At 63.7% G+C, this 54,007-nt stretch carries 64 protein-coding genes, 1 tRNA gene and 1 pseudogene (1 of these 66 cut by a window edge); 55 read left to right on the top strand and 11 right to left on the bottom strand.

All coding sequences use genetic code 11. The features are described from left to right. The 42 genes from ACGLHR_RS25230 to ACGLHR_RS25025 all read left to right on the top strand — a co-directional run. Window positions 1-471: the 3' portion of a DUF1376 domain-containing protein gene (locus tag ACGLHR_RS25230; protein ID WP_400096809.1), read on the top strand. The gene continues 462 nt to the left of window position 1, outside the view; 471 of the gene's 933 nt are visible here — the last part of the coding sequence; its start codon lies off the left edge, out of view; its stop codon occupies window positions 469-471. Then, on the top strand, window positions 468-1,121 hold the full coding sequence (locus tag ACGLHR_RS25225; RefSeq protein WP_400096808.1) for a DUF6475 domain-containing protein: 654 nt from the start codon (window positions 468-470) through the stop codon (window positions 1,119-1,121). Before ACGLHR_RS25230 ends, ACGLHR_RS25225 begins: the two co-directional genes overlap by 4 nt. Further along, window positions 1,118-1,315 (top strand): hypothetical protein, encoded by a 198-nt coding sequence (locus tag ACGLHR_RS25220; protein ID WP_400096807.1) that lies wholly within the window; start codon window positions 1,118-1,120, stop codon window positions 1,313-1,315. Before ACGLHR_RS25225 ends, ACGLHR_RS25220 begins: the two co-directional genes overlap by 4 nt. Then, window positions 1,312-1,554, top strand: coding sequence for a hypothetical protein (locus ACGLHR_RS25215; protein ID WP_400096806.1), 243 nt, complete (start codon window positions 1,312-1,314; stop codon window positions 1,552-1,554). The genes ACGLHR_RS25220 and ACGLHR_RS25215 overlap by 4 nt, the downstream gene beginning before the upstream one ends. Next, window positions 1,551-1,703, top strand: coding sequence for a hypothetical protein (locus tag ACGLHR_RS25210; protein ID WP_400096805.1), 153 nt, complete (start codon window positions 1,551-1,553; stop codon window positions 1,701-1,703). Before ACGLHR_RS25215 ends, ACGLHR_RS25210 begins: the two co-directional genes overlap by 4 nt. Beyond that, window positions 1,700-2,143 (top strand): hypothetical protein, encoded by a 444-nt coding sequence (locus ACGLHR_RS25205; protein ID WP_400096804.1) that lies wholly within the window; start codon window positions 1,700-1,702, stop codon window positions 2,141-2,143. Before ACGLHR_RS25210 ends, ACGLHR_RS25205 begins: the two co-directional genes overlap by 4 nt. Further along, complete coding sequence (locus ACGLHR_RS25200) at window positions 2,143-2,655, top strand: hypothetical protein (protein ID WP_400096803.1); 513 nt, start codon at window positions 2,143-2,145, stop codon at window positions 2,653-2,655. Before ACGLHR_RS25205 ends, ACGLHR_RS25200 begins: the two co-directional genes overlap by 1 nt. A gap of 126 nt (window positions 2,656-2,781) precedes the next feature. Then, window positions 2,782-3,126 (top strand): hypothetical protein, encoded by a 345-nt coding sequence (locus ACGLHR_RS25195; RefSeq protein WP_400096802.1) that lies wholly within the window; start codon window positions 2,782-2,784, stop codon window positions 3,124-3,126. Beyond that, window positions 3,123-3,332, top strand: a complete 210-nt coding sequence (locus ACGLHR_RS25190) for a hypothetical protein (RefSeq protein WP_400096801.1) — start codon at window positions 3,123-3,125, stop codon at window positions 3,330-3,332. The genes ACGLHR_RS25195 and ACGLHR_RS25190 overlap by 4 nt, the downstream gene beginning before the upstream one ends. Window positions 3,333-3,564: 232 nt before the next feature. Then, entirely contained in the window at window positions 3,565-3,888 is a 324-nt protein-coding gene (locus ACGLHR_RS25185) for a phage protein NinX family protein (protein WP_400096800.1), read from the top strand. Next, complete coding sequence (locus tag ACGLHR_RS25180) at window positions 3,885-4,301, top strand: hypothetical protein (RefSeq protein ID WP_400096799.1); 417 nt, start codon at window positions 3,885-3,887, stop codon at window positions 4,299-4,301. Before ACGLHR_RS25185 ends, ACGLHR_RS25180 begins: the two co-directional genes overlap by 4 nt. Before the next feature lie 27 nt (window positions 4,302-4,328). Continuing rightward, the gene (locus ACGLHR_RS25175) at window positions 4,329-4,658 is read left to right on the top strand and encodes a hypothetical protein (protein ID WP_400096798.1); all 330 of its coding nucleotides are present in this window, start codon (window positions 4,329-4,331) and stop codon (window positions 4,656-4,658) included. Window positions 4,659-4,743: 85 nt separating this feature from the next. Continuing rightward, window positions 4,744-4,974, top strand: coding sequence for a hypothetical protein (locus ACGLHR_RS25170; RefSeq protein WP_400096797.1), 231 nt, complete (start codon window positions 4,744-4,746; stop codon window positions 4,972-4,974). Between the two features lie 29 nt (window positions 4,975-5,003). After that, window positions 5,004-5,180: a hypothetical protein gene (locus ACGLHR_RS25165; RefSeq protein ID WP_400096796.1), complete on the top strand. Its 177-nt coding sequence runs from the start codon at window positions 5,004-5,006 to the stop codon at window positions 5,178-5,180. A 6-nt stretch (window positions 5,181-5,186) separates the two neighbouring features. After that, a complete protein-coding gene (locus ACGLHR_RS25160; protein WP_400096795.1) occupies window positions 5,187-5,648 on the top strand; it encodes a hypothetical protein in 462 nt (153 codons plus the stop codon). Window positions 5,649-6,280: 632 nt separating this feature from the next. Then, entirely contained in the window at window positions 6,281-6,913 is a 633-nt protein-coding gene (locus ACGLHR_RS25155) for a response regulator (RefSeq protein WP_400096794.1), read from the top strand. A gap of 244 nt (window positions 6,914-7,157) precedes the next feature. Continuing rightward, window positions 7,158-7,421: a helix-turn-helix transcriptional regulator gene (locus ACGLHR_RS25150; RefSeq protein ID WP_400096793.1), complete on the top strand. Its 264-nt coding sequence runs from the start codon at window positions 7,158-7,160 to the stop codon at window positions 7,419-7,421. Beyond that, entirely contained in the window at window positions 7,418-7,804 is a 387-nt protein-coding gene (locus tag ACGLHR_RS25145; protein ID WP_400096792.1) for a DUF1441 family protein, read from the top strand. The genes ACGLHR_RS25150 and ACGLHR_RS25145 overlap by 4 nt, the downstream gene beginning before the upstream one ends. After that, window positions 7,797-9,938: a phage terminase large subunit family protein gene (locus ACGLHR_RS25140; RefSeq protein WP_400096791.1), complete on the top strand. Its 2,142-nt coding sequence runs from the start codon at window positions 7,797-7,799 to the stop codon at window positions 9,936-9,938. Before ACGLHR_RS25145 ends, ACGLHR_RS25140 begins: the two co-directional genes overlap by 8 nt. Before the next feature lie 76 nt (window positions 9,939-10,014). Next, complete coding sequence (locus tag ACGLHR_RS25135; RefSeq protein WP_318232965.1) at window positions 10,015-10,242, top strand: phage head-tail joining protein; 228 nt, start codon at window positions 10,015-10,017, stop codon at window positions 10,240-10,242. Further along, window positions 10,239-11,750 carry a phage portal protein gene (locus ACGLHR_RS25130; RefSeq protein ID WP_400096790.1) on the top strand — a complete coding sequence of 504 codons (1,512 nt, stop codon included), beginning with the start codon at window positions 10,239-10,241 and terminating at the stop codon, window positions 11,748-11,750. Before ACGLHR_RS25135 ends, ACGLHR_RS25130 begins: the two co-directional genes overlap by 4 nt. A 5-nt stretch (window positions 11,751-11,755) precedes the next feature. Then, window positions 11,756-11,935, top strand: a complete 180-nt coding sequence (locus tag ACGLHR_RS25125; protein WP_400096789.1) for a hypothetical protein — start codon at window positions 11,756-11,758, stop codon at window positions 11,933-11,935. A 67-nt stretch (window positions 11,936-12,002) separates the two neighbouring features. Continuing rightward, window positions 12,003-13,058 (top strand): head maturation protease, ClpP-related, encoded by a 1,056-nt coding sequence (locus tag ACGLHR_RS25120; RefSeq protein WP_400096788.1) that lies wholly within the window; start codon window positions 12,003-12,005, stop codon window positions 13,056-13,058. Window positions 13,059-13,069: 11 nt separating this feature from the next. Next, window positions 13,070-13,417, top strand: a complete 348-nt coding sequence (locus ACGLHR_RS25115) for a head decoration protein (protein WP_400096787.1) — start codon at window positions 13,070-13,072, stop codon at window positions 13,415-13,417. Between the two features lie 39 nt (window positions 13,418-13,456). Further along, a complete protein-coding gene (locus tag ACGLHR_RS25110) occupies window positions 13,457-14,500 on the top strand; it encodes a major capsid protein (RefSeq protein WP_400096786.1) in 1,044 nt (347 codons plus the stop codon). Window positions 14,501-14,594: 94 nt separating this feature from the next. Continuing rightward, window positions 14,595-14,816, top strand: coding sequence for a hypothetical protein (locus tag ACGLHR_RS25105; RefSeq protein WP_400096785.1), 222 nt, complete (start codon window positions 14,595-14,597; stop codon window positions 14,814-14,816). Then, the gene (locus tag ACGLHR_RS25100; protein WP_400096784.1) at window positions 14,816-15,517 is read left to right on the top strand and encodes a phage tail protein; all 702 of its coding nucleotides are present in this window, start codon (window positions 14,816-14,818) and stop codon (window positions 15,515-15,517) included. The genes ACGLHR_RS25105 and ACGLHR_RS25100 overlap by 1 nt, the downstream gene beginning before the upstream one ends. Beyond that, window positions 15,514-15,972 carry a hypothetical protein gene (locus tag ACGLHR_RS25095; protein WP_400096783.1) on the top strand — a complete coding sequence of 153 codons (459 nt, stop codon included), beginning with the start codon at window positions 15,514-15,516 and terminating at the stop codon, window positions 15,970-15,972. Before ACGLHR_RS25100 ends, ACGLHR_RS25095 begins: the two co-directional genes overlap by 4 nt. A gap of 84 nt (window positions 15,973-16,056) precedes the next feature. After that, a complete protein-coding gene (locus ACGLHR_RS25090; RefSeq protein WP_400096782.1) occupies window positions 16,057-16,821 on the top strand; it encodes a hypothetical protein in 765 nt (254 codons plus the stop codon). Window positions 16,822-16,910: 89 nt separating this feature from the next. Next, window positions 16,911-20,720: a tape measure protein gene (locus ACGLHR_RS25085; protein ID WP_400096781.1), complete on the top strand. Its 3,810-nt coding sequence runs from the start codon at window positions 16,911-16,913 to the stop codon at window positions 20,718-20,720. Beyond that, window positions 20,717-21,115, top strand: a complete 399-nt coding sequence (locus tag ACGLHR_RS25080; protein ID WP_400096780.1) for a hypothetical protein — start codon at window positions 20,717-20,719, stop codon at window positions 21,113-21,115. Before ACGLHR_RS25085 ends, ACGLHR_RS25080 begins: the two co-directional genes overlap by 4 nt. Before the next feature lie 4 nt (window positions 21,116-21,119). Then, on the top strand, window positions 21,120-24,794 hold the full coding sequence (locus ACGLHR_RS25075) for a hypothetical protein (RefSeq protein ID WP_400096779.1): 3,675 nt from the start codon (window positions 21,120-21,122) through the stop codon (window positions 24,792-24,794). Window positions 24,795-24,802: 8 nt separating this feature from the next. Continuing rightward, window positions 24,803-26,011: a hypothetical protein gene (locus ACGLHR_RS25070; RefSeq protein WP_400096778.1), complete on the top strand. Its 1,209-nt coding sequence runs from the start codon at window positions 24,803-24,805 to the stop codon at window positions 26,009-26,011. A gap of 12 nt (window positions 26,012-26,023) precedes the next feature. Continuing rightward, on the top strand, window positions 26,024-27,193 hold the full coding sequence (locus tag ACGLHR_RS25065; RefSeq protein ID WP_400096777.1) for a hypothetical protein: 1,170 nt from the start codon (window positions 26,024-26,026) through the stop codon (window positions 27,191-27,193). A 9-nt stretch (window positions 27,194-27,202) separates the two neighbouring features. Then, window positions 27,203-29,974: a DUF2341 domain-containing protein gene (locus ACGLHR_RS25060; RefSeq protein ID WP_400096776.1), complete on the top strand. Its 2,772-nt coding sequence runs from the start codon at window positions 27,203-27,205 to the stop codon at window positions 29,972-29,974. After that, a complete protein-coding gene (locus ACGLHR_RS25055; RefSeq protein ID WP_400096775.1) occupies window positions 29,971-30,393 on the top strand; it encodes a hypothetical protein in 423 nt (140 codons plus the stop codon). Before ACGLHR_RS25060 ends, ACGLHR_RS25055 begins: the two co-directional genes overlap by 4 nt. Continuing rightward, window positions 30,390-32,297 carry a hypothetical protein gene (locus ACGLHR_RS25050; RefSeq protein ID WP_400096774.1) on the top strand — a complete coding sequence of 636 codons (1,908 nt, stop codon included), beginning with the start codon at window positions 30,390-30,392 and terminating at the stop codon, window positions 32,295-32,297. Before ACGLHR_RS25055 ends, ACGLHR_RS25050 begins: the two co-directional genes overlap by 4 nt. Continuing rightward, window positions 32,287-32,511, top strand: coding sequence for a hypothetical protein (locus tag ACGLHR_RS25045; protein WP_400096773.1), 225 nt, complete (start codon window positions 32,287-32,289; stop codon window positions 32,509-32,511). Before ACGLHR_RS25050 ends, ACGLHR_RS25045 begins: the two co-directional genes overlap by 11 nt. A gap of 90 nt (window positions 32,512-32,601) precedes the next feature. Then, entirely contained in the window at window positions 32,602-33,066 is a 465-nt protein-coding gene (locus ACGLHR_RS25040; RefSeq protein ID WP_400096772.1) for a hypothetical protein, read from the top strand. Further along, on the top strand, window positions 33,066-33,527 hold the full coding sequence (locus ACGLHR_RS25035) for a lysozyme (protein ID WP_400096771.1): 462 nt from the start codon (window positions 33,066-33,068) through the stop codon (window positions 33,525-33,527). Before ACGLHR_RS25040 ends, ACGLHR_RS25035 begins: the two co-directional genes overlap by 1 nt. Before the next feature lie 256 nt (window positions 33,528-33,783). Further along, window positions 33,784-34,230 (top strand): prepilin-type N-terminal cleavage/methylation domain-containing protein, encoded by a 447-nt coding sequence (locus tag ACGLHR_RS25030; protein ID WP_400096815.1) that lies wholly within the window; start codon window positions 33,784-33,786, stop codon window positions 34,228-34,230. Window positions 34,231-34,301: 71 nt separating this feature from the next. Continuing rightward, window positions 34,302-34,538: a hypothetical protein gene (locus tag ACGLHR_RS25025; protein WP_400096770.1), complete on the top strand. Its 237-nt coding sequence runs from the start codon at window positions 34,302-34,304 to the stop codon at window positions 34,536-34,538. Between the two features lie 385 nt (window positions 34,539-34,923). On the opposite strand, the gene ACGLHR_RS25020 is transcribed toward ACGLHR_RS25025, so the two are convergent. The 6 genes from ACGLHR_RS25020 to lexA all read right to left on the bottom strand — a co-directional run bounded on the left by ACGLHR_RS25020 (window position 34,924) and on the right by lexA (window position 38,239). Then, window positions 34,924-35,412, bottom strand: a complete 489-nt coding sequence (locus ACGLHR_RS25020) for a hypothetical protein (RefSeq protein WP_400096769.1) — start codon at window positions 35,410-35,412, stop codon at window positions 34,924-34,926. Between the two features lie 847 nt (window positions 35,413-36,259). After that, window positions 36,260-36,526 carry a hypothetical protein gene (locus ACGLHR_RS25015; RefSeq protein WP_400096768.1) on the bottom strand — a complete coding sequence of 89 codons (267 nt, stop codon included), beginning with the start codon at window positions 36,524-36,526 and terminating at the stop codon, window positions 36,260-36,262. Window positions 36,527-36,540: 14 nt separating this feature from the next. Next, entirely contained in the window at window positions 36,541-36,831 is a 291-nt protein-coding gene (locus ACGLHR_RS25010; protein ID WP_400096767.1) for a DUF2471 family protein, read from the bottom strand. Between the two features lie 291 nt (window positions 36,832-37,122). After that, a tRNA-His gene (locus tag ACGLHR_RS25005) sits at window positions 37,123-37,198 on the bottom strand. A gap of 105 nt (window positions 37,199-37,303) precedes the next feature. Continuing rightward, the gene (locus tag ACGLHR_RS25000; protein WP_267603522.1) at window positions 37,304-37,474 is read right to left on the bottom strand and encodes a hypothetical protein; all 171 of its coding nucleotides are present in this window, start codon (window positions 37,472-37,474) and stop codon (window positions 37,304-37,306) included. A gap of 108 nt (window positions 37,475-37,582) precedes the next feature. Continuing rightward, entirely contained in the window at window positions 37,583-38,239 is a 657-nt protein-coding gene (gene lexA / locus ACGLHR_RS24995) for a transcriptional repressor LexA (protein WP_006163593.1), read from the bottom strand. A 226-nt stretch (window positions 38,240-38,465) separates the two neighbouring features. On the opposite strand from lexA, the gene ACGLHR_RS24990 reads away from it, so the two are divergent. The 8 genes from ACGLHR_RS24990 to ACGLHR_RS24955 all read left to right on the top strand — a co-directional run bounded on the left by ACGLHR_RS24990 (window position 38,466) and on the right by ACGLHR_RS24955 (window position 44,600). After that, the gene (locus ACGLHR_RS24990) at window positions 38,466-39,464 is read left to right on the top strand and encodes an asparaginase (protein WP_400096766.1); all 999 of its coding nucleotides are present in this window, start codon (window positions 38,466-38,468) and stop codon (window positions 39,462-39,464) included. Window positions 39,465-39,565: 101 nt separating this feature from the next. Further along, window positions 39,566-39,940, top strand: a complete 375-nt coding sequence (gene rpsF, locus ACGLHR_RS24985; RefSeq protein WP_006163598.1) for a 30S ribosomal protein S6 — start codon at window positions 39,566-39,568, stop codon at window positions 39,938-39,940. 74 nt (window positions 39,941-40,014) lie between these two features. Further along, entirely contained in the window at window positions 40,015-40,314 is a 300-nt protein-coding gene (priB, locus tag ACGLHR_RS24980) for a primosomal replication protein N (protein ID WP_017228959.1), read from the top strand. Between the two features lie 3 nt (window positions 40,315-40,317). Continuing rightward, window positions 40,318-40,596 carry a 30S ribosomal protein S18 gene (gene rpsR, locus ACGLHR_RS24975; protein WP_006163606.1) on the top strand — a complete coding sequence of 93 codons (279 nt, stop codon included), beginning with the start codon at window positions 40,318-40,320 and terminating at the stop codon, window positions 40,594-40,596. A 31-nt stretch (window positions 40,597-40,627) separates the two neighbouring features. Continuing rightward, window positions 40,628-41,080 carry a 50S ribosomal protein L9 gene (gene rplI / locus ACGLHR_RS24970; RefSeq protein WP_043347244.1) on the top strand — a complete coding sequence of 151 codons (453 nt, stop codon included), beginning with the start codon at window positions 40,628-40,630 and terminating at the stop codon, window positions 41,078-41,080. 256 nt (window positions 41,081-41,336) lie between these two features. Then, complete coding sequence (locus ACGLHR_RS24965; RefSeq protein WP_267603520.1) at window positions 41,337-42,728, top strand: replicative DNA helicase; 1,392 nt, start codon at window positions 41,337-41,339, stop codon at window positions 42,726-42,728. Between the two features lie 221 nt (window positions 42,729-42,949). Next, window positions 42,950-43,576, top strand: a complete 627-nt coding sequence (locus ACGLHR_RS24960; RefSeq protein WP_267603519.1) for a DUF47 domain-containing protein — start codon at window positions 42,950-42,952, stop codon at window positions 43,574-43,576. A 13-nt stretch (window positions 43,577-43,589) separates the two neighbouring features. After that, complete coding sequence (locus ACGLHR_RS24955) at window positions 43,590-44,600, top strand: inorganic phosphate transporter (RefSeq protein ID WP_267603518.1); 1,011 nt, start codon at window positions 43,590-43,592, stop codon at window positions 44,598-44,600. A gap of 90 nt (window positions 44,601-44,690) precedes the next feature. Here the strand turns inward: ACGLHR_RS24955 and ACGLHR_RS24950 are convergent, their stop codons facing one another. From ACGLHR_RS24950 to ACGLHR_RS24940, 3 genes are all read right to left on the bottom strand, one after another. Next, window positions 44,691-45,374 (bottom strand): C40 family peptidase, encoded by a 684-nt coding sequence (locus tag ACGLHR_RS24950; protein ID WP_400096765.1) that lies wholly within the window; start codon window positions 45,372-45,374, stop codon window positions 44,691-44,693. Between the two features lie 75 nt (window positions 45,375-45,449). After that, window positions 45,450-45,872, bottom strand: a complete 423-nt coding sequence (locus tag ACGLHR_RS24945; RefSeq protein WP_400096764.1) for a hypothetical protein — start codon at window positions 45,870-45,872, stop codon at window positions 45,450-45,452. Window positions 45,873-46,084: 212 nt separating this feature from the next. Continuing rightward, on the bottom strand, window positions 46,085-47,806 hold the full coding sequence (locus tag ACGLHR_RS24940; RefSeq protein WP_400096763.1) for a PhoH family protein: 1,722 nt from the start codon (window positions 47,804-47,806) through the stop codon (window positions 46,085-46,087). 56 nt (window positions 47,807-47,862) lie between these two features. Here ACGLHR_RS24940 and ACGLHR_RS24935 point away from each other — a divergent pair, with 56 nt between their 5' ends. Next, entirely contained in the window at window positions 47,863-48,141 is a 279-nt protein-coding gene (locus tag ACGLHR_RS24935; RefSeq protein WP_400096762.1) for a hypothetical protein, read from the top strand. Between the two features lie 48 nt (window positions 48,142-48,189). On the opposite strand, the gene ACGLHR_RS24930 is transcribed toward ACGLHR_RS24935, so the two are convergent. Beyond that, entirely contained in the window at window positions 48,190-48,651 is a 462-nt protein-coding gene (locus tag ACGLHR_RS24930) for a peroxiredoxin (protein WP_318236549.1), read from the bottom strand. Between the two features lie 146 nt (window positions 48,652-48,797). Beyond that, entirely contained in the window at window positions 48,798-49,178 is a 381-nt protein-coding gene (locus ACGLHR_RS24925; RefSeq protein ID WP_267603513.1) for an Mth938-like domain-containing protein, read from the bottom strand. A gap of 318 nt (window positions 49,179-49,496) precedes the next feature. On the opposite strand from ACGLHR_RS24925, the gene ACGLHR_RS24920 reads away from it, so the two are divergent. The 4 genes and pseudogenes from ACGLHR_RS24920 to ACGLHR_RS24905 all read left to right on the top strand — a co-directional run. Further along, entirely contained in the window at window positions 49,497-50,729 is a 1,233-nt protein-coding gene (locus ACGLHR_RS24920) for a pyridoxal phosphate-dependent aminotransferase (RefSeq protein ID WP_400096761.1), read from the top strand. 53 nt (window positions 50,730-50,782) lie between these two features. Further along, on the top strand, window positions 50,783-52,093 hold the full coding sequence (locus ACGLHR_RS24915) for a homoserine dehydrogenase (protein WP_400096760.1): 1,311 nt from the start codon (window positions 50,783-50,785) through the stop codon (window positions 52,091-52,093). A gap of 8 nt (window positions 52,094-52,101) precedes the next feature. Beyond that, window positions 52,102-53,550: a threonine synthase gene (thrC, locus tag ACGLHR_RS24910; RefSeq protein ID WP_400096759.1), complete on the top strand. Its 1,449-nt coding sequence runs from the start codon at window positions 52,102-52,104 to the stop codon at window positions 53,548-53,550. Window positions 53,551-53,750: 200 nt separating this feature from the next. Next, window positions 53,751-54,007: pseudogene (locus ACGLHR_RS24905) on the top strand (molybdopterin molybdenumtransferase MoeA); the annotation flags it as partial.

The raw sequence follows: 54,007 nt of genomic DNA, 5'->3' as shown, positions 1-54,007 counted from the left end.
TGTCCCCAGGGACATCCGTTGTTTGTCCCTAGGGACACCGGCGGAAATCCGGAGGACAAGACTGGGGACAACGCCTCCAAGAGACAGGGAGAGGGACAGGGACAGGGAGACCCTACTACTTCCGTTCCTGACGGAACGGGCGGCATGCCGCCGGTCAAGTCCCCCGATCAGATGACCAAGGACGAGCTCTGGGCTGCGGGCAAGTCGCTCTTGGCCCAGGCTGGTACCCCCGAGAAACAATGCGGCTCGATTGTCGGGAAGCTGGTCGCGGACTACACCCCCGAGATCGTCATCGAGGCGGTTCGTGCCGCGGTGATCGAGCGGCCAGCAGACCCGATTGCCTACCTCAAGGCCTGCTGCCAACACGCCGCCGGCCAACGTAAGGCCCCGAACAAGCAAGAGGCCCTTGAGGCCAACAACCGCGCGGTGGCCGACCGGCTGGCCGCAGAACTCGCAGGAGCAGAGCAATGACCCCGCAAGATGCAGGCCGCTTCACGACCCTGGTATCCAACGTCTACGCCTTCTACCGCCAGGACTTCTCCGAGTTCGCCGGCAAAGTCTGGTGGAGCGCGATGCTGCCGTTCGACATCGACGCGGTGCAGGAGGCTTTCAATCGGCATTGCGTCAACCCGGACGCCGGCCAGTACCTGCCCAAGCCGGCTGACGTGGTGCGCATGCTGCAGGGATCGACGCAGGATTCCGCGCTGTTGGCCTGGGCGAAGGTGGACCGCGCCGTCCGCACGGTGGGCACGTACCGCTCAGTGGTCTTCGACGATGCGCTGATCCATCGCGTGATCACGGAGATGGGCGGCTGGATCGAGCTGGGTCGGAAGACCGAGAAGGAATGGCCGTTCCAGGGTAACGAGTTCGTGAACCGCTACCGCGGCTACCGCATGCGCAGCGAGACCCCGGAATTCCCGCCGCACCTGATCGGCATGACCGAAGCGCAGAACGCGAAAGCTGGGTTCACCTTCGAGGCGCCCCTGCTGTTGGGTGACGCCGCCAAGGCCGCGAATGTGCGCGCGTGCGGCTCTGACGTGCCGCTGCTGAACGTCACGACCGTGGCGCAACTGGCGGCGAACTCGGTGCCGAGCCTGCCGGACGTGCGGAGGCAGGCATGAGCAAAGTCCTATTCAGCGACACCGACCGCCTGGAGTTCCTGATGGACGAGGGCTGCATCGTCAACTACAAGCCGTATGCGCTGCCTGGTGGCGGCTATCGGCTGGAGTGCCCGGACAACGGCTGGGTGCAGGAGGCATGGCACCCCAGCCACCGCGCCGCGATCGACGCAGAAATACGGAGCCGGAAGCCATGACCGTCCATTGCATCAACTGCCGTCACTTCACCATGAAGCCCCGCAAGGGCCCTGCGGCAGCCCATCTCACAGCAAGCGATATTGCCCACGCCAGAGTGGGCATGGGCCGCTGCGAGAAGGAAACACTAACGCTGCGCTGGATCGCGGCAGGGAGCGAGCCGGACTGCGACAGGCACACGCCGATCAGCGAGGAACAGACGGCAAAGCGCCGGGAATGGATAGGGAGAAACGTGAAATGAATTCAGTTCTGCTGTGGGTCTGCGTGATCGGCTCCGCGCTGGTCTATGTGGCCTTTGCGATTGTGATCGCACCTCTGGCCCCAGCGGCATGGGCGCTCAAGCGTGCAATCCGTGGGCTGGAGTGGGTGCGGGATGGGGGTTGGGCATGAGCAACATGCTCCGCTGGTCGCCGGAACAACTGGCCGCGCACCAGGCGCGCCAGCCCAAGCATACGGCGCCGGCCGGGAAGAAGGCTGACCCGCTCGCGCGCTTCCATGCCTTAGGCCGCCTGCCCAAGGACCAGATGAACAAGACCGAGCGCGCGTATGCCGCGCTGCTGGACGAAGAGAAGCGCCAGGGCCTGGTGATCGACTGGAAGTTCCACCCCATGCGAGTCCGGCTGGCCGACAACACGTTCTATGAAGTCGACTTCTTGGTCCTCCACAGCGACATGAGCCTAGCCATCCACGAGACGAAGGGCGGCTTTGTAACGGCACACGGGCAGATGAAGATCAAGTTGTGCGCGGAGGTCCTGCCGTTCTTCCGCATGGTGAAGGCAACCAAGCTGGCTGCGAAGCTGGGCGGCGGCTGGAAACGGGAGGAATACTGATGGCCGGGAACAAAAAGCCGCGCAAGGCTCGCCGGCAGCGCGAGGTCCGCCGCGACATCACCGAGCTGCTCTTCGACGGCGACCAGCCGCTGGCCGACCACAAGCGCGCCAGCCTGCTGCTCGCCGTGCACGCCAGCGCCGCCTCCCTCATGAAGGGAGGTGCGCCGCGCATCGTCTGGCACGACATCACCAACGCCCTGAACATCGCGCAGATTCTTTGCGAGAAGGCCAGCAACTCGGAAGTGGGGTTGGAAGTCATCTTTGCCGCCCAGAACGCCATGATTGCCGTCGGCGAGCGCTGCCATGCTGTTGGCCGGCTCGGCGTCTCGGGCGATGAGATGCGCTCGATCAATGATGGCATCGCCCTCTACGAGCAGCTTCTGGAGACGGTCACCAAGCGCCAATACACCCGAGCAATCGAGGAAGGCATTCGCCGGCTTGAGGCTGGAGACGTGGTGAAGCTGCAGTGCGCGGGCACGCCGCGCATGACAACAACCCATCTAGCCGCTTAACGGAGGCTCCATGCGTATCAAGTTTCGCGGATTGAACCCGCTTCGTTGGGGGTTTGGCTACTGGCGCGCGCCGCGCGGCGCTGCTGTGCTCGAGCTTGGCCCGGTCGACCTTTACCTGAATGTGAGATGACAGACCTGGATCTGATTGAGGCAGCCGCCCGTGCCGCGGGCTACGAGGTGCGCCGGTACCGCGTCCGGGAGCTCGAAATGGTCCACATCGGCGTGGGCGACCAGTGGGCACTGTTCGATCCGCGACGCAGCGACATCGACGCGTTCCGTCTGCAGGTTGACTGCCGCCTCTCCGTCACCGTGGGCGAGACGGCGGTGGCAGTGACGGCTTTCACCGGTGGGGATGGTGCGCTGATCCTCACTGAAGAGGTCGGGGAGGGCCGCGCGGCAGCCACCCGCATGGCGATCACGCGTGCGGCAGAGGCTTTGCACTACTACCGAATCGCGGAGGGCGGGGTTTGAGCACGGCAGAACGAAATGCCGCCATCTACCGCATGGTGGTGATCGAGGGCAAGTCGCTGGCGGTCCCGGCGGCAGCCTTCAACATCAGCCGGAACCGAGCCATGCAAATTGCATGCAAGGTGGCCGGTACACGCACGCTGACGGACGCGCGCGAGAGTGTCCGGGAACTCGTGAAGGCGTGGGAGTTGTACATCGCCAGCCGGTAGCTGGGATGCGCTCCAAGATTTGCGCTTTGGTCTATAACAAAAACGCTGAGCGACACGCCGCACTGCCTGGGCTCTGCCGGTGAGCGTTGACTAGGGTGCACATCGTTCATGGGGAATTCTTCCCGGCCCGCTTGGCCGCGGGGCTGCGCAACCTCAGGCATGGCTCTCAGCTTTTGCATGGCCATGCTGACGGTGAGGGACGCCTGAAGTAAACGAGACAAGGGGAACTGCCATGAAGGTATCTGAGATAGATGGACCGCTACTGGATTACTGGGTGGCGAAGGCTGCATGGGGCGAGGCCAAAATCGTTGACGGAGATGTGTTGGGCGGAGCTGGGTCCGAGTGGGTTGGTCGGACATTCTCGCCAACAACAATCTGGGCGCAGGCCGGCCCTCTCATAGAAAAGGAACGGATCAAACTACTGCCGCCAGAGGCTGAAAGGCTTGTATGGCTTGCGGAGGTTGGGCAGGCGCAAGGGCTCGACGCATCACCGCTGATCGCCGCCATGCGCGCTTACGTGGCCAGCAAGTACGGCGAGGAAGTGCCGGCAGAATGACCGAGACCTACCGGGAATTCACCCTGCGCGGCCGCGCGGACTGGCAGGAGGTCGTGGCAACAGTAAAGGCCGCCGCCCCGACCAAGGCCAGAGACGGCCGGCCGCTACGGGTGATCCTGGTGGACGAGGGTGAAGACCGCCTGGAAGAGCAGGTGAAGTTCTACTTCTCGGCTGTGATCAAGCCCATCGCCGCGCAGGTATGGCTGGATGGCCGGCGCTTCAGCGAGAAAGCCTGGCACGAGCAATTAAAGGGCATGTTCCTGCCGCCGCACGAGATGCGCATGCCGGACGGGACTGTGCAGTTGGTGCCGCCCTCGATCGCGCGGGGCGAGATCACGGTCGGCGCAATGGGGGAATTCATCAAGAAGGTCGAGGCTCACACTGCTACGACCTACGGAGTGGTATTCGATTGATGTGGTGCTCAATTCGGGGGAATTGGGATGGGAGCGTATGCAAGGCGGTATGCCGCCGCGGTCGCGGCTGGGCAATTGGGGTTTGCGTTCCACTTCGAGGTGGAGCGCGCGAAGACGCATCGGGGCAAAGTACTCGAGGTGCTGGCCAGCGCCGATGGCCTTCTGACCGGCCAGGAAGTCGCCCTGCGTGCGGGCCTCTCATACAAGCAGGCCTTGAACGCCCTGATGGTGTTGCATGAAGAGCGCCGCATCTCGCGCGCCGGACGCAAGTTCACGGCCCGCTGGGGGCGGGTGAAAACGAACACCGGACACGATGGGCTGGAATCGTTCTTCCGCAGCCTCGTACCACACACCTAGAATTGCTGTCCAGCCCCTAGGATTGCCGGTTTCGCCAAGTAGCGCATCTGCGCCGGCCAGATGTCGGCATTCCCCTGGAGCAATCATGACCGTTCGCGCAAAACTGCAACTGCAAAGCGTTACTAGCCACGCCTGGAGCGGCGACGCCAAGACCCTGAAATTCGGCGTGCAATACGACTCGACCATCCCGGAAGACCAGAAGTTCTGCAAGGCCACGCCGAGCGGCTCGATCGAGATCCAGGTCGACAACCCGGCGGCCGTCGCGCAGTTCGAGCTCGGCAAGTCCTACTACGTCGACTTCACGCCGGCGCAGTAAATCCGAAGATCATCTGCTAAGGGCAGATCATGAGCACTCGCGCATCCCATACCCGACGGAAAGCTCCCCCGGTATCCCTCCGGGTAGGGATGCGCGGCTGCACCTTCGCCGCCCTTGGCATCATCCTGAGCCTGTGGACCCTGGCGCTGTCGGCCATGGTGCAGGCTTCGGCGCCAGCAGCGCGCCCCAGCCAGACGCAGGGATAGCGCCAGATGGAGCGGGCGAACGGCACCCTCGAGGACGTAGCAGCCGAGATTGGCTACACCGCCACCTCGCGTCTGGTCGCCTGGTTCGGCGGCGCTAACCTCTATGTGCCCGCTACCGCAACAGAAGACCACGCGGTAGCCCGACTGATCGGCCTGCCCGCATTCCGCCGCCTGGTGTCTGAATACGGCGGTACCACGCTGTCGGTCCCCGGTGGACATCTGGAAGAGATGGACCGGCGAGACCGCCTGATCGCTGAAAGGCTGGGCTGTGGCGCCGGCCCGCGCGAAATCGCCGCTGAGTTCGGCATCACCGAACGCCGAGTGCAGCAGCTGCGCACCAGGATAGAGCAGACGGGTTTGATCCTGCTGCTCCTACGCACGCAAGCCCGCAGTCCACGAGGCACAGCCAAGGCTGCCCGCCGCGCGCCAGTCAGCCAACCGGCACAGCTGCTGCTGCCTCTCTCCTGATGCCCGAGGCCTGCTTGACACGGCCTTCCACCGCTCCACCCCATTGCTCCGCAGGCCATCTCTGCATGGCTGCCTATATAGATAGAGCGTAGTGCCGCCCAGCTATCCACCCCAGCCACGCCACTCACACCCGCTCGATCAATGTGACACTGCCTTGCTCGTGCCTGCGCAAGGGTGGGGCGGCTGCGCCCTCGGTCCATCGGCATGCTGCGGCGCAGCGATCCGCTGTGTGCGGGCCGCCTGGCCGGGAGTGTCTTGGACGCCAAGATGGGCGCCGATGCCGACGCTGCCACGCAAGTCGACCACCAAGACCGGGAAGCACAGCAGCCACGCCAAGAGCAAGAAGGGCGAGGCTTCGACCGACACCAGTGCAAATGCCGGTGCCGACAGACCAAGCTCCAGCAAGCGCTGGAAGCGCGCCAGCCCGGGACGGCAGGCGCCTGGCTTGCCGCCATCCGGTGCGCGGATGGGCTGGAACGCAGGGACGGCTCGAACCCGTCCCTTTTTTTATGTGCGCGCGGCCTGCGCGTGCGTGTCACTTCTACACCGACAACCGCGCGGCTTTGTAAGCACTACAATGCATTAACCGGCCCCTCCTGAGAGCTGGGGCATCCATGCCCAGGGAGACCTCCATGATTCGCGTTTTGATCGCTGATGATCACCAGATCGTGCGCGCTGGGCTGCGCCAGTTCATTGCCGACGAACCCGATATCCGGGTGGAAGGGGAAGCTGCCAGCGGCGACGAAGTGATGACGCGCCTGCGCGAGATGGAGTTCGATGTCGTGGTGCTCGATATCTCGATGCCCGACCGCAACGGCATCGAGGTGCTCAAGCTGCTGCGCCAGCGTCATCCCAACCTTCCCGTATTGATCCTTTCCATGTATCCGGAAAGCCTGTACGCCATCAACCTGATCCGCGCCGGCGCCTCCGGCTACCTGACCAAGGAAAGCGCGCCCGACGACCTGGTCAGGGCGATCCGCACCGTGGCCCAGGGCCGGCGCTATGTCGGCCCGACGGTGGCGGACCTGCTTATCGGCGGGCTGGACAAGCCCACCGACCAGCCCCTGCACCAGACCTTGTCCAAGCGTGAGTTCCAGATCTTCTGCAAGCTCTCGCGCGGCCAGTCGGTCTCGGTGATCGCCGAGGAACTGTTCCTGAGCGTCAAGACGGTAAGCACCTATCGCGCGCGCCTCCTCGAAAAGATGGGCATGAAGACCAATGCCGACCTGACCTACTACGCGATCAAGAACGGCCTGGTGGAGTAGGCGGCGCAAGCGCGGCGGGCGCGGGGGACCCTGACGTGGGCGGGTAACGTGCGGGGCCGAAGAGGCGCGGTCTTCGAGAGTTTTTCGCATTTTCAATCTTGAATCGGTGAGGATGGCCAGCCTCTGTTGGCCCCGGCAGGGCGGCATTGGCCCTCAATCCACCGGCATAACCCCGAAAGCCATTCCATAACTCCGAAATCCGTCCGCAGGCACCGAGACACCCCATAACCGCAGCATTGGCGGCATGGACCGAAATCAAGTTGCCGCATCGGCGCCGCCCGGGCTCTACAGGATCGCCGCGGCGGCCGCTTTGGTCGGCATTTCCCCTGACTTGCTGGAGTCCGCCATCAAGCGCGGCGAGGCGCCCCTCACACTGTTGCGGCTGGGAAGTCGCCGGATGTTGTTCGTGCGGGCGGTTGAACTCCATGCATGGCTTCAGGGGGTAGCTGCCGTCAATTCCAATGCGCCGGCCGCAGATCAGCCCGCTCACGAGGACGGCCTGGCATGAGCGAGCCCATCGAGACATCCAGGGGCGGCAACGGGCACGGCGGGGCACGGCCCGGCGCCGGCCGGAAGCCCAAGGACTACGTGAAATCTGAAGCGATCGAGGACTTCGATGAGGCGCGGGCGCGCAACGAGTCGGCAAAGGCTGACCTGAACGAGCTGGAGTTCAAGGTCAAGAGCGGCGAGTATGTCTCCCGCGCGGCCGTCATCCAGGCCACCGCGACGGCATACGCCACTATCGCCCAGACCCTGCGCTCCCTGCCCGATCATCTCGAGCGCCGCGTTGCCCTGGCGCCCGAGGTAGCGGAAGAGGTCGGCCGCCAGATCGATGAGGCGCTTGGCGAGTTGGCGGCCGTCTTTGAGCGGATGGAGGCCAACGATGCTTGAGGATTCCGAGCACTACGATGTGGCGCTGGCCGATGTCATCAGTCCATATGCCGCCTTTCGTCCGCCGAAACGGGTCACGGTCAGCGAGGGGGCGGCTCAGAATCTGATCATCAAGCAGACCGGCGGCCCGGCCATGCCATGGTCCCCCGACGAGACGCCTTACATGGTTGAGCCGACAAACATGCTCGCCAGCCGGCGCCATGAAGCGACGATCTTCGTCGGGCCCGCGCGGACCGGTAAGACGGCCGCGCTACTGCTCGGCTGGATGGCTCATGCCGTTGTCAACGACCCGGGGGATATGCTGTTCGTCCAGATGTCGCAGGACAAAGCCCGCGAGTTCAGCAAGACGGACATCGACCGCGCGCTCCGGCACTCCCCAAACCTGGAAAAGATGAAGAGCAGGTCGAGCCAGGACGACACCGTGCATGACAAGCAGTTCAAGCATGGCATGTGGCTCAAGATCGGCTGGCCGACTGTCTCCAACCTGTCGGGCTCGACCTATCGCTATGTCGCCTTCACCGACCTGGACCGGATGCCGGACGACATCGGGGGGGAGGGCGCGCCGTTCCCGCTCGGGCTGAAGCGTACGACCACGTTCATGAGCCGCGGCATGGCCCTGGCCGAGTCGTCCCCGGGCCGCGACCTGACCGACCCCAACTGGCGACCGGCAACACCGCACGAGGCGCCGCCCACGAACGGCATCCTGGGCCTGTACAACGGCAGTGACCGGCGCCGCTGGTACTGGAAGTGCCTCGACTGCCGCGAGTGGTTCGAGGCAGAGCCAGGACTCGGGCTTTTCAATTTGCCTCCCGAGGACCAATTGGGGCAGATGGCCCGCGAGGGCGACATCAACGCGCTGGCCGACCAATACAATTTCATCGTTTGCCCGCATTGCGGCTCGATCCATCTGCCCAAGCGGAAGCCTGAACTCAATCGAAGCGGCATCTGGCTTCCTGATGGCGCGCAGATCACTGCTGACGACGAGATCATCGGCGATGCGACCACATCACCCGTCGCCGGCTACTGGCTCGGCGGCGTGGCCGCGGCGTTCCAGTCGTGGAAGTCCCTGCTGCTGCGCTACCTTCAGGCACTCCGCCAGTACGAGCTCAGCGCCGACGAGGAACCGCTGAAGAACACGACGAACGTGGACCAGGGCATGCCGTACATGAGCCGGCACCTGGCGAAAGCGGCGGCCGACGAGAATGATCCGGAGAGCCGAAAGGACAGCGCACTGGAGCGGTACATCGTCCCCGATGAAACGCGCTGCCTCATCGCTTCGGTGGACGTGCAGGGCGGGACCGGCGCGCGCTTCGTTGTGCAGGTGCACGCGATCGGCCCGCACCTCGAACAGTGGCTCGTCGACCGCTACAGCATCACCGAGTCGGCGCGCGAGGGGATGGGCGGGATGGCGCCGATCGACCCGGCCTCCTATGTGGAGGACTGGGACTTGATAACCGAGCGGGTCGTGCGCTCGACGTACCGCACCAGCATCGAAGGGCAAGAGTTACGCGTCAAGCTCACCGTCGTGGACTCAGGCGGCGAGGATGGCGTGACCGACAAGGCTTACGACTGGTATCGCAGTATGCGCCGGCAGGGCTACGCGCAGCGGATCATATTGATCAAAGGTGCTTCGTCGCGCACGGCGCTGATGATGCGCTTATCGATGGTCGGCGGCAAGAACGGTAAGGAGGGCGACGTGCCGCTCTACAACCTGAACCCGAATCTGATGAAAGACGCAGTATGGACCGGGCTCAAGCGGCGTTCGCCCGGGCCCGGCTACATCCACTTGCCGAAGTGGCCGGCGCAGGCGTTCTTCGACGAACTGCTCCGGTCCGAGGTGCGCATGCCAAATGGCACCTGGTCGCAGGTGCGCAAGCGCAACGAGGCGCTGGACTTGGCGTACTACATCCGGGCCGGCTGCCTGCGCCTGGGGCTTGACAAGATCAAGTGGGCGGACATCTCCCTGACCCCGATATGGGCACGCCCCCTGGCCGAGAACTCCGAGATTGTTACGACCGAAGATCGGCGCGAGATGAAGGCGAACGAACCCGTGCCTCCTGCGCCGGCCGGCACGTCACAGACGACCGCGCAGCTCGCCCGGCGCCGCGTTGCTCGGTCCCCGTACCTGGGCTGAGGCGAAATCTGGCCGCAGGCGGGGCTGCGGACCCCACAGCACAATCGGCGTGCTTCTATCCACAGGTGCACGCCGCATGCCAGTCACTCAAACGGACATCGATGCGCTGAACACCGCCATCGCCTCGGGCGAGCGGCGGGTCACGCTCGGCAGCCAAAGCATCACCTACTACAGCATCGCCGAGATGATTCAGGCGCGCAATGACCTGATGCAGCAAAAGGCCATTGCTGACGCCAAGGCGAGCGGGACGCCGCAGCGTCGGCGCACCTTGCTCTACCAGAGTGGTCGGGGGTACGACAATTGAGCCGACGCAAGAAGAAAGCTCCGCAGGCAACGTCGGCACAGTCCATCGTCGCGCGCTACGACGCGGGTGGCAGCGGCCGGCGCATGCGCGGCTGGAATGCCCCCAATTCTGGTCCGAATCGAGTTCTGCTGTCCGCTACGAAGGTACGTGACCGAGCGCGCGATGCCGGCCGGAACGACTGGACCGCCTCGGCCGGTGCACAGCGGTGGGTGACGAACCTCATCGGCACCGGCATCGTACCGCGCGCCAAGAAGATCACCGACAAGGAGCTGAAAACGGCCGTCACCGAACTGTGGGACCGATGGGTCAAGCAGTCCGATGCCGATGGCGTGCTCAATTTCTACGGGCAGCAGGCGATGGTGACCCGCGCATGGATCGAGTCGGGCGAGGTGTTCGTGCGCCTGCGCTACCGGCGCAAGGGTTCGATGGAAGTGCCTTTCCAAATCCAGGTGATCGAATCCGACTTCGTGCCGCAGTTCGATTCGGACTACTGGCCCGGCATGCCGACCGGAAACCGTATCCGCCAAGGCGTCGAGATTGATCGCATCGGCGCCCGCGTCGCCTACTGGGTCTACCGCGCGCACCCCACCGATTTCACCACCGAGACGATCGACAAGTCGCACCTGGTCCGCGTGCCGGCGGCCGAGATGCTGCATATCTTCGAGCCGAAGCGTCCGGGCCAGCTTCGCGGCGTATCGGAGTTCGCCTCTGTGCTGGTTCACCTTCGCAACGTGGCCGACTTCAATGACGCCGTGTTGGATCGCCAGAAGCTCGCCAACCTGTTCGCGATGTTCATCGAGAAGGCGATGCCGACAGCTGGGGCTGACGGTGTTGATCCGCTCAGCGGGCAACTCATCGAGTATGGCGCGGACGGCATCCCGCTCGCCGGCCTGCAGCCGGGCATTTCGCAGGAGCTGGCGCCAGGCGAAAAGGCCGTTTTCTCAAGCCCGCCCGACGCCGGCACCACGTACAGTGAGTACATGCGCACGCAGAATCTCGCCACAGCGGCGGGCCAGGGCGTGCCATACGAGGTGCTTTCCGGGGACATCATCAATGTGTCCGATCGGACCTTGCGCGTCATCATCCAGGAATTCCGCCGCTTCGCTGAGCAACGCCAGTGGCACGTCCTCATTCCCATGTTCTGCCAGCGTGTGCGCGACGCCTGGGTCGATCAGGCTGCCCTGGTCGGGGCGATTCCGCGGTCGGCCATTGCCGACGCCACCGCCGTCGAATGGGCACCGCACGGCTGGCAGTACATCCACCCGGTTCAGGACGTTCAGGGCAAGCAGATGGAGGTCGATAGCGGCTTCCGGTCGCGGTCCAGCGTGATCGCCGAGCGTGGGGATGACCCCGAGACGGTGGACGACGAGCGCGCGGCCGATAAGAAGCGGGCTGAAGAGCTCGGGCTGCCAACCACTGCTCCGCAAGCCGGCACAGCGGGTCCAGCCGGTGATAACGGGGGCGCGGGGTCGCCCGGCCAATACCCGAACACAAAAAAGGGGAAATAGCCGTGATGAGTTTCCGGGACTTGTTCACAGAGTTGGGTAAAGCGGCGCCGGCAGCAGTCATCGGGTTCTTGCAATGGCTGACCAACGCCATCCCGACGCTGCTGCTCTGGATGACGTTCGTCTATACGGGCCTGCAGATGTACGTCTTCATTCGGGACAAGGTGCGGAGCCGCCAAAAGGACTGATACGAAATCCGCCCGCAGGCGGTTCGCCTTGCGGAAAACCACAATCCGCATCAATCAAAGGACCGCCATGAAGACCTGGTATCAGATCATCGCCAAAGCCGACGCGCCCGCCGAAATCTCCGTCTACGACGAGATCGGCGCATGGGGCGTTACCGCAAAGAGCTTCATCGCTGACCTGAAGGCGCTCGGCGACGTGAAGCAACTCACGCTTTCGATCAACTCACCCGGGGGCTCGGTATTCGACGCCCTGGCGATGTTCAATGCCCTGCGCGGTACCGGCGCGGATATCACCACGAAGGTTATGGGCATTGCCGCCAGCGCGGCGAGCCTGCTGGCGATGGCCGGCGACAAGCGGGTCATGCCGGCGAACGCTTTCATGATGGTGCACAACCCCATGAATGGCGTGTTTGGCAATGCCGCTGATATGCGCGACATGGCCGACGTGCTCGACAAGATCAATGCATCGCTGATCGCCACCTACGTCGCACGCACTGGGCGCACGGAGGACGAGGTGAAGGCGCTGCTGGACGCCGAGACATGGCTGAGCGCCGAAGATGCGCTAGCGCAGGGCTTTGCCGATGAGGTCGAGGCTGCGCTGACGGTCACCGCCAGTTACGACATCGACCGCCTGCCGGCGAACATCCAGGCGGTGTTCAAGGCTGTCGCGGACCCCGCTGCCGCCGAAGCCGCCGCCGCAGAAGCCGCAGCGGCCGCAGAAGCCGCTGCCGCTGCCCAAGCCGCAGCAGCTGCCGCCGTTGCTGCCACGCCGTTTGCCGATCAGGTGCTCAGCCTGGCAACGGCAGCCGGCGTGCAGGAATTTGCCGCGCATTGGGCTCTCGCCACCGGCGACATCGGCGAAGTGAAGGCACGCATCGAGGAGGCTCGCGAGATCCAGGCGTTGTGCGCGCTTGCCAAGCGGCCCGACGACGCGGCGGCATTCATCCATGCGCGCACGTCGGTCGAGAAGGTGCGCGAGAACCTGGTCAACCGGCGTGCGACGCAGGACGAACAGGTTCAGATCGACACGGCCGCACGCTCCAAGAATTCGTCCGCCAAGGCTGCGCAGCCCGAGGCGGTGAGCGCTTCTGGCATCTGGGCTGCGCGCCACAAGGCATCTCAATAAGGAGTTGAGTCATGACGATGTACACCGAAGGCTTGCACACGGCTGAGTTCCTGCTGGACGATGAGGATACCTACAGCCGCGAGCAAGTGACCATTGACGCTTCCGCGCCCGAGATGTCGGCCGGCACGGTGCTGGGCAAGCTCACCGCGAGCAGCAAGTACGTACCGTACAACAACGCGAACACGGACGGCTCGCAGACCGCAGTGGCGATCTTGTATGCACATGCCCCCGACCTGACCGTCGATCAGAAGGCCACCATCGTCGCCCGCCAGGCAGAAGTTGCATCCTATGCACTGGTCGGCCTGGATGCGCCTGCCCGCGTAGAACTCGCCGCGATCGGCATCATCGTCCGCGACTAAGCCGCGGCAGCGAAACCACCATCTCAGGAGAACCGAAACATGCCGGCACTCGATATTTTCCAGAACGACGCTTTCGGCGTCGTCTCGCTCACCAAGGCGATCAACGACATCCCGTACCAGCCGAAGCGGTTGGGGGAACTCGGTTGGTTCTCGGAAGAGGGCGTTACCACCACCGCGCTGATGCTGGAGCGTGAGGGCACCACCATCAGCCTGATCCCAGCCGGCTCCCGCGGCGCTCCGGGTCGCCCGGAAAAGGCGGACAAGCGCAAGCTGGTGTCACTGCCGTCCGTGCATCTGCCGCAGCGCGCGACCATCAATGCCGATGAAGTGCAGAACGTGCGCGCCTTCGGCTCCGAGACGGATGAGATGACCGTCACGTCCCTGGTGAACAAGCGCCTGGTGAAGCTGCGTCGCAACATCGACACCACGATCGAGTGGCAGCGCATGGGCGCTGTCAAGGGTCAGGTGCTCGATTCGGACGGCTCGGTGCTGCTCGACCTGTTCCAGACCTTCGGCCTGACCAAGACCACCAAGGCGCTCGCGCTGAACGTGGATGCCACCAAGGTCCGCACGGCGGTCGTCGGTGCGAAGCGCACGATGGAGCAGAAGCTCGGCGGCCTGGAGTACCGCAGCATCCGTGTTCTGTGCTCGGCATCGTTCTTCGATGCCTTCGTCGATCACCCGGCCGTGCAGCGCGCCTGGGACAACTTCCAGGACCGTGCACTGCTGCAGCAAGACTTGCGCGGTCCCGGCGCCAATGGCGGCGCGGGCGGCGGCGGTGGTGCACCGGCCGGCGGCTTTATGTTTGCGGGCTGCTACTGGGAAGAGTACCGTGGCAACATCAGCGGCCAGTCGTTCATTGCCGATGGCAAGGCGCACATGGTTCCGGAGGGCGTGCCCGACTTGTTCAGCACCACCTACTCGCCAGCCGACTACATGGAGACGGTGAACACCATCGGCCTGCCGTACTACGCCAAGCAGGAACTGATGGACTTCAACAAGGGCGTGGAGATCGAGGCGCAGTCGAACCCGATCACCTTCTGCACCCGCCCCGATGCGCTGATCGAGCTGTCGATCTCGTAATCGCGTGGCACTGAGCGCGTTCAACCGCCTCGCTGACCGCATCCTCGCTCGATTGGGTGAGGATGCGGTTTTGCGTACTGCGGAAATGTGCCGAGTGAACATCGAGCACAACGTCGAGGTTGCCGGAAACGACGGGCAGATGGTCTATTCCCGCTCGGTGGCGACGATGCTGAAGTCCCTCAAGCCGCGCATTGGCGACCCCCTGGTGTTCGTCGATGCTGCCGGTATCCCGATCCCCGGGCAGGCATACGCGATTGACTCGCCGCCCTTCGAAGAGAACGGGTACACCGCGCGGTACATCCTCCGGAGCGTGTAATGGCACGTCTCAGCAGTTTCTCGGTCACCGTCGATACGGTAGCGATCGAAGAGGTCGCGCAGTCGCTCAGCCGCATTGACGGTGCCGCGCTCGGCCGCGCCGCCATGACGGCGGTGAATACCGTTGCCGAGCAAGCCTTCAACGACGCCCGCAAGAAGATGAACGAGGGCATCAACCTGGCAGATGCCTATCTGCAGGCGAACATGACGTTCACGCCGGCCGCGGACACGGTGAAGCCGACCGCAGTGGTTACGGCGCGCCGGGAGCACTCGACGCTGACGCGCTACGGCGCGCAGCAGTTGACGAAGCCCGTGCGGTTCCCGAACGGCTCGTTCACGCCCGGCAAGATGGGGAAGAACCCCCGCAAGGCGGGCGCGATGCTCCCCTGGAAGCTCCGCACGGGCGACGAGAGCCGCGGCATCCCGGCCAATATGAAGCAGGCGGGCCTATCCGTCGAGGTGACGCGCGGCAGCCGTAAGCCGATCAGTTATGCGTTCGTCATCCGCGGGCGCAACGGCAATGTCCTGACCGCCAAGCGCGTGCCAGGCACTCGCCGCAAGATCGAGGTGCTGTATGGCCCCTCGGTCTACCAGTTGTTCCGAGTCGCCCTGGACACTACGTTCCTGACAAACGTGTCGGACCGCCTGAGCAAGACCGTTGTGACGCTCACGGCCGACGAACTGAAGAAGGCCCTGGCATGAGCAAAGCAAGCGACATCGCGGCAGAACTGACCGCGCGTATCGCCAAGATCACCAAGGCGAATGGCTATGCCACCGACATCGGCAGGCATGTGTTCCGCGGCAAGCGCCGGCTGGACGAAGAAACGCACCTGCCGTGCGTGATTCTTGTCGAGGGGAACGACTCGCCGAAGACCGACGACAGCCTCACCGCGGTAGGCATCGAGCAAGCCTACGTGTTCGAATCGCATGATGCCTGCGATCCGGATAACCCGAACGACAAGGCCCACCTGATGATCACGGACCTGAAGCGCGCGATCTTCTCCGGCGAGCCGAAGCACGGCATGCGCCTGAATGGCAAGGTGAGGGCGCTTAATTACAAGGGGCGCGTCATGGGGGCGCGCGAGGACGGCGCCAGCATGGTGTTCGCCGGCATCCATATCACGGTTTTCTATACCGAAGACCTGACCAACCCCTGACGACGAAATTCCCCCGCAGGCGGGTAGACCCCCGGATCGCCACACTTCCACCGTGCCAGTGTGGCGATTATCGGAGATACCCCTATGTCTGCTCGTGGATTTCTTGGCGCTGGCGATCTTTACATCGCCCGCTACAACCCCGTCACGGCTGCATACGACGCCTTCCAGGGCCCGTATGAAGCCAAAAAATTCGAAATCAAGCCGTCCGTGGACATCAAGGACTTGGCTTCGCGAGGCCGCAGCACCTACGGCCAGGTGATTGAGACAGTCACGCTGCCGAAGCCGACCGAGTTCACCGTCGAACTCCCGGAAGTCAACAAAGAGTCGCTGGCGATCGCGTTGCTGGGCACCACCGTGGACATCAACACCGCTGCGGGTACCATGACCGACCAGCCGGTGACCGCCAAGCTGGGCTCGTGGTCGGAACTGCCAAACACCAACTTCTCGCAGACCGGGTTCGCTGTCAAGAACGCGGGCGGATCGGTTACCTACGTGCTCGGTACCGACTACGAAGTCAACTGGCGTATGGGCTGGATTCGACCCCTAACCGGCGGCGCGATCGCCGATGGCGCATCGATCAAGGTCAGTGGCGCGTACAACGCGGTCACCGGTACGCAAATCAACGGCTCGACCAACAGCCAAATCCGCGCCAAGTTCCGACTGGATGGCATCAACTTTGCCGACCAACTGCCCGTGATCGTTGACATCTACGAAGGTGTCGTCGCCTCGAACAGCGCATTTGACTTTCTCCAAAACGACTTCGCTACGGTCACGCTGCCGGGTCGCCTGAAGACGCCGGTCGGCCGCACCGAGCCGTACAACGTCAAGCTGCTCAGCACCGCGACCTAAAGCGGTATGCGCACGCCCGGGGCACTCGCCCTTGGGCGCGCGGTGAGGGCGCCGACGCTCACCCACCTCATCACTCTCCGCGGGCCGCCATGGCAGACAATAACACCGACGTATCCCTACGGGTTACTGCTTCGACTGACGGCGCCGAGAGTATTCGGAAGCTCGCGGACGACGTTCGCAATCTCGCGAAGCAGGGCGGCGAAGCCGCGCCCGAATTCCAGCGCCTGGCCGCCGAACTCGACCGCCTTTCCGGCCAGGCCACTGCGGTCCAGAATTTCTCAGACCTGCGCCACGAGATCGAGCAACTGGCTGCCGAGCAGAAGAAGTCGGCCGATAGTGCTGGCGAACTGAGCGGGAAACTGCGCGAGCTCTCCGGCACGACCGGGGAATTCCAGGCTGCCGAGGCGCAAGCGAAGCAGGAGGTGCGAGACGCACAGCGCGGCATCGCCGAGAAGCGCGACGCCCTGGCGCGGCTGAAGCTCGAATACGACGATACGGGGAAGCAGAGCGCCGACTACCGGCAGCAGGTGCAGGCGCTGAACCTGTCCATCCTCGATGCGAAGGCCGCGCTGCGCGACAAGAAGGACGCGCTAGTCGCTGCACAGCAGGCCACGAAGGACGCTGCGGGTGCCGAGCAGCAGTTGTCGGCGCAGAGCAAACTCGCAAACGTCGAGGTGAAGGCGACGACGCGAGAACTGACGCAGCGTAACGCGGCGCTGAACGACGCGCAGGCCGCCCTGAAGGCAACGGGTGTCGCGTCCGAGGATGTGGCCACGGCGCAGGCAGACGTGCGCAAGGCGTTCGCGGAGACTGCGGTGGCCGTCGAGCAGCAGCAGGCCGCCCTCGTCGAGCGCCGGCAGGCCGAAGCCGCCGCAGCGGAGCTCGCCAAGCAGGCAGCTGCGGAGGAAGATCGCCTCGCCACCATCCAGCAGAACAATCGGTATCGGCTTGCTGCGGCGGCGCGCGAACAACTTGACGCCGAGCGGACGCAGTATGCAGAGTCCGCTCGCCTGGCGAAGACTGCCACCGACGCCAAGATCGCGGCAGAGCGCCAGTACAGCGATTTCGTCAAGGGTTCGGCGCAGGCGCGCAGGGCGCTCGAAGATGCCTTTGCGCAGACCGGCGTGCGCTCGGCGCGGTCGGTGGAATTGGAGATCAGCAAGGTCAACGCGGCGCTGCATGTTCTGGCGAACGATGCGTCAGTGAGCGGGGCAGAGTTCGACCGTGCCTTTGCGGGCGCGCAGCGGCGCATCGAGGCGCTGAAGAACTCGCTGAACGATGTGCCCGAGGCAATGAATAAGACCTCGACAGCCTCGCGCCTGGTGACCAATGCGTTTGGGCAGTTGGCTGCGGCGTACGGCGGGATCGAACTGGCGACGAAGTTCATCAATGCCAACGTGCAGTTGGAATCGCTGCGCCGGTCGCTTGCCATCACCTCGGGCAGCACTCAAGATGCCGCGCGGCAGATCGAATTTCTGCGTACTACGGCGAACAGTTCGGGTATTGCTATCGGGTCTATCTCCGACTCGTACCTGCGATTCTCGGTGTCGGCTCGCCAGGCGGGGATTTCCGCAAAAGTCGTCGAGGACGTGTTCGCGGCGGTCACGCGCATGTCGGGCCAGATGGGGCTCAGCAGCGAACGGGCCGCCCTGGCGTTGGAAGCCCTGTCGCAGATGGCCGGCAAGGGCACCGTGTCGATGGAAGAACTGCGGCAGCAGCTTGGTGACTCGCTACCCGGCGCTCTGAAACTCGCAGCAGATGGGCTCGGACTGACCGTCAAGCAGATGACGGTGATGGTGGAGAACGGGCAGGTGATGGCGGCGGACATGTTACCGGCGCTCGCCTCCGCCCTCACGAAGACCATCGCGAAGGGTACGGACGATGTGCAGGGTTTCCAGGCGACGTGGGCCCGGCTGAAGAACACGATGACCCTGGCGGCACAGACCATCGGCGATACGGGCGCTATGGATGCGCTGGGAGTGTCGCTGCGTGCAGTCGGTGTCATCGCTGGATCGGTGGCGATGGGCGTATCGACGACCCTGGACATCGTGTTCACGGGCGTGAAGCAGCTTGCCACACTGACGGCCGGTGTGGTGCACGGCGACTTGAAAGGCGCCTTGGAAGAATCGGGGCGTCTGGGCGATCAGTTCATCGAGCGGCAGGCGAAGTTTGGCCGCGCGCTGCAAGACCTTGCAGGCGTCGGCGAGAAGACCAACGCCGCGCAGGCGAAGGCAGGCGCCGCGGCAGTGCAGGCCGGCACGCAGGCCGCATCCGCAGTGGTGGGGGTGAACGCCAATGCGCAGGCACAGCGCGCTGCCACTACCGCCGCCACGGAGCATGCACAGGCACAGGGGCAGTCGGGCGCGGCGGCAGCGCAAGCTGGCGCGCAGGCGGCGGGCTCCGCAGCAGGCTGGTACACGATTCAGGCCGCATACAAGGAAGTCAACAAACAGGCTGAGTCAAACACCGTCATCGCGGAGAAACTGGCGGCTGCCAAGAAGGCCGAGGGCGCGGCGTCCGTGCAACTTGCGACGATGGCCGGCAATGAAATCGAGCTTAGGCGCACCGCTGCACAGGCCGCCGAGGCCGACCAGGTTGCGCTACAGCGCCTCTCCGACGCGCGCCAGCAGGAGGTGAACAACCTGAAGGCGCAGGTGGAGTCGTTGAACGCTGCTGCGGCGGCGTCGGGCGGCCTGCGTGACGACCAGAAGGAGCAGATCAACACGCTCACCGACCTGATCGACAAGAAGGTGGCCGAGGCCGAGCACGCGAAGCAATCTGCCGATGCCGCGGTGATCGAGGCGCAGTCGCGCCACCTTGTCTCCGAGACGTATAAGGACAACGCGGCCAACCTCGACACGCTACGCGTGGCGGCTGCGCAGGCTGCGAACGAACTCACAAGGGTGCGGGCGCAGGAGACCGACACGGCGAGCTCGCATGCCCTCGTCGCGGAAGCGGCACGCAACGCAGCGTTTGCCGAGGGCCTGTATCGCGACGCCCTGGCCGACACCGCAAATGCTGCCGCGCGCAAGGTAGCGATTCTGCGCCAGGATGAAGTCGAGACGAGCATCGCCCTCCGCGGACGCCTGGCGTGGGCGAAAACGCAGGAGCAGGAAGCGCAGCTCTACGGCCAGGTTGGGCAGGCGGCCGAAATGCGCATCCGGCAGAAGCAGATTGAGATCGAGCAGGTGCGCAATCACATGGTAGCGGTCGATGCTGAGACGAAGGCGACCCTAGCCGAGATCGAGGCGAAGCGCGCCGAGCTCGCCGTGAGTGGGCAACTCACCCCGGAGAAGCAGGCGGAAATCGATCTGCGCATCCGCAATGCGCAGGCGAAACAACTTGAGGCGCAACAGGGTGAGCAGGCGATCCGTCAACTGCGAAACGAAATCATCGAGATCCGCAATCGCAATATTGAAGCCGAGAATTCGCAGCGAATCGATGCAGCGGCGCAGGAATCCCGCATCAAGAGCCATACGAATGGGTCTGTCACCGCGTCGCAGAACGACGGATTGATGTCGCTGGCTGCGAAGCAGAAGGCTGGAACGCTCAGCGCCGATGACCTGAAGACCGCGCAGGCCGTGTTCCAGGCGTCCGACGCCAATTTCCAAATGATGCAGCAGTACCGCTCGCAGTACACGCTCGCCGGTCAAACGAGCGTGACAGCGGCATATACCCAGTCGAAGTCGATCCTGGATGCGGTGCAGGCCGCTGCGGCAAAGGGGGGAGCAGGGGCCCCGGGGTCGAAGACCACGCAGCCCGGCACCGGGACGAAGACGGTCAATATCAATATCGGCGGCAAGAGCACAGCGGTCAACGTCGCAAGTGAGGCGGATGCAAATAACCTCACGGGCGTGATGCGCCAGCTTGAGAGCCTGTCCGGGAGGTCCAACGCATGAGCATCACCCTAGCGGTAGGCGCCACGTCTATCGATCTGCATCCGGACCTGTACTGGTCCGACGAAAACAACTGGCACCCGGTCGAGCAGACCGTGCAGCGGACCCTCACGGGGGCGCTCATCGTGAGCAGCGCCACGCGGCTCGCCGGCCGCCCCATCACGCTTGAGCCCGAGGACGATTCGTGCGCCTGGATGAACGGGGCGACGAAAGATCAATTGCGAAATTGGGCCGCAGTCGCAGGGCAGCAGATGACTCTTACACTGCGCGGGCAGGCTCGCACCGTGATCTTCCGGCATCAGGATGGGCCCGGGGTCGAGGCCAGGCCCGTTGTGCATTACAGCGACGTGGTTGATGGCGACTGGTTCCTAGTCACGCTGCGGCTCATGGAGATTTGAAGAAATGGCGATCCTAAGCGCTGACATCAAACTGATGCAGTCGGAGGTACTGCTGGACACCGACAATGGTGGCGGCAAGATCACGGCGAACGAGGTGGTGGACGGGGTATCGAACAACCTGTTCCCGGACGTGTCTGAGCTCGATCGGGTGTACGGCCGCATCGGGCTGCGCAAAGCCTACCCCTCGGTGCAGGTGACCGGCACGGACAGTTATCTCGGCTCGCATGCCATCGTGCTGAAGGAGCCAGCCGATCCCGCCGTGTCGGTGACGATGTTCACCACGAAATCGTGGTACGACCGTCGCAGCGATGCCGCGAACAACGTGCAGAGCTATTTGGCCAAGTCGGTCAAGTGGCCGGGTCAGGTGCTGGGGGTGCAGCTGCAGGGCCAGCGCTCGATTCAGCTGTTGCTGCGCGTCGGTGACGCCCTGCCCAAGGTCGGCCAGTCGCTGGTACTGATCCAGAACGAGGGACAGGGCACCGAGTTCTCGCAGTTCGTGCGCGTGCAGACCGTGACCACCTTGACGCGCCAGTTCACGGTGCTGGTCGGCGGCGCCTCGGTGACGTTCACCGGCGTGATGGTGACGCTGGGGATTTCGTCGCAGCTGCTGTACACCTTCACCGGCCCCGACCCGTCGCCGCTGGATCTGGGCTCGGCCGCAGGCTGCATCTGCCGCGACACGCAGGTGGCCAACGCCGCCAACTACCATGGTATCGCGGCGGTGACCACCCAGGCCAACCCCGGCGACGTCTCGGTGCAGGCCAGCTCGATCTTCTCGCAGCTGGTGCCCAGCTCGCAGCAGCAGACGCCGCTGACCAACCTGAGCGCCGCCGGCACCACCAACCCGACCGTGCAGTCGGGCACGGCCACGCAGTCGCAGTCGGTGACGGTGACCGGCAGCTACCCGCAGACCGTCTATGTGCCGACCGCGATCATGCCCGGCACGCTGGTGATGGGCCCGGTGTCGGACGACAAGATGGGCAACCTGATCATCACCGCCACCGGGGTGGTGGTCGGCACCGTCAGCTACCACACCAGCCTGGTGACGATGTCCCAATCCATCGGCACCTCGGGTAGCCTCACGATGTCGTGGATGCCGGCCGGCGTGCCGATCCTGGCGCAGAACACGGCCTCCATCGACATCGACCAGACCAACCGGGTCAACGTGTTCGTGATGACCCTGGTGCCCGCGCCGGCCCCGCGCCGGCTGCAGGTGTCGTACATGTCGCAGGGCAACTGGTACACGCTGACCGACCAGGGCGGCGGCAGCACCGGCTCGATCAAGGGCAGCGATCCCTCGCTGGGGGCCGGCACCATCGTGTACGCCACCGGCACGGTGACGATCACCACCGGCGCGCTGCCGGACGATGCCTCGTCGATCATGTTCTCCTGGGCCTCGCCGGCCAACACGTTCAACCGCTCGAACACCACGCCGTACGTGCCGTACGTGAGCTTCTTCATCACGCCGGCCGCCGGCCAGCAGCTGGTGCAGAACACGGTGTCGATCACCTGGCCCAAGCCGGGCGGGGGCACGGGCACCGCGACGCTGAACCAGGCCACGCAGACGTTCTCCGGCGATGGCACTGGCTTCGCGCGCTGGATCAACGGCCAGTACGAGCTGCGCCTGCGCCCGAACCTGATCCCGGCCGGCGGCACTGTCTTCACCTTGAACTACAACCTGGGCACCAAGAAGACCCAGCACTTCGCCGCGCCGGCCCGAGACGGCCAGGGCAAGCTGTCGCTGTCGCTGGCGGACACCAACGTGGTAGCCGGCTCGGTCAAGGTGACCTGGAACGTGCTGATCAACGACTACTCGACGATCAGCAACATCCCGGCCCAGATGCAGTACTTCAAGACCGACCCGTATGTCACCGCACAGGATGACGGCTCGGGGGTGCTGAAGCGCTACAACGCGGACGGCACGACCACGGCGGTGACCAACGGTGCAGTGAACTATGCCGCCGGCACGGTGACCTTCACGCCGGACATCACGGTCAGCCTGGCGCAGCCGCTGTTCTCGTCGCACCTGATCGGCTACATGAAGAACGCCAGCGGGGGGGTGTTCGGCTCCGTGGTGACCGGTGAGCCGGTGTACCAGAACACGCTGCAGGGCATTCAGTACTACAACGCCGCCGCCACCTACCCGAACGACACATCGGGAACGGTCGATGTCGAGTACATGACCACCTCGGGTAGCGCGCAGCAGCAGACGGTGACCATGAATTCGTGGAACCTGAAGCTGATGTACCTGTACGCCGAGAATATCGTGCCGGGCTCGGTGATGTTCTCCTGGGGCGGCCAGACCTACTACGAGCTGAACGGCACGCTGTACACGAACTTCAACTCGACCAACAATTCGGGGACGGCGGCCGGCACCATCAACTACAGCACCGGCGATGTGAATATCACCAGCTTCACGTCGGGTGGCGCCAACACGATTTCGCTGCTGTCGATGCTGACCACGCAGGGCGGCCAGCCGGTGGACTTCGCCACCTTCCGCATCCCTGCCTCGCCGGTGGTACCGAGCAGCCTGCAACTTCAGTTCTCGCCGGTGACGGGCGGCACGGTCACGGTGACTGCCGATTCGTCTGGAACGATCTCGGGCACCAACGTGTTCGGCACGGTCAACTACCAGACCGGCGTGGTCAATCTGCGCTTCGGCCAGATGGTAACCGCCGCCGGCAATGAGAGCGCGATCTGGTACAACGCCAGCGCGATCAATGCCCAGGGTAAGATTTTCAAGCCGTACCCGGTGTTCGCCAGCACCATCACCTTCAACGCGGTAGCCTACTCGTACCTGCCGCTCGATGCGTCGATCCTAGGCCTGGACCCGGTGCGCTTGCCGACCGATGGCCGGGTGCCGATCTTCCAGAAGGCCTACGTGGCCGTAGTGCACCACACCGCCAAGCAGGCGGTGACGCCCAGCAATGGCCTGGTGGTGGATGTGGGCCGGGTGAGGGTGGCCGCCATGCGGGTGATCGACAGTACCGCGCCCAACCCGGTGGTGATGGACCCGTCGATGTACACCACGGACCTGGACGGCGGCCACCTGACCTTCGGTAGCTCGGTGTCCACCTCGGGCATGACCGCGCCGATCTACGTCGAGAACCGCGTGGAAGACATGGCGCTGCTGACCGACGTGCAGATCACTGGCAAGCTCACGTTGTCGCGCCAGCTGAGCCACACGTACCCGGCCAATGAAACGCGGGTATCGTCGGCGCTGATCATGGGCGATCTGCAGGCGCGCATGTCGCTGAGCTTCACGCAGACCACCTGGGCCAATACATTCGCCGATGCGGCGTCAGGGGGGGCGCCATCGTCGGCGTTCAACTTTGCCACGTACCCGCTGGTGCTGACCGACAAGTCGTGCATCCAGGAACGATGGGCACTGGTCTTCGCTGACACGATCAACTTCCGTGTGATCGGCGAGTCGGTGGGCCAGGTGGCGATCGGCAACATCAACGCCGACTGCGCGCCGACCAACCCGGCGACCGGTCAACCGTACTTCACGATCAAGGCGCTGGGTTGGGGCGGCGGCTGGGCTGCCGGCAACGTGCTGCGATTCAATACCGCTGCTGCCAACTACCCACTGTGGCTGGCTCGTACGGTTTTGCAATCAAGTGCAGCGGGCCTGAGCGACGCCTTCCGCCTGCAAATCCGTGGTGACGTGAACGCATAAGGATCGACATGGGTACGCCAACTTCCGTCAAGAACTTCAATAGCGCGTCGGCGTCGGCGCCGATCCTGCACGGCAATCCCGGCTCGATGATCACCGTGTTGGACGCGGTGCTGGTCAACGGCTATGGCCTGAAGACGCTCGATCAGCTGGTGGTGGCGGCCAACGTCGCCACTTGCACGGTATCGGCGGGCCACGGCTACTTTAGTAACCAGGTGGTGACCGTCGCCGGGGCCACGCCGGGCGGTCTCAATGGCGATGTGCGCATCACCGTGCTGTCGGCCACGGCCTTCAAGTTCAGTACGACCGGCATCTCGGACCAAACCGCCACCGGAACGATCACGGCCAAGGTGACGCCGCTGGGTTGGACCAAGCCGTTCTCGGCCACCAATATGGGGGCTTACAAGTCCAGTGACCCGCTCTCAACCGGCATGCACCTGCGCGTGGACGACACCGGAGTCGTCACGGGCCGCCATGCCCGTGTCGTCGGCTGTGAGTCGATGACCGACATCAATACCTTCACCGGGCAGTTCCCGACCACGGCGCAGCTAAGCGGGGGCCTGTGGTGGGGCAAGTCCAGCACTCTGGATACGACGGCGCGTAACTGGTTCATCATCGGGGATGAGCGCTGCTTCTACTTTGTCGTGGCCCCTAACCCCTCGAACTCGGTCAACGGCAACATGATTTACTCCGCCGGGGACTTCCTGCCGCAAGGAAGCTCAGATCAGTACAACTACCTGATAGGGGGGCCTTATAGCGATTACACCACCTTTTCATCTGGGACGATTACCTACTGTGCCAGCACGTCCGCCCCTAGTGGAATGAACACGGGCTATATGCCGAGGCTGAACTCGCAGGCGGGTGGCGCCGTTCAGGCCCTGCGCGCAGGGTGTATGAGTTGGGGGACGGATTACTCGGGTGGCGTGAGCTACGCCGGAGGACTGATCCCCCAGTTCCCCAACCCCATCGACGGGGGCGTCCTGATCACGCCGGTGTTCCTGTTTGAGGCCACGGGCGCCCTTAAGGGGCTGCGCGGCACCTACCCCGGCTTTTATCACCTGCCGGTCGGATTGGCCAACACCGCCTACAACCACCTCGACATGGTGACGGGCGTGGACACGTTGCCCGGCAAGACGCTACTGGCGGTGCGCTCCGGCAACCCCGGTCAAACCGCCTACAACGGCTGCTCGCTGTTCGACCTGCTCGGCCCCTGGCGCTAAGGAGAAACCAACATGGCAGTGAAACTGTATAGCAGCTACGCCGCAGGTGGTGGCCACCCGGTGATGTCCGGTCTGGCAGGGGCGCTGATCGGCGTCTTGGATGGTTGCTTGCTGAATGGTTGGGGTCTGAAATCCGTCGATTCGCTGGTGGTGGCGGGCAACGTGGCGACCGTGACCATCAACGCGGGGCACAGCTTCGAACTGGGCAGCACGGCCTTAATTGCGGGGGCCACGCCTAGCGGCCTGAATGGTGACAAGAAGGTGCTGTCGGTCACTACCACGCAGATCACGTTCGATGCGACTGGGGTCAGCAACCAGACTGCCACCGGTTCGATTACGGCCAAGGTTAGCCCGCTCGGTTGGGCCAAGCCGTTTTCAGGCACCAACCTCGCCGCGTATGCCTCGAATGACCCCGGCTCTTACGGCATGTTTCTGCGTGTCGATGACACTGGCACCACCGATGGGCGTGTGGTCGGCTACGAGTCCATGACCGACATCAACACCGGGTCTGGAGCGTTTCCGACCGCCGCGCAGTTGTCAGGAGGCATGTACGCCGGCAAGTCGTATCAGGCCAACAGCACGGCGCGCAACTGGATTCTGGTGGGGGACGAGCGCTTCTTCTACCTATGGGTGGAAACGGACATCACCTTCGCCGGCCTGATGTGGGCTTTCGGGGATCTGCCGTCTTTCAGCGCATCCGATGTGTGGTGCTCCACCCTGAGTGCTCAGAACGTGAGTCAGGTGGCCTACGCCGGTCAGTCCACGGTAGAGTGCGTTTCCTACTCCAACACCGTTGCTCAGTCCTACATGCCGCGCACCTCGTACGGTCAACCCGGAGCAGTGAAAACGCAGCGCCTTGGCGGCATGTGCTGGACTACTGCCGCTGCGTCCGGCACCTCGGCCTATTCCAGTTCCGTGCTGAAGTTCCCCAACAATGCCGACAACACGCTTTTGCTGTCACCGGTGTATATGGTGACGGGCGGGCAGCAAGGGCTGCGGGGGCGCTACCCCGGTTACTACCACTGCCCGCAAGACTTAACTCAGGCGAATATCAACCACCGTGACCGCTACTCCAGCATGCCGGACGTGCCGGGGCGGGTGGGGCTGATGCTACGGCATGGTGGCCCGGGCTTTTCCCCCTCCGGCTACTCGGTGCTAGACATCACGGGGCCTTGGCGCTAAAGGCGGACTATGGATATCAACCAAGAACTTGTCACGGTAATGCTCCATTTCGATGGGGCAAACGCTAGCACCACCATCACGGATAATTCCCATCTGGCGCTGGGAGGCACTTGTATTGGTACAGCCGCGCTCAGTACGACACAGAAGAAGTTCGGCACGGCCTCGCTGAAGACCGGCAGCGCCAACGGCAACTACCTGAAGCTTCCTGCCGGGCGGGCACTCGACTTCGGCAGCGGGGACTTCACGGTGGAGGGCTGGGTGTGGCCGGTGTCTCAGGGCACCGACTATGGCGCCATCATGGGGCGCTGGGATGATGCCACCCCCGCCAACCGTGACTGGCTGATCTGGCGCGACAGCATCGGGGCGGTCAACGTGTCGCTCAACGGCGCGCAGGTGATCACCGGCGCCGCAGGCGACCTGCCGACAGGCGCCTTCGCCCATGTGGCGCTGACGCGCGCCGGCACCGCCTTGCAGGTGTGGGTCGGTGGCGTCGCCAAGGGCAGCGTGACCTTCTCCGGTGCAATCAATTGCACGCTGGGGCAGGTTAGCGCACTTGGTCAGTCCAACTTCACGTCAGGCTCGACCTTCTTGGAGGCGTACTACGACGAGGTGCGCGTAACGCGGGGGTTGGCGCGCTACACCAGCGCCTTCACGGCCCCCGCCACCTACTTCGACAGCTACGACAACCCGGTCGGCACGGTGTTTCTGCTGCACGCCAACACCACGGATGCTGGCGGCGCACTTGCGGATACCTCGAACACCTTCCCCACCAAGGCCGTGACCCCCAACGGCACTGCGGCACTGAGCACGGCGCAGAAGAAATTCGGGGACGGGGCGCTGAAGACCGATGGCACCGCAACTTCCTACGCCACCGTGCCGGACTCGACGGACTTTGACCTGTCCTCTGGCGACTTCACTGTCGAATGCTGGGTCTACCCACTGGCCTACGCCACCTCGGGCAATACCGTGGCGCTGGTCAGCAAGGACTCCGTTTCCGGCACCGCCAACGGCCAATACCGTATCTACATCAACTCCAGCGGCAACTTCGGCTTCGGCATCGGCTCGGGCAACGGAGCTACCCAGTTCCAAGGTTTCGCCGGTGTCTCAGCGCTCCCGCTGAATGCGTGGTCGCACGTGGCGCTGGTGCTGTCTGGCACCACGTTGATGGTGTTCGTCAATGGCACGCTGGAGAACTCGGCGGCCAAGAGCGCCACCATCATCAAGGGGGCCAACGCCCTGTACCTCGGGATCGATAAGGGCTACACCGCCACGAATGCCTTCAATGGCTACCTAGACGAGGTGCGCATCACTAAGGGATTCGCTCGGTACACGGCCAACTTTTTGCCACCGCTGACCCCCTTCTACGGACCCACGGTGCCGGTCTATGGGTTGTTGCGTGGCAGTCGGATCTCCGCAGCGCAGGGTCTGGTTTATCCAACAGTGGGCCGCAAGTCCCCGATGACCCCCTATGGCAGCCTGCGCATCAAGGACGCGACCTGGGGCGGCTCCGCCAGCGTGTCCGGCAAGGTCACGATCAACAATGTGGCCGCCGTGCGCCGGGTGTTCCTAGTGGATCTGAAGTCGATGGCCGTGATGCGCACTCAGTTCAGCGATATCAACGGCAACTACAGCTTCGCCAACATCGACGGCTCGCGCAGCTACATGGTGATCGGCCGCGACTACCAGCAGGTCTACAACGCCGTGGTGCAGGATCTGATCACGGCGGTGGACGCCGCACCCGCCGCGTTCCGCCCGGCCCGGCGCAAGCTGCGCTTCAAGGCCGGGGGCACCGGACTCAGCACCAACTACCCGGCTCTGATTCGCGTGGGAGAGAGCACGCCCATCGGCGTGTCAGGCATCAACGCGTCCAACCTGTCCCAAGTGCAAGCGATAACCAATGCCGACGTGATCTGCCCTGTCCGGTACATGCCACGCGCGCGCGACGACGTGGCGGACATCGTGTTCACCGACACCTCGGGCAACCAGTTGGATTTCTGGATGGAGGGGGTCTACGGTACGGCCCCCGACCGTGTGGCCTATTACTGGGTCAAGCTACCCGGCGATCTCGATGCCGGCCCGGTGGACATCTACGTCCAGTACAACCGGGGCCTCACGCAGACCAAGACCAGCAACGGGGCTGCGCTGCCGTGGACGCTGTTTGACGACTTCAACGCCTATGACGGCTCGAAGTGGACCGCTTTCGGTGCCAGTACCTCGACGGGGGTGTTTGCCAATAGCCTGTGGTCGATGCAGGCAAATGGCTCAGAATCGTACGTCACCTCAGTGGCCACCTTCGCTGCCGGCCTGGAGGCGCTAGCAGTCTACACCCAGTTCGGCTACAACTTCACGGCAGGCGCGGTGCAGAACCAGTTCGGTTTTATGAACGGCACGACTGCACTCAGTACGGTGGCGACGCTGGAGAACCTCGGAGATTACCAAGCCGGCTCTCGGCTGGCGATCAACGGCGAGGCCACCGCCAATACTAACGGCAGGCTTACTCCTTCGGTCGGGGGCGGGGTCGCCACCAGTGGTGTATTGTCCAGCGCCCAAGCCGGGCGGATCGCGCTGGCGCGGGGATCTGACGGTTCAGTGGTGGCGCAGATCAACAACCAGACGGTAATGACCCGCTCTGGTGCTGGCACAGGCAACGCCAATCTGGCGCTCTACCGGGGCAAGAACTCGCAGTCCGGCTATGTTTCGTCAATCGACTGGGTGGCGCTGCGCAAGTACATCCCCAGTGGCCCGCCTGCCATGCTGCAATTTGCCGAGGAGTTCCTATGACGCTGGCTCTCTCGACGGCCGTGATCGCCGACCGCCTCAAAGCCTTGACCCGCGCCATCGACGGCGGTGGCGCTGCCGGGGTGCTGAACATCTACGACGGCACGCGTCCGGCCACAGCCGGCGCTGCGGTGACCACGCAGATCAAGCTGGCGGCGCTGCCGTTCGCCTACCCCTTGGCCGGCACGATCTCGGGCGCCACCTTGCCGATCCTGATTGGTGCCTCCCAGTTGGCGCTGAAAACCGGGGTAGCAGCGTGGGGCCGCATCGTGGCCTCGGACGGGACGTTCGTTGCCGACCTGGATGTGGGTGCCTCGGGAAGCGGCAAAGAAGTGGAATTGGCGGCGGGCAGTACACCCACCACTCAACTCTACGAAGGGGGCGATGTTTCCGCGTCGGTGGCGTCGTTGATTGAAGCGTGAGCACGAACGACCTGAATTTTCACAAGAGCTACACGCCGCCAGCGGGGGGGCAGGTAGCTCTTAACTTCACTTTGAACCCAGACGGCGTACCCACCACCGCCGTGGTTCGGCTTGTTAAGAGCGCGCCCACCCTGCGCATTGTCGGAGACGCTGAGAAGGCCGTCGCGCGCACGGCAACGGTGACGATGGCGCTGCACACCGTGCAGACGCTGCATGTGCGGGCCAGCTACGCCAACAATGTCTTTCGCGGCCCGTCGAGTACCCCCGCCTCAGTCTATGAAATGGCAACGCCGAGTTCCTCTGCCAAGTCCTCGGCCTTCGAGCAGTCCGCCTCACTGAAGGCCGCCAGGGAGTTCTCCTGGCGGCCGCCTACGCAATCCCTCGGGGTCACGACCGCTATCTACGAGAACGCGCTCAAGTCTCGCGCAATCGCTGGACAGGTGTGGGAGGCAGCCGCCCCCATGACGACGGCACGCGACTCGCTATGGAAGTACCCGCCCCACCTCAAGCCTGCCCTGGCATCGCGTTATGAATCGGCCGCGCCACTGTCTAGCCTGCGGGGAGATTCGTGGGAATACCCGCCACACCTCAAGCCGGTAATGACCCTGCGCCACGAGGTAGCGTTGCCGGCCGTGCGCGGCTTCGGCTTGCCGGCCAAGGCGGGGCAGCGTCGTGTGAAGACCACCAAGGTACCTTGGGAAGCCGCGAAGTGGGCGAGCTACGGAAAGGAATCGCCGTATGTGCCCCCCGAGATTCCGGGGTACACCTCCGACACCGCGCTGAATTTCATCTGCCCGTGGCTGGACTACGCCGGTAACGACATCCTCATCAACTTCGGCAAGTACCCCTGCAAAGAGGCCGAGCCCACGCAACCCGGCACTGGCATCATCATGCCCGTCAAGAAGGTCTACATCGTGATAAACAATGTGCTGTTGCGCCGGTTAGACGGCAACGTCGAGTTGCCGACGTTCTCGCTCTCGCTGAGCATTGACGCCGACTCCTGGACGTGGGGCTTCAATGCGGCGCTGCCGGCCGCCGCGCAGGATGCAATTGAGCCCGGTTCAGACGGCACACCGGTCGAGCTTGAGGCGGTCATCAACGGAACTGCGTATCGCGTGCTCGCAGAGAATATCAGTCGCGATCGTTCCTTCGGACAGGCCGTGATCCGCGTGAGCGGGAAGGGAAAATCTGCGATGCTGGGCGCGCCCTATGCCCCTATCCTGAACTTCGGCAACGCGCAGGCGCGCACCGCGCAGCAACTGATGAACGATGCGCTCACCATCAATGGCGCGAGCATCGGCTGGACCGTCAACTGGGGGCTGACCGACTGGCTGGTGCCGAGCGGAGCATGGGCGCACCAGGGTACCTACATCACGGCGCTGAACACGATCGCGGAAGCCGCGGGCGGATACATCCAGCCGCACCCGACGCAGAAGCAGTTGAATGTGCTCGCGCGCTATCCGACCGCACCCTGGAGCTGGGGCTCGCTGACCCCGGACTTCGAACTGCCGTCCGACGTGACGACGCGCGAGGGTATCGAATGGGTCGAGCGCCCGCGATACAACCGCATCTTCGTGACCGGCGAAGGGCAGGGCGTGTTGGGCCAAGTGACGCGCGCTGGCACGGCCGGCGACATCCTCGCACCCCTGGTGACCGACGCGCTTATCACGCATGCCGACGCCGCGCGCCAGCGGGGGCTGTCTGTTCTGGCCGACACGGGGCGCCAGGCGCATCTGTCGCTGCGCTTACCTGTGCTCGCCGAGACGGGCGTTATCCAGCCGGGCAAGTTCGTCCGGTATATGGACGGCGGCACGACCCGCATCGGCATCGTGCGCAGCACAGCGGTAGAAGTCGGCGTGCCCGAAGTTTGGCAAACCATCGGAGTCGAGACTCATGTTGCGTAACCCGTACAAGGTTCTACTCGGGCTGCTGCCCGATCCACCGCTGCAGGTCGGCACCGTCTCGGCGGTGAGCAACGGGGTGGCGACGATTACCATGCCCGGCGGCGGCATTGCGCAGGCCCGCGGCAACGCGGCCGTCAACGACCATGTGTTCTTCCGCAACGGGGTCATCGAGGGCTTGGCCCCAAGCCTCCCCATCACGCTCATCGATGTCTGAAACGATGGGCGCAATCGCCCCGCAGGCGAGACAGAGCAGGGAGGCGGTACGGTGCACTCCGGAAATGCCCGCAACCTGAAAGGAGGTCACATGCTATCGGCAATCGTATCGTTTCTCGGCGGATCGGTATTCCGCATGATCTGGGGCGAGGTGAGCTCATGGCTTACCGCGCAACAAGAACACGCCCACGAGATCGAGCGCATGCGCCTGCAGGGCGAGCTCGACGCCGCGCAGCATGAGCGCAACCAGGCGGCGATCAAGCTGCAGGCCGACCTCGGCGTCAAGACAATCGCGGTGCAAGCAGAAGCCGATCTCGGAAAGATCGAAGCTGACGGCTGGCTGGAAGCAGTCAAGTCCACTGGGCGCGCGATCGGCGTGGCCTGGGTCGATGCGTGGAATGCCTGCATTCGTCCCGCCGTGGCCACTTGGTCGGTCGCCATGATCTCGGGCAACTACTTCGAGTGGTGGAAGCTCGACGAGAACGGCTGGGCGCTGTGCGGCGCCGCGCTCGGCATCTACCTGGCCGACCGCGCACTGTTCAAGCGGGGCAAGTGATGGCCGGCGCCGAGTTCCGCGCGCTGGCGATCAAGGTCGCCGCGGCGCTCGCCCGGCGCTTTGAGGGGTGCTACCTGCGCCCCTACCTGTGCCCGGCCGGCGTGCCGACGATCGGGTACGGGGCGACCTACTATCTGGACGGCACGCGGGTGACGCTCAACGACCCAGCGATCTCCCGGACCACCGCCGAGGTGATGCTGCTTGACATGGTGCGGCGCGTCTACCTGCCGGCCGTGCTGAAACTATGCCCAGGCGTCGATACGCCGGAGCGCTTGGCCGCGCTCATCGACTTCGCTTTCAACCTTGGCGCCGGCAACTTGCGCGCGAGCACGCTCCGCAAGCGGGTCACCGCAGGTAGGTGGTCGGATGTGCCGGCTGAGTTCCGCAAGTGGGTCCGCGGTGGCGGGCGCGTGCTGCGGGGTCTAGTGCTGCGGCGGGAGGCCGAGGCTGACCTTATCTAACCCGGTCAGCGCGCGAAATTAAACCCGATAACATCTGACATAAAAGTGCCTTACTGCGCATGCCGGAATTCGTCACCCCGGCTGACAAATTTTGTCACGCGCGCGGCGACACATTTGGTTACAAGTGACAAAATCTGTCATGCTTTCCCCCGAATGTGGCATGTTGCGCACTGGCACGCAGCTTGCGTATTGTTCGGTACAGCACATACGCTGTCCAAACATAAAGGGGTCAATCATGAAGGCAGTGCGGATGGGAATGAAAAAACGGGTACAAAAGGGCTTCACGCTGATCGAACTGATGATCGTGGTCGCGATCATCGGTATCCTGGCGGCGGTCGCGATTCCGCAATATCAGGATTACACTACGAAGGCCAAGGTAACCAATGCCTTGGCATCGGTGGCGTCCATCAAGACGGCCGTCGCTCTCTGCGGCCAAGAGGCAGGTGGGGTCTTGGACAATTGCTCTACGGCGACTGCTGCGGCGAACATTCCGGCCTTTACCGCGACCAAGGAAGTTGCTTCGGCGTCTGCCACTGCAGGCGTAATCAAAATAGTGTTGTCAACCGGCATTGCAACGGGCGTGGATGGTGGAACGATCACCGTAACGCCGACCATGAACAAAGATAGCGTTACATGGGCAAACTCGGCAGACGCCAAGATCACCAATGCTGCAGCGTTGGGTGTCCTTAACAAGAATCAATAAGGCGGTCAGGGCTTACACTTGAAGTCCAAAGAAAGCGCCTTCGGGCGCTTTTCTTTCTTTTGGAGAACACGTTGTCCCTGCCCACCACTACCGAGATGATCGCGTCGCTCGACGCCGAACTGGTGGATTTACTTGGCGAGCGTATGCGGCTCGCGGCAACACTGCCGGCTGCGCGCACGTTGGACGAGATTGAGCAGGACGTACAACGGATGCGTACCCTTGCCACAATCTACAGTGCGTCCCCTGATCTCGTGGAACAGATCGCTCGATTGCTCTTCGCGGCAGAGGCGCCGACCGGCAAGGGCTGAATGCAAAAAGGCCCGCCATTGCATCACATACCTTCGAGGGGTTACGTTTTGCGGCGAGCCTACCGACGAATCGGCACAGAAAGTATCGCAAAGGTCGCCGCCCCGCGCAAGCTAAACGTGAGCGAAACGCCGCGCAGAAGCAACACGAAGGGCATCATACGACACTCATGGTGTCGGGTTGGGCGCCATAGTGCTAAGTGATTGTTTTGTAAGGTGTGTTTTGGCCTGCAAAGCCGTGTACGCCGGTGCCGGACGCTGCCAGCGACTTCGACTTCTACCGCGCGGTGCTGGCGGAACTGGCGCTGCGTATGAGGTCAGGCTGGCGGCGGCGGCTTGCCAGTAGGCGGCTGTCACGCTGAGCCCGTCTTGCGCGCACACTCTCGGGCTAGATGCTGACGAGGCTTATACCCACGGCCACAGTGCTGCCAGTAGCGAGGACTGCCGAGATCCACCCGCAGACTTGCCCTGCGATATTCAGCCTTCTTCCCGCCTTTGGCCTATCGAAGATTCCGGCTGTGCTTTCCGACCAGTCTCCTGCCAGAGCGATCCTGCCTTTGATTTCATTGGCCATTCGATGAAAGCTTATTGCGGCCAAATACATATTGACCACGGCCAGCAGCACGGCGAAACCATAGCCAAGTAGGGTAGCCGGCCCCAACCATTGCGGGGTGAGTGGCTTGTTTCCTGCCAGCAGGGTTGATACGCCAGCGAACCCGGCTGCACTGAGGACAACTAGATGCTTCCCGGTCTCCAGGTCCCAAGTGGACGACAATAAGTTCAACCGCTCCCACCATTCCGTGAGCAATTCGCGCACTTCCCTACGATGCGCAATCTCTTTTGCATACTCGTCCGGTTGTGGATTCTTCGTGGTCATAAACTTCTCCCGGTTCGCGGCGCCGGCGCGGCGTCCATCAGTTCTGGTGGGTATGGTCGCATGAAGTTGCGGGCACGCTCAGGATCCCGGCAGGTTAGCTAGTCAACGCGCCTATGACTCCCTAGCAACTCAGCCTCCCGTTGTAAAAGGGTCCCGGGATTGAGTTGGTTGCAAGGGCACTGGCTTTGCCTCGGATGGCTGAAGCACGGGCGCCACGGTGGTGCCTACCGACTGCCGCTGCGAGGGGGGAGGCTGATAGGCGGAGGGCTGAGCCGACGGGCCGGGGCTAACCGAGGTATCCGAAAACAGTCCTCGTGTCCGAAGCGTGTCTTGCTGACTCGGTGGGTCCATGGGTGGGGCAGGTGCAATTTCCGTTGCAGTAGCTCCTGTCTCAGTTTGGCCGGTTGGCTCTGGCTTCTTGGATTTATCCCCAAGAGCGAGGAAGGCTAGCAGGAGGGCGCTCGCGACAATGAGCCCGATCACGCCGACACTGACTACCTTGGTTTCGGTAGCTTCCGCACTTCGGGCATTTGGCCGATAGTTCCTTTCCTCGTGGGTACCAGGTGTAGTTGCAGGACGCGCACTTGTTTTGCGGCCGCTTTGTGCTTCGCGATGCCATCGAGAGTTCCGGTTATGTGGGGTAGGGCGAGTGTGGCTGGTCGGGCCGTATCTACATCGCTGATTCTCCATTCCCATATATCGGCGCCTTGTTTGTTCTGTGAATCCCTCGTTGGTAGGGCCAATACATTCCGCGCCGAATGCTACGCTGCATTGCGCTCGCCGGGTGGTGGTTGGGTGGGGGCCCAGAAAACGGCTGCCGCCCGGCTCGAGCGCCCCACCTACCGCACTACACCCGCGGGAATCTCGCGCGTAGCGGCGGCTTCACGATCGGCCGAGCCACCCTGAGCCGGTGGTGCTCCCGGCCGGCGTCGAACGACAGGTACTCGGCCAACCATGCCATCGCCTGGATGTGCCGCGTTTCGATGCCTTGGATCGTCACGGCATCAGCTGTCACGGTGACGGTTTCGCAGGGCAGGCGCAGCTCGGCCACGTCGCCCGGGAGGAATTCGGACTCGAGGAAGATCGACTCGGCCTGGTAGGTCATGGCGGGCATGTTCGGCGCGCTCCTTAGTGAACGTTCTTCCAGGCATCCACGATCGCGCCGAAGGTGATTGGGCGGACATCGTGGCCAGTGAAATCGGCCGGCCGGTCGTCTTTCGGGTACCCGAGGATAGACGGGGCTTTCACCATCCCCAGGGCAAACTGTGGCACAAGGCCGGTGGCCGAAACGACGGCGAGTACTTCCTCTTCGATCTGGTGGAGGAGGCGCCAGGTCAGAATCCCCGCCTCACGATAGCGGGCGATGATTGGCGGTAAGGCTTCAACGATGGCTGATTCTGCGGCGGTGAGGGCGAGCATGGTGGATTCCCAAGAGCTGTATGGATATACAGTATAGGGGGCGCGCAAGGCGAACCTGTGAAGGCTGAGTTAACTGTATGGATATACAGTGGAACTGTGACTAGCGAGATGGAGGAGCAACCCTGGGGCGCTGCTTGGGCTTTGCGGAAATGGAGGCGGGGCTAGGGAGGGCAGAATGCCGAAAACGAAAACGGCGCCAGGGGCGCCGTGGGAAAATTTCGCTTTCCGTGGGAAAGTTCGTATCGTGAAACGACTAGATGGTGCGCAAGTCGTTGATACTAAAAAGAATTCTGGGGTGGCTGATGGGACTCGAACCCACGACGACAGGAATCACAATCCTGGACTCTACCAACTGAGCTACAGCCACCGTCGATGCCGTTCAGCTAAGTGCCGAACAACGAAGAACAAGATCATACAATGCCAAAAGCCGGATGGCTAGTACTCTGCACAAATTTTTTTCTGTGCCGCCTGCTTAAACGCCGAGCTTGGAGGAATCCTCCAGCTCAAGCATTCGGCAGATCGCGGCCATGCTGCCGACCATGGTGCGTCGTTGCGCGCCCTGGTAGATGCGAACGCCTTTGGATTGGCGGAAGGGCACGGGCTTGACGGGGCGGCGGGCGGAGAGGCGGTTGGCTGGCAGCATGGCTACACCTGGTGACTTGCAACAACAGTTAGCGGTACCCGCTACGCGGGCGCGTTGGCACAATCGGGTGTCGGCTTGATCGGGGTTCGCCCGCCTCAGCCGCACTCGTCAGAAGGCGCCGGGGCGGATCAGGCCGACGGCGATGCCTTCCAGTGAGAACTCTTCGCGGCCGGCTTGCACGATGATGCTGGGGAAGTCGGGGTTCTCGGCGATCAGCTCGATGGTGTCGCCGCGGCGGTTTAGGCGCTTCACGGTGACGTCGTCGCCCAGGCGGGCGACGACGATCTTGCCGTTGGCGGCTTCGCTGGCGCGTTTGACGGCAAGCAGGTCGCCGTCGAGGATGCCGGCGTCGCGCATGCTGAGGCCACGCACCCGGAGGAGGTAATCAGGCTGCACGTCGAAGACCGAGGCGTCGACCTGGTATTGGCGGTCGATGTGTTCGGCGGCGAGGATCGGGCTGCCGGCTGCGACGCGCCCGACCAGCGGCAGCGTCAGCTGCATTACGCCGGCCATGGGCAGGGAGAACTGGTCGGGTAGCTCGGAGTCGCTGCGCGAGACCTTGAGGCGGATGCCGCGCGAGGCGCCGGGGGTGAGCTCGATCACGCCTTTGCGGGCCAGGGCACGTAAGTGTTCCTCGGCTGCGTTGGGTGAGGAGAAGCCGAACTTGGCGGCGATCTCGGCGCGCGTGGGCGGGAAGCCCGTGTGCTGGAGGCTGCTGCGGATCAAGTCGAAAATCTGCTGCTGTCGCGGTGTCAGGGTCGCCATGGTCGCCGGTGTTTGAAAGCACTGTATGTTTAAACAGTATGCTGTGATTTTATACAGTATCGAGTGAAGTGCAAGCGGAATTTTGGGAGTTTGCGCATTGACAGGTGCGTCCCACGGGTCCTGGCGCGTGCCGTGAAGAGTGGGTGGAGGGTTACAATCCGCGGCACCCGAAGCGTCTTGCGTTGTGCGCTGTTCAACCTTCCTGGCTCTCGACCACTTTCCCGCCATGTCTCTCCTGCCTCGTGTTGTCGTGCTCGCTACCGGCGGCACCATTGCCGGTTCTTCTTCCAATCCAGCCAGCAGCGCGAAGTACCAGGCGGCCACGGTGCCGGTGACTGCGCTGCTCGATGCGGTGCCGGCGCTGGGCGCGGTGGCGCGGGTCGAGGCGGAGCAGGTGGCTCAGGTAGATAGCAAAGACATGTCGTTCGCGCTGTGGTCCAGGCTGGTGGAGCGCGTGACATTCTGGTCCGCGCAGCCCGATGTGTCGGGCATTGTCATTACGCACGGCACCGATACCCTGGAAGAAACGGCCATGCTGCTGCACCTGGCTTGCGTGGGCACGGTGCCGGTGGTGCTGACAGCTGCCATGCGGCCTTCGACCTCGTTGTCGGCGGATGGCCCGTTGAACCTGCTGGATGCGGTGCGCGTGGCAGCTGACGCTGATGCGGCGGGCAAGGGCGTGCTGCTGGTGATCAACCAGGAGATTCATGCGGGGCGCGATGTGGTGAAGGCGCACACGTCGGCGGTGAATGCTTTTGTGTCGCCGGTGTCCGGGCCGCTTGGTTTTGTGCAGGACAATCTGGTGCGCTTCGTGCGCACCGCTGGCCGCTTGCCGGCCAAGGCCTGGCCGGTGCCTTCCGTGTGGCCGCAGGTCGAGATCCTGGCTAGTTATGCGGAGCCGGGTCGGATCGTGGTGGATGCCTTGGCGCAGGCGGGCGTGTCGGGCCTGGTGGTGGCGGCTGCCGGCAATGGTTCGGTCCACCAGTCGCTGGTGGAGGCGTTGGTCGATGCGGCCGGCGCGGGGGTGGCGGTCGTGCGCAGTTCGCGCACAGGGGCAGGGCATGTGGCGATTCCTGCGCCTCCCCGGCCGGCGTCGGGTGTCTTTGTTTCTGCCGGCGACCTCAATCCTTACAAGGCGCGCGTGCTCCTGGCCCTGGCCCTGGCTGCGGAGCCAGGACTGGCAAAGGATCCGGCGGCGCTGCAGGCGCTGTTCGCCGAACACTGAGGCGGCTTGCCCCCGGTGGCAAAAGCACGCTATACTTTAAGGCTATTCAACCTTGCTGCACCGGACATGGCGCTCGGGCAGCTTATCCAAAAGGAGCGTCAATGCGTCATTACGAAATCGTATTTATCGTCCATCCGGACCAGAGCGAACAAGTCCCGGCCATGATCGAGCGTTACAAGACGCTGGTCACGTCCCAGGAAGGCCAGATCCACCGCGTGGAAGACTGGGGTCGCCGTCAGATGGCCTACATGATCCAGAAGCTGGCCAAGGCTCACTACGTTTGCCTGAACATCGAATGCGGCAAGGAAACCCTGGCTGAACTCGAACACGCGTTCAAGTTCAACGATGCAGTGCTGCGCCACCTCATCGTTCAGACCAAGAAGGCTGAAACCGCACCGTCCCCGATGATGAAGGAAGTGCAGCGCGAAGAAGCTCGCAAGGCCGCGCAACAGACCAGCGAAGTCCAGGCCGCCTAAGTGCGGACAGTTGTGGTTGCCGCGGGCGTTGATCGCCGCGGCGGCAAGTGCGGGCATCGGTGCGGGAGAGTGCGTTGAACCAGTTAAGGCTCTGCGCAACGCTCGCGGAACGCGATGCCTTGCGTTACACCCCGGCCGGGGTCCCCGTGGTCAACTGCATCTTGCAGTACGCGGGCGAGACGGTCGAGGCGCAAACGCCCAGGCAGGTGGAGTTCGCCATCGCCGCCATGGGAATCGGTCAGATCGGCCAGCGGCTTGAGCGTACCCCGCTCGGCGCGATGCTCGACTGCGAAGGATTCCTGGCCCGCAAGCATCGCAACAGCAAGGCTCTCGTCTTTCACATCACTGGATGTAAAGCATTCGAAAAGGATTGAATCATGGCATTCGTCAAACGTGACAACAAGAACAAGAAGCGCTTCCAACAGCAAAACCCGCTGTTCAAGCGTAAGCGCTTCTGCCGCTTCACCGTGGCTGGCGTGGAACAGATCGACTACAAGGATCTGGACACCCTGAAGGATTTCATCGGCGACAACGGCAAGATCACGCCGGCCCGCCTGACCGGCACCAAGGCGCACTATCAGCGTCAGCTCGACACGGCCATCAAGCGCGCGCGTTTCCTCGCGCTGATGCCCTACACCGACCTGCACAAGAACTGATCGGCCCTAGGTCCGTTAAGGAGAAAACACGATGCAAATTATTCTGCTTGAGAAAGTCATCAATCTGGGCAACCTGGGTGACATCGTTCGCGTGAAGGACGGCTACGCCCGTAACTTCCTGATCCCGAACAAGAAGGCCCGCCGCGCTACCCAGACTGCTATCAGCGAGTTCGAAGTCAAGCGCGCTGAACTGGAAAAGGCAGCCGCCGAAAAGCTGGCCGCCTCGCAAGCCGAAGGCGAAAAGCTGAACGGCCTGACCGTGCAAATCACCCAGAAGTCGGGTGTTGACGGCCGCCTGTTCGGTTCGGTGACCAACGCCGACATCGCTGAAGCCCTGGCTGGCCAAGGCTTCAAGGTCGAGAAGGCGCAAGTGCGTCTGCCGAATGGTCCGCTGAAGGTTGTTGGCGACCACCCGGTCAGCGTCTCGCTGCACACCGACGTGCTGGTCGACGTGACGGTTTCCGTCCTGGGCGAACACGTCTAAGCATCGGCCTTGCTGCTGGTTCCCTCTTGCCCTTCGGGGCGGTGGGAGCCGGGTGCCAGTGCCGCTTGCTTGACCAAACAAAAAGGCAGGAGCATCGCGCTCCTGCCTTTTTGTTTGGCCGTGCCCCTTGCTTGCCTCAATGCCTTGTTGCTATAGGGCGGGACTGGTTGTCCCGTCGTCACATGGCAGGATGTGCCAACAGCCGGCTGCGAATTCTCCGCCGGCTCGCTGGCGCCGGCCGTTATAATCCCTCCCTATGAACGCGCCTGTCGCAGACCCCCAACTAGACAATCTCAAGGTACCGCCGCATTCCATCGAGGCCGAGCAATCGGTGCTGGGTGGCTTGCTGCTGGACAATGCCGCCTGGGACCGTATCGCCGACTTCCTGTCCGAGGCGGATTTCTATCGCTTCGATCACCGGATGATCTTCCAGAGCATCTCCCGGCTGATCGCCGCCACCAAGCCCGCCGACGTCATCACCGTCTACGAGACGCTGCAAGGCGCGGGCAAGGCGGAAGAGGTGGGCGGCCTGGCCTATCTGAATTCCCTCGCACAGAACACGCCTAGCGCGGCCAATATCCGTCGCTATGCGGAGATCGTGCGCGAGCGCTCGGTGCTGCGCAAGCTGGTGACCGTGGCCGACGATATCGCTACCGCGGCTTTCGCCCCCAAAGGGCGCGAGGTGCGGGAGCTGCTCGACGAAGCGGAATCCAAGGTGTTCGCCATTGCCGAGGAAGGCTCGCGCGGGCAGAAGGGTTTCCAGGAAATCCAGCCGCTGCTGACCCAGGTGGTCGAGCGTATCGACGAGCTGTACCACCGTGACTCCAGCACCGACGTCACCGGCGTGCCTACCGGTTTTATCGACCTGGACCGCATGACCAGCGGCATGCAGGCGGGCGACCTGATCATCGTGGCCGGTCGCCCCTCCATGGGTAAGACCGCTTTCTCGCTGAATATCGGCGAGCACGTGGCGGTGGAGCAGGGCCTGCCGGTGGCGGTGTTCTCGATGGAAATGGCGGGCACGCAGCTGGCCATGCGTATGCTGGGCTCGGTCGGCAGGCTCGACCAGCACCGCCTGCGTACCGGCCGCTTGCTCGATGAAGACTGGCCGCGGCTCACGCACGCCATCCAGCGCATGAACGATGCGCAATTGTTCATCGACGAAACGCCGGCGCTGAGCTCGATGGAGCTGCGCGCCCGTTCGCGCCGGCTGGCGCGCCAGTGCGGCCAGCTCGGACTGATCGTCATCGACTACCTGCAGCTGATGTCGGGCTCGGGCGGCGGCGAAAACCGCGCCACCGAAATCTCGGAAATCTCGCGGTCGCTCAAGGGCCTGGCGAAGGAACTCAACTGCCCGGTGATTGCACTGTCGCAGCTGAACCGAAGCCTGGAGCAGCGCCCGAACAAGCGCCCGGTGATGTCCGACTTGCGTGAATCCGGCGCTATCGAGCAGGATGCCGACGTGATCCTGTTTATTTACCGCGACGAGGTCTACAACCCCGATTCGCAGGACAAGGGCACGTCCGAGATCATCATCGGCAAGCAGCGTAACGGCCCAATTGGCACCGTGCGGCTGACGTTCCTGGGCCAGTTCACCAAGTTCGACAACTTCAGCGGCGGCCCCGCCTTCTTCGACAACGACAACTGAAGCCAGTCCTGGCGCCGCTTGCCGGGCATCGTGGCTCGGTGGCCACAGTCGACCGTGCATGCCGCGTGTCAAAGTCCCCCGGCATCGCCGCACAAACCTGTAAAATGTTGCGTTTTGATGACAGCCGCCTCCGGGCGGCTGTCGTGCAATGCGTACCCGCCTGATTCAGTAACTAGTAATAACTACCCGCGGCGCCCCCGCGCTTCGACAAGGAACATTCCATGTTCGGCCGATTCATGCCCACCGAGGGCAAGTTCTTCGAATACTTCAACCAGCATGCCGATTGCGCGGTGACCGCCGCCCGCGAGCTGGAAGTGCTGGTCAACGACCTGCCCAATGCCGAGGCCCACGCCCGCCGCGTGCAGGCCACCGAAAAGAAAGCCGATCGCATCACGCACGACACGATCGACCTGCTGCACAAGACCTTCATCACGCCGCTGGACCGTGATGAGATCCACAAGCTCATCACCACCATGGACGACATCCTCGACCTGATGGAAGACGTGGCTGAAACCATCTCGCTGTACGACGTGACCAGCCTGACCGACGAGGCGCGCAAGCTGGCCTCCATCTGCGTGCAGTGTTGCGACCAGGTCAAGATCGCGGTCGGCCTGCTCGATGACATGAGCAATGCCGGCGCCATCCTGAAGACGGCGCAGCAGATCGACCAGCTCGAGTCCGAGGCCGATCGCGTGATGCGCGCCGCCATGTCCAAGCTGTTCCGCGACGAAACGGACGTCAAGCGCCTGATCAAGCTGAAGGCTATCTACGAGCAGCTCGAAACCATTACCGACAAGTGCGAGGACGTTGCCAACATTCTCGAAGGCATCGTCCTGGAAAACGCCTGAGGCACAAATCGGAATGCAAACAATACAAATGAGCCTGTGGGTCATCGGCTTGCTGGTGGCTCTCGCCTTGCTGTTCGATTTCATGAACGGCTTTCACGATGCCGCCAATTCGATTGCCACGGTGGTGTCGACGGGCGTGCTCAAGCCGCACCACGCGGTGGCCATGGCGGCCATGTGCAATGTGGTGGCGATTTTTATCTTCCACCTGAAGGTGGCGGCTACGGTGGGGACCGGCACGATCGATGTCAACATCGTCGATCACTACGTGATCTTCGGCGCGCTGATGGGCGCCATTGCCTGGAACCTGATCACCTGGTACTACGGCATTCCCTCGTCGTCGTCGCACGCGCTGATCGGTGGCCTGGTTGGCGCCGCGGTGGCCAAGAGCGGCACCAGCGCGCTGGTAGGCGGCGGCCTGCTCAAGACCGTGGCATTTATCGTCATTTCGCCGCTGCTGGGCTTCCTGCTCGGTTCGCTGATGATGGTGATCGTGGCCTGGACGTTCTTCCGTACGCCGCCGTCGCGGGTCGATCGCTGGTTCCGCCGGCTGCAGCTGGTCTCCGCTTCGCTCTACAGCCTGGGCCACGGCGGCAATGACGCGCAGAAGACCATCGGCATTATCTGGATGCTGCTGATCGCGAGCGGCCACGTGGCGCAGGGCGGCGCGGAGCCGCCGATCTGGGTCATCGTTTCCTGCTACGTGGCGATCGGCATGGGCACCATGTTTGGTGGCTGGCGCATCGTGCGTACCATGGGCCAGAAGATCACCAAGCTCAAGCCGGTAGGCGGCTTCTGCGCGGAGACGGGCGGCGCCATCACGCTGTTCATTGCCTCGGCGCTGGGCGTGCCGGTGTCGACAACCCATACCATCACCGGCGCCATCGTCGGCGTGGGCTCGGTGCAGAAGATGTCGGCGGTGCGCTGGGGCGTGGCCGGCAACATCGTCTGGGCCTGGGTGCTGACGATTCCGGCATCGGCGTTCATGGCTGCCATTGCATGGTGGATTGGCAAGCACGTGCTCTGAAGCACGGCAGCCGGATTCCACAAGCAAACAAACAAAAAGCCAGGCGAGATGCCTGGCTTTTTTGTTTGTGGCGAAGGACGGTGACGATCGCTAACGATTGGCGAATGCGGCGATCGGGTCGTCGTCCACCGGGGCCGGGGGAGCAACGGAAGGCGGTGGTGGTGCAGCCCGGGCGGCCTGCGGCGGCACCACGGATGCCGGCGTCTGGTCGATCCCCGCCGCGACCCGCCGGGCGCCGTTGTACCGAGAGGCCCAGTACGACTTGGTCATGTCCTCGAGGCGTACCGTGCCGCCGGTGGACGGCGCATGGACAAAGCGGTTCTGCCCGACATAGATGCCGACATGCGAGTTGGCCCGGCCGGTGGTATTGAAGAAAACCAGGTCGCCCGAGGCCACCTGGCTGCGCTCCAGCGACACGCCGCGCTCGCCCATGGCTTCGGTGGTGCGTGGCAGGTTGACGTTGGCGGCGCGCAGCACGACATAGCGGACCAGGCCGCTGCAGTCGAAGCCCGAGTCCGGCGTATTGCCGCCGTAGCGATAGGGCGTGCCAACCAGCGACATCGCCTGGATGGAGACTTCTTCCAGTCCGGCGCTGGGATCCACCATGGGGGTGCCTGCCGGGCGTGGCTGGGCGCTATGGCGCCCAGGCGGCGTCGAGGCGCAGGCGGCGAGCAGCAATGCTGCCGTGCAAAGCAGGTGCAGGCGGGCACTGAGCAAGGCGCGCGCCTGGCTGGGCACGCGTCTTCCGGTTTGGGCTATCTGGCGCAGAGGCATCCTTCTCGGTCCGGTCCCGGGCCAAGTGCCGTGGCGCGAGGGGAGCAGCCCAGCGAGGGAGCCGCCCCTGGCGCCTTACCAGCGCAGTTGCGCGTTGTAGGTGCCCGTACTCACGTTAACCGACTTGGCCTGTCCCTTATAAGTCGCTTCGATATTGTAGCTGCCTTGCGGGGCCTTGATCAGGCACTTGGGCCCGGACGCGGTAAAGCTGGCCACTTCATGGCCTTCGCGGGTCATCTTGACGGCGACGTCGGCCAGGTACTCGCCGCGCTCGCCCTGGGTGAACAGCAGGCCGATGTTGAAGTTCTTCTGCTGCGCGGCCAGTTGCTGCTGTTCGTCCGCGGCAATGCCCCCGCAGATGTAGCTGACGGGGCCCATGGTGCGGATCACCATTTCGTCGGCGGCGAGCGCGGGGCCCGCGAGCAGCAAGAAGGCGGCAATCGCGACGCTGCCGGCCAGCGCGAGCCGCAGCGGTGTGTGGTGCAGGTGGTTGTCCATCAATGTCTCCATCGATCCAACAAGCCGGGAGGGGCAAAAAAACGCCCGCCGGACGCCGGCACGCGAGGTGCCGAAATGGCGGGCGCTCCGGATACTTTGATGCTAGGCCACGCCGGTAGGCAAATCTGCCGGACGTGGTCCTACAAGGGCATCCGATGGTTCCGGAGGGTGCAGAGGGTGCAGAGGCTTAGTCTTTAGCGATGATGCGCCCCTTAAAGGACATCCGCGGCATGGTCGGCCAGGCGCGAGCGTTCACCGCGCGCCAGCGTCACATGGCCGCTGTGGCTCCAGCCCTTGAACCGGTCGACCACGTAGGTGAGGCCGGACGAGCCCTCGGTCAGGTAAGGCGTGTCGATCTGCGCGATGTTGCCCAGGCAGATGATCTTGGTGCCGGGGCCGGCACGCGTTACCAGCGTCTTCATCTGCTTTGGCGTCAGGTTCTGGGCCTCGTCGATGATGACGAACTTGTTGACGAAGGTGCGTCCGCGCATGAAGTTCATGCTCTTGACCTTGATGCGCGAGCGGATCAGTTCCTGGGTGGCGGCGCGGCCCCATTCGCCGGCGCTGTCGTCGCTCTTTTGGAGCACTTCCAGGTTGTCGTCGAAAGCGCCCATCCAGGGCTGCATCTTTTCTTCCTCGGTGCCGGGCAGGAAGCCGATGTCCTCGCCAACCGGCACGGTGGCGCGGGTGACGATGATCTCGTTGTAGAGCTTCTGATCGAGCACCTGCTCCAGGCCCGCCGCCAGCGCCAGCAGGGTCTTGCCGGTACCGGCCTGGCCCAGCAGGGTGACGAAATCGATCTCCGGATGCATCAGCAGGTTGAGCGCGAAGTTCTGCTCGCGGTTGCGGGCGGTCACGCTCCACACATTGTTCTTGTGGTGCGTGTAGTCCTTGAGCGTTTGCAGCAGCGCGGTCTTGCCGTTGATTTCCTTGACCTGGGCGTACAGCGGCAGGCTGCCGTCGCTGGGTTCCAGGAAGACGAACTGGTTGACCAGGAAGGAGGGCACCAGCGGGCCCGTCAGGCGATAGAACATCGCGCCGGACTTCGGGTCCTGCCAGCTTTCCACGCCCTTGCCATGCTTGGCCCAGAAGTCGTTGGGCAGCAGCATCACCCCCGAGTACAGCAGGTCCTTGTCCTCGAGGACCTGGTCGTTGAAGTAATCCTCGGCGGGCAGGCCGAGCGCGCGCGCCTTGATGCGCATGTTGATGTCTTTCGACACCAGCACGACCTGGCGCTCCGGGAACTGCTGCTGCAGGGCGCTGACCACGCCCAGGATCTGGTTATCCGCCTTGCCCTGCGGCAGGCCGTCGGGCAGCTTGATCTCGTTGAGCTTGGTTTGCAGGAACAGCTTGCCCTGCGCATCGCGGTTGCCCAACTTGGCCAGCGGCAAGCCCTCGTCGAGCACGCCATCGGTGCCGCCCACCAGCGCGTCCAGCGTGCGGCTCACGGTGCGGGCGTTGCGCGCGACTTCGCTCATGCCCTTCTTGTGGTTGTCCAGTTCCTCGAGCGTCATCATCGGCAGATAGACGTCGTGCTCTTCGAAGCGGAACAGCGAGGACGGGTCGTGCATCAGCACATTGGTGTCCAGCACGAACAGCTTGCTGGGGCCGGTGTGTTTCTGCATGCGACGGTTGGTCGTGCCAGGGGCCTTGGCGGGCACCTTGGGCACGGCGGCCAGCGACGGCACGGACTTCAGCGCGGACGGCGGCGCATCCTTGGTGCGCGCTCGCGTCGAACCGCTGGCGCTGGCCACCACGGCCGGCGCGTTGTCCGCTTTGCTGGTTCCGGTTTCCAGCAAGGCCACACGCTCCAGCGCCGGCACAGGTTTCTTACCCTGCGACGCTGATTTGGCCTTAGTCAGCTTGGTCACCGGAGCGAATTCGCTCGGGTCAAGCAATTGGGCAGGCTTGGCGGGCATGGTCGGCAGCGGCATGCTAGGCTTTCCTTTCAGGGGGAGAAGACGGCTGGAAAACGGCGCAGGACACTGGCGTGGCCGCATGGCGCCACGTCATTGGGGATCGTGTCCTGTGCGTACAAACCACACAAACAAAAAAGCCGCCAACCTGGTTAGCAGGTTTGGCGGCTTTCTTTCGGACCGGAGACACGGCAGGTCCGCTACCGGCCTGTGGCAAGGTGCGCCTGGGCCGGGACGATGAAGCAGCGTGGCATCCGGATCTTGAACTCATTAAAGGTCAATGTATCCGAACGTTTTCTGTTTTGCAATCGCTTGCCGAGTGGACTTTTGACGGTGTTGCTGCGCCGCATTAAAGTGCCGGGCCGAATCACCGTGGATCACGCCCCGGATCACGCCCCGGATCAGAGGCCGCGCACGATTTCCAGCACCTCGTCGACGTGGTTGGGCACCTTGATGCCGCGCAAGGCATGGCGCAGGATGCCCTTGCCGTCGATGATGAAGGTGCTGCGCTCGATGCCGCGCACTTCCTTGCCATACATTTTCTTCATCTTGATGACATCGAACAGATGGCACACGGCTTCATCGCCATCGGAGATCAACTCGAAGGGCAGTTCCAGCTTGGCCTTGAAGTTCTCGTGCGACTTCAGGCTGTCGCGCGAGATGCCGAAGACCACCGTGCCTGCCTTGACGAAGTCGTCATGCTGGTCGCGGAAGTTCATGGCTTCGGTAGTGCAGCCCGGGGTGTTGTCCTTGGGATAGAAATACAGGACGACGGTCTTGCCGCGCTGGGCGCCAAGGCTGAACGTGCCGCCGGTGGCGGGCGCGCTGAAATCGGGTACGGGCTGGCTGAGACTGACTGTCATTCTTATGGCTCCTGGGAGGGACAGGAAGGGGGCGGCTGCGTGAGTGCGGCCACCATGGTGGCGGCAGATGGGGGCGGGTCGGCCAACTTCAAGCGTGGCGCGTGCTCAACTTGCGTGAACCAGCCTGCCCGGGCCGCCGGGCCGGCTCAGGCAGGCTCCTCCAGCAGCAGGATGGCCGCCACCTTGCGGCCTTCAGCCATCAGGATGTTGTAAGTGCGGCAGGCGGCCTGCAGATCCATGGCGTCCACCCCGACATGCAGGCGCGCCAGGGAAGCGGTCAGGCGGGGATGGGGGAAGCGCAGGCGGCTGCCGGTGCCCAGCAGCACCACTTCGGGCGAGTGCGCCAGCAGGCCTTCGAAGTGCGCGGGTTCCAGGTCTTCGAAGCGCTGCACCGGCCAGGGCCGGATCTCGCCTTCGGGCATGACCAGCACGGATTCCGTGTAGCGCACCATATTGATTTCGATATAGCCCGGGCCGTACGACGTTACCGTATTGAGGGCATTGGGCTGGTCTGCGTGGAGTTTCAAGGGCGAACCTTATCTGGCGCTGCCCCTCGCGGCGCGCGCGGCGACTCGGCCGGGGCAGCGCAGGGCGGGTTGAGAGCATTTTGGGGCAGGCGGGCCGGGCGGCTTTGCTGCGGCCCCGGGGTACCGGCGGCGTACGCTGCAATGCAAGAATCCCTGCCGAAGTCTGTCATAATCCGATAAATTATAGCTTTTGCCTCCCTGCCTGCCACGTTTTGCGTTGCAACGCAGCGCACAGGCTACCCGGGCCGCTCCTTTCCCACCCAGATTCCCTAGATTGCCGCCGCTACCCGGCGGCGCTTGCCTCCTGCCAACATCGCCGTGAAACCGATCCAGAAATCCAACAAGCTCAACAATGTTTGCTATGACATCCGCGGCCCGGTGCTGGAGAAGGCCAAGCAGATGGAAGAGGAAGGCCACAAGATCATCAAGCTGAACATCGGCAACCTGGCCGTCTTCGGCTTTGACGCGCCGGAAGAGATCCAGCAGGACATGATGCGCAACCTGCCCAATTCGGCCGGGTACTCGGACTCCAAGGGCATCTTCGCCGCGCGCAAGGCGATCATGCACTACACGCAGCAGAAGAACATCGAGGGCGTGGGCCTGGACGACATCTACGTCGGCAACGGCGCCTCCGAGCTGATCGTGATGTCGATGAACGCGCTGCTCAACAGCGGCGACGAAGTGCTGGTTCCGGCGCCGGACTACCCGTTGTGGACCGCCGCGGTGAGCCTGTCGGGCGGCACCCCGGTGCACTATATGTGCGACGAGGCCAACGAGTGGATGCCCGATCTGGACGATATCCGCGCCAAGATCACGCCGAATACCAAGGCCATCGTCGTCATCAACCCCAACAACCCCACCGGCGCCCTGTACTCGGACGAACTGCTCAACGCCATCGTGGCGATTGCGCGCGAACACGGCCTGATCATCTTTGCCGACGAGATCTACGACAAGGTGCTGTACGACGGCCATAGCCACACGTCCATTGCCGCGCTGTCGACCGATGTGTTGACGGTGACCTTCAACGGCCTGTCCAAGAACTATCGCTCGTGCGGCTACCGCGCCGGCTGGATGGTGGTATCGGGCGACAAGCGGCCCGCGCTGGACTATATCGAGGGGCTGAACATGTTGTCCTCGATGCGCCTGTGCGCCAACGTGCCCGGCCAGTGGGCCATCCAGACCGCGCTGGGCGGCTACCAGAGCATCAACGACCTGGTGAACGAAGGCGGGCGCCTGCGCCGCCAGCGCGATCTTGCCCACGAACTGATCACGCAGATCCCGGGCGTCACCTGCGTCAAGCCCAAGGCCGCGCTGTACCTGTTCCCCAAGCTCGACCTGTCGATGTACCCGATCCAGGACGACCAGGAGTTCATCTATGAACTGCTGCAGGAGTCCAAGGTGCTGCTGGTGCAGGGCACCGGCTTCAACTGGGGCAAGCCGGACCATTTCCGTATCGTGTTCCTGCCTCACGAGGAGGACCTGCGCGAGGCCATCGGCCGCGTGGGCCGTTTCCTGGAGGCATACCGCAAGCGCCACGGCCACGCGGCCTGAGCAAGGCCATTGCGGCGTAATCCATTTTTCAGCAACTCAGAGTCAGATCGTCCATGAATCCCATCAAAGTAGGCCTGCTTGGCATCGGTACCGTCGGTAGCGGCACGTTCAATGTGCTGCAACGTAACCAGGAAGAAATCCGCCGCCGCGCCGGGCGCGGCATCGAGATTGCCATGGTGGCCGACCTCGACACCGAGCGCGCCCGCGAGCTGACCGGTGGGCAGGTCGAGGTGGTGGCCGACGCCAACGAGGTCGTCACCCGCCCCGAGATCGACATCGTGATCGAGCTGATCGGCGGCTACGGCATCGCTCGCGAGCTGGTGCTCAAGGCCATCGAGAACGGCAAGCACGTGGTCACTGCCAACAAGGCGCTACTGGCCGTGCATGGCAACGAAATCTTCGAAGCCGCCCGCAGGAAGGGCGTGATCGTCGCCTTCGAAGCCGCGGTGGCCGGTGGCATCCCCATCATCAAGGCGCTGCGCGAAGGCCTGACCGCCAACCGCATCGAGTGGATCGCCGGCATCATCAATGGCACCACCAACTTCATCCTGTCGGAGATGCGCGACAAGGGCCTGGACTTCGACACCGTGCTCAAGCAGGCGCAAGCGCTGGGCTATGCCGAGGCCGATCCCACTTTCGACATCGAAGGCATCGATGCCGCGCACAAGATCACGCTGATGAGCTCGATCGCCTTCGGCATGCCGGTGCAGTTCGACAAGGCCTACGTGGAAGGCATCACCAAACTGTCGGCCGTGGATATCCGCTACGCCGAAGAGCTGGGCTACCGCATCAAGCTGCTGGGCCTGACGCGCCGTCGTGAAAACGGCATCGAGCTGCGCGTGCACCCGACGCTGGTGCCGGCCAAGCGCCTGATCGCCAACGTGGAAGGCGCCATGAACGCCGTGCTGGTGCAGGGCGACGCCGTGGGCGCCACGCTGTACTACGGCAAGGGCGCCGGCGCCGAGCCGACCGCCTCCGCCGTGATCGCCGACCTGGTCGATGTGACCCGCCTGCACACCGCCGACCCCGAGCACCGCGTGCCGCACCTGGCGTTCCAGCCGGACGCGCTGTCCAGCGTGCCGGTGCTCCCGATCGAGGAAGTCACCAGCTCGTACTACCTGCGCATGCGCGTGGCGGACGAGACCGGCGTGCTGGCCGACATCACCCGCATCCTGGCTGACGCCGGCATCTCCATCGATGCCATGCTGCAGAAGGAGTCGCGCGAAGGCGAGCCGCAGACCGACATCATCATGCTCTCGCACCTCACTCTCGAGAAGCAGGTCAACGCCGCCATCGCCAAGATCGAGGCGCTGCCGACCGTGCTGTCGGCAGTCACGCGCCTGCGCATGGAAGAACTGAACTGAACGCACCGATGAAATACCAGTCGACGCGCGGCCATGAGATGCCGCAAACCTTCTCCGAGATCCTGCTGGGTGGCCTGGCGCCGGACGGCGGCCTTTACCTACCCCGGGAGTACCCGCAGGTCACGGCCGACGAGCTGGAAGCCTGGCGCAAGCTGTCGTACGCCGATCTCGCCTTCGAAGTCCTGTCCCGCTTCTGCGACGACATCCCGGCCGAGGACCTGCGCGCCCTGACGCGCAAGACCTACACCGCCGAGGTGTACTGCAATGCCCGTCCCGGCGACAACACCGCCGACATCACCCCGTTGCGCACGCTGGGTGAAGAGGGCGGCACGCAGCTGCAGCTGCTGGGCCTGTCCAACGGCCCCACGCTGGCCTTCAAGGACATGGCCATGCAGCTGCTCGGCAACCTGTTCGAGTACGCACTGGCGCGTGCCGGACAGGAGCTGAACATTCTCGGCGCCACCTCGGGCGACACCGGCAGCGCGGCGGAATACGCCATGCGCGGCAAGCGCGGCATCCGCGTGTTCATGCTGAGCCCGCACCGCAAGATGAGCGCGTTCCAGACCGCGCAGATGTTCAGCCTGCAGGACCCGAACATCTTCAACCTGGCGGTGGAAGGCGTGTTCGACGATTGCCAGGACATCGTCAAGGCGGTCTCCAACGATCTGGACTACAAGGCCCGCCAGAAGATCGGCACGGTCAACTCGATCAACTGGGCGCGCGTGGTGGCCCAGGTGGTGTACTACTTCAAGGGCTGGCTGCTGGCCACCGACGGCCCGGGCCAGAAGGTCTCGTTCTGCGTGCCGTCGGGCAATTTCGGAAACGTCTGCGCCGGCCATATCGCGCGCATGATGGGCCTGCCGATCGACAAGCTGGTGGTCGCCACCAACGAGAACGACGTGCTCGACGAGTTCTTCCGCACCGGCACCTACCGCGTGCGCAAGTCGGCGGAGACGTACCACACCTCCAGCCCGAGCATGGACATCTCGAAGGCGTCGAACTTTGAGCGCTTCGTCTTCGACCTGCTCGGCCGCGATGGCGACAAGCTGGCCAAGATGTTCCGCGAGGACGTCGACACCAAGGGCGGCTTCGACCTGTCCGGCACGCCGGAATTCGAGCGCATCCGCGCCTTCGGCTTCGTCTCGGGCCGCAGCACGCACGAAGACCGCCTCGCCACCATCCGCGACCTGTCCGAGCGCTACGGCATCACCATCGACACGCACACCGCCGATGGCATCAAGGTCGCGCGCGAGCATCTCACGCCCGGCGTGCCGATGCTGGTGCTGGAAACCGCGCTGCCGGCCAAGTTCGCAGACACCATCCGCGAAGCGCTTGGCCATGAGCCGGAGCGTCCGGCAGCCTTCGAAGGCATCGAGAACCTGCCGCAGCGCTTCGAGGTGATGCCGGCGGATGCCGACCGGATCAAGGCTTACATCGCCGGCCACACCGGCCTGTAAGGCCCGGCCGCTGCCGGCTGCGTTCCTGCCGGCAGCGCGCCAACTCGCTACAATCAGACTTGCCGAGCAGAAATCGCACGGCCCTCGCATTGCCCCGGATGTATCGGGGGCGGTACGCGGGCCGTTTCCCATGGGTGCTGGATGGCCACGGGTTTGCTGTTCCAGGCTCACACAAGCTGTCTCACTTACCTGTTTTCCTCATGACCCAAGCTGCCGCGCCCGCCCGTCCCCCCATGCTGACCATGGCCCAGGCCCTCGAGGCCCTGCTGGCCGGCGCTCGCCCGCTCGCCGAAGCCGAGCGCATCGCCACGCTCGACGCCAATGGCCGCGTGTTGGCCGCGCCGGTGTCGAGCACGCTGGACGTGCCGCCGGCCGACAACACCTCGATGGACGGCTACGCCGTGCGCAGCGCCGACGTGGCGGCGCCGGGCGCGCGCCTGCGGGTGGCCCAGCGCAT

Origin of the sequence: Cupriavidus sp. CuC1, assembly GCF_044627735.1 — a bacterium.
Taxonomy (GTDB): Bacteria; Pseudomonadota; Gammaproteobacteria; order Burkholderiales; family Burkholderiaceae; genus Cupriavidus; species Cupriavidus ulmosensis.
This window is presented reverse-complemented; position numbering and strand designations above follow the sequence as displayed.

What these genes read in the sequence shown, in the direction of transcription:
- ACGLHR_RS25085 (WP_400096781.1), top strand. Translation starts at nt 16,911, where the DNA reads ATGGCAGACAATAACACCGACGTATCCCTACGGGTTACTGCTTCGACT.
- thrC (WP_400096759.1), top strand. Translation starts at nt 52,102, where the DNA reads ATGAAATACCAGTCGACGCGCGGCCATGAGATGCCGCAAACCTTCTCC.
- ACGLHR_RS25175 (WP_400096798.1), top strand. Translation starts at nt 4,329, where the DNA reads ATGGGAGCGTATGCAAGGCGGTATGCCGCCGCGGTCGCGGCTGGGCAA.
- ACGLHR_RS25155 (WP_400096794.1), top strand. Translation starts at nt 6,281, where the DNA reads ATGATTCGCGTTTTGATCGCTGATGATCACCAGATCGTGCGCGCTGGG.
- ACGLHR_RS25145 (WP_400096792.1), top strand. Translation starts at nt 7,418, where the DNA reads ATGAGCGAGCCCATCGAGACATCCAGGGGCGGCAACGGGCACGGCGGG.
- ACGLHR_RS24915 (WP_400096760.1), top strand. Translation starts at nt 50,783, where the DNA reads ATGAATCCCATCAAAGTAGGCCTGCTTGGCATCGGTACCGTCGGTAGC.
- ACGLHR_RS25100 (WP_400096784.1), top strand. Translation starts at nt 14,816, where the DNA reads ATGGCACGTCTCAGCAGTTTCTCGGTCACCGTCGATACGGTAGCGATC.
- ACGLHR_RS24945 (WP_400096764.1), bottom strand. Translation starts at nt 45,872, where the DNA reads ATGGACAACCACCTGCACCACACACCGCTGCGGCTCGCGCTGGCCGGC.
- ACGLHR_RS25080 (WP_400096780.1), top strand. Translation starts at nt 20,717, where the DNA reads ATGAGCATCACCCTAGCGGTAGGCGCCACGTCTATCGATCTGCATCCG.
- ACGLHR_RS24940 (WP_400096763.1), bottom strand. Translation starts at nt 47,806, where the DNA reads ATGCCGCTGCCGACCATGCCCGCCAAGCCTGCCCAATTGCTTGACCCG.
- ACGLHR_RS24960 (WP_267603519.1), top strand. Translation starts at nt 42,950, where the DNA reads ATGTTCGGCCGATTCATGCCCACCGAGGGCAAGTTCTTCGAATACTTC.
- ACGLHR_RS25150 (WP_400096793.1), top strand. Translation starts at nt 7,158, where the DNA reads ATGGACCGAAATCAAGTTGCCGCATCGGCGCCGCCCGGGCTCTACAGG.
- ACGLHR_RS25090 (WP_400096782.1), top strand. Translation starts at nt 16,057, where the DNA reads ATGTCTGCTCGTGGATTTCTTGGCGCTGGCGATCTTTACATCGCCCGC.
- ACGLHR_RS25140 (WP_400096791.1), top strand. Translation starts at nt 7,797, where the DNA reads ATGCTTGAGGATTCCGAGCACTACGATGTGGCGCTGGCCGATGTCATC.
- ACGLHR_RS25200 (WP_400096803.1), top strand. Translation starts at nt 2,143, where the DNA reads ATGGCCGGGAACAAAAAGCCGCGCAAGGCTCGCCGGCAGCGCGAGGTC.
- ACGLHR_RS25115 (WP_400096787.1), top strand. Translation starts at nt 13,070, where the DNA reads ATGACGATGTACACCGAAGGCTTGCACACGGCTGAGTTCCTGCTGGAC.
- ACGLHR_RS25000 (WP_267603522.1), bottom strand. Translation starts at nt 37,474, where the DNA reads ATGCTGCCAGCCAACCGCCTCTCCGCCCGCCGCCCCGTCAAGCCCGTG.
- ACGLHR_RS25110 (WP_400096786.1), top strand. Translation starts at nt 13,457, where the DNA reads ATGCCGGCACTCGATATTTTCCAGAACGACGCTTTCGGCGTCGTCTCG.
- rpsR (WP_006163606.1), top strand. Translation starts at nt 40,318, where the DNA reads ATGGCATTCGTCAAACGTGACAACAAGAACAAGAAGCGCTTCCAACAG.
- ACGLHR_RS25075 (WP_400096779.1), top strand. Translation starts at nt 21,120, where the DNA reads ATGGCGATCCTAAGCGCTGACATCAAACTGATGCAGTCGGAGGTACTG.
- ACGLHR_RS25030 (WP_400096815.1), top strand. Translation starts at nt 33,784, where the DNA reads ATGAAAAAACGGGTACAAAAGGGCTTCACGCTGATCGAACTGATGATC.
- ACGLHR_RS24950 (WP_400096765.1), bottom strand. Translation starts at nt 45,374, where the DNA reads ATGCCTCTGCGCCAGATAGCCCAAACCGGAAGACGCGTGCCCAGCCAG.
- ACGLHR_RS25195 (WP_400096802.1), top strand. Translation starts at nt 2,782, where the DNA reads ATGACAGACCTGGATCTGATTGAGGCAGCCGCCCGTGCCGCGGGCTAC.
- ACGLHR_RS25170 (WP_400096797.1), top strand. Translation starts at nt 4,744, where the DNA reads ATGACCGTTCGCGCAAAACTGCAACTGCAAAGCGTTACTAGCCACGCC.
- ACGLHR_RS25185 (WP_400096800.1), top strand. Translation starts at nt 3,565, where the DNA reads ATGAAGGTATCTGAGATAGATGGACCGCTACTGGATTACTGGGTGGCG.
- ACGLHR_RS24965 (WP_267603520.1), top strand. Translation starts at nt 41,337, where the DNA reads ATGAACGCGCCTGTCGCAGACCCCCAACTAGACAATCTCAAGGTACCG.
- ACGLHR_RS25095 (WP_400096783.1), top strand. Translation starts at nt 15,514, where the DNA reads ATGAGCAAAGCAAGCGACATCGCGGCAGAACTGACCGCGCGTATCGCC.
- ACGLHR_RS25135 (WP_318232965.1), top strand. Translation starts at nt 10,015, where the DNA reads ATGCCAGTCACTCAAACGGACATCGATGCGCTGAACACCGCCATCGCC.
- ACGLHR_RS25220 (WP_400096807.1), top strand. Translation starts at nt 1,118, where the DNA reads ATGAGCAAAGTCCTATTCAGCGACACCGACCGCCTGGAGTTCCTGATG.
- ACGLHR_RS25180 (WP_400096799.1), top strand. Translation starts at nt 3,885, where the DNA reads ATGACCGAGACCTACCGGGAATTCACCCTGCGCGGCCGCGCGGACTGG.
- ACGLHR_RS24930 (WP_318236549.1), bottom strand. Translation starts at nt 48,651, where the DNA reads ATGACAGTCAGTCTCAGCCAGCCCGTACCCGATTTCAGCGCGCCCGCC.
- ACGLHR_RS25045 (WP_400096773.1), top strand. Translation starts at nt 32,287, where the DNA reads ATGTTGCGTAACCCGTACAAGGTTCTACTCGGGCTGCTGCCCGATCCA.
- ACGLHR_RS25120 (WP_400096788.1), top strand. Translation starts at nt 12,003, where the DNA reads ATGAAGACCTGGTATCAGATCATCGCCAAAGCCGACGCGCCCGCCGAA.
- ACGLHR_RS24990 (WP_400096766.1), top strand. Translation starts at nt 38,466, where the DNA reads ATGTCTCTCCTGCCTCGTGTTGTCGTGCTCGCTACCGGCGGCACCATT.
- ACGLHR_RS25125 (WP_400096789.1), top strand. Translation starts at nt 11,756, where the DNA reads ATGAGTTTCCGGGACTTGTTCACAGAGTTGGGTAAAGCGGCGCCGGCA.
- ACGLHR_RS25210 (WP_400096805.1), top strand. Translation starts at nt 1,551, where the DNA reads ATGAATTCAGTTCTGCTGTGGGTCTGCGTGATCGGCTCCGCGCTGGTC.
- rpsF (WP_006163598.1), top strand. Translation starts at nt 39,566, where the DNA reads ATGCGTCATTACGAAATCGTATTTATCGTCCATCCGGACCAGAGCGAA.
- ACGLHR_RS25040 (WP_400096772.1), top strand. Translation starts at nt 32,602, where the DNA reads ATGCTATCGGCAATCGTATCGTTTCTCGGCGGATCGGTATTCCGCATG.
- ACGLHR_RS25165 (WP_400096796.1), top strand. Translation starts at nt 5,004, where the DNA reads ATGAGCACTCGCGCATCCCATACCCGACGGAAAGCTCCCCCGGTATCC.
- ACGLHR_RS25215 (WP_400096806.1), top strand. Translation starts at nt 1,312, where the DNA reads ATGACCGTCCATTGCATCAACTGCCGTCACTTCACCATGAAGCCCCGC.
- ACGLHR_RS25055 (WP_400096775.1), top strand. Translation starts at nt 29,971, where the DNA reads ATGACGCTGGCTCTCTCGACGGCCGTGATCGCCGACCGCCTCAAAGCC.
- lexA (WP_006163593.1), bottom strand. Translation starts at nt 38,239, where the DNA reads ATGGCGACCCTGACACCGCGACAGCAGCAGATTTTCGACTTGATCCGC.
- ACGLHR_RS25060 (WP_400096776.1), top strand. Translation starts at nt 27,203, where the DNA reads ATGGATATCAACCAAGAACTTGTCACGGTAATGCTCCATTTCGATGGG.
- ACGLHR_RS25015 (WP_400096768.1), bottom strand. Translation starts at nt 36,526, where the DNA reads ATGCCCGCCATGACCTACCAGGCCGAGTCGATCTTCCTCGAGTCCGAA.
- ACGLHR_RS25010 (WP_400096767.1), bottom strand. Translation starts at nt 36,831, where the DNA reads ATGCTCGCCCTCACCGCCGCAGAATCAGCCATCGTTGAAGCCTTACCG.
- ACGLHR_RS25205 (WP_400096804.1), top strand. Translation starts at nt 1,700, where the DNA reads ATGAGCAACATGCTCCGCTGGTCGCCGGAACAACTGGCCGCGCACCAG.
- rplI (WP_043347244.1), top strand. Translation starts at nt 40,628, where the DNA reads ATGCAAATTATTCTGCTTGAGAAAGTCATCAATCTGGGCAACCTGGGT.
- ACGLHR_RS25160 (WP_400096795.1), top strand. Translation starts at nt 5,187, where the DNA reads ATGGAGCGGGCGAACGGCACCCTCGAGGACGTAGCAGCCGAGATTGGC.
- ACGLHR_RS25035 (WP_400096771.1), top strand. Translation starts at nt 33,066, where the DNA reads ATGGCCGGCGCCGAGTTCCGCGCGCTGGCGATCAAGGTCGCCGCGGCG.
- ACGLHR_RS24955 (WP_267603518.1), top strand. Translation starts at nt 43,590, where the DNA reads ATGCAAACAATACAAATGAGCCTGTGGGTCATCGGCTTGCTGGTGGCT.
- ACGLHR_RS25225 (WP_400096808.1), top strand. Translation starts at nt 468, where the DNA reads ATGACCCCGCAAGATGCAGGCCGCTTCACGACCCTGGTATCCAACGTC.
- ACGLHR_RS25065 (WP_400096777.1), top strand. Translation starts at nt 26,024, where the DNA reads ATGGCAGTGAAACTGTATAGCAGCTACGCCGCAGGTGGTGGCCACCCG.
- ACGLHR_RS25020 (WP_400096769.1), bottom strand. Translation starts at nt 35,412, where the DNA reads ATGACCACGAAGAATCCACAACCGGACGAGTATGCAAAAGAGATTGCG.
- ACGLHR_RS25070 (WP_400096778.1), top strand. Translation starts at nt 24,803, where the DNA reads ATGGGTACGCCAACTTCCGTCAAGAACTTCAATAGCGCGTCGGCGTCG.